At 43.0% G+C, this 57,671-nt stretch carries 44 protein-coding genes (2 of these 44 cut by a window edge); 30 read left to right on the top strand and 14 right to left on the bottom strand.

The genetic code is table 11. The features are described from left to right. From nqrF to HJG39_RS12190, 5 genes are all read left to right on the top strand, one after another. A protein-coding gene (gene nqrF / locus HJG39_RS12210) for an NADH:ubiquinone reductase (Na(+)-transporting) subunit F (RefSeq protein ID WP_268409512.1) crosses the window boundary here: on the top strand, positions 1-492 show its 3' end. Its footprint begins 741 nt before the window's first position; 492 of the gene's 1,233 nt are visible here — the last part of the coding sequence; the start codon falls outside the window, past its left edge; it ends in the stop codon at positions 490-492. Between the two features lie 124 nt (positions 493-616). Next, positions 617-850 (top strand): (Na+)-NQR maturation NqrM, encoded by a 234-nt coding sequence (gene nqrM / locus HJG39_RS12205; protein ID WP_268409511.1) that lies wholly within the window; start codon positions 617-619, stop codon positions 848-850. Between the two features lie 257 nt (positions 851-1,107). Beyond that, positions 1,108-3,105 carry a methyl-accepting chemotaxis protein gene (locus HJG39_RS12200; RefSeq protein WP_268409510.1) on the top strand — a complete coding sequence of 666 codons (1,998 nt, stop codon included), beginning with the start codon at positions 1,108-1,110 and terminating at the stop codon, positions 3,103-3,105. A 21-nt stretch (positions 3,106-3,126) separates the two neighbouring features. Then, entirely contained in the window at positions 3,127-4,095 is a 969-nt protein-coding gene (locus HJG39_RS12195; RefSeq protein ID WP_268409509.1) for a 2-hydroxyacid dehydrogenase, read from the top strand. A 308-nt stretch (positions 4,096-4,403) separates the two neighbouring features. Next, the gene (locus tag HJG39_RS12190; protein WP_268409508.1) at positions 4,404-5,969 is read left to right on the top strand and encodes a S8 family serine peptidase; all 1,566 of its coding nucleotides are present in this window, start codon (positions 4,404-4,406) and stop codon (positions 5,967-5,969) included. A 198-nt stretch (positions 5,970-6,167) separates the two neighbouring features. On the opposite strand, the gene HJG39_RS12185 is transcribed toward HJG39_RS12190, so the two are convergent. Further along, positions 6,168-6,710: a hypothetical protein gene (locus HJG39_RS12185; protein ID WP_268409507.1), complete on the bottom strand. Its 543-nt coding sequence runs from the start codon at positions 6,708-6,710 to the stop codon at positions 6,168-6,170. 256 nt (positions 6,711-6,966) lie between these two features. On the opposite strand from HJG39_RS12185, the gene dinB reads away from it, so the two are divergent. The 5 genes from dinB (at position 6,967) to HJG39_RS12160 (ending at position 11,733) form a co-directional block, all read left to right on the top strand. Next, a complete protein-coding gene (gene dinB / locus HJG39_RS12180; protein WP_268409564.1) occupies positions 6,967-8,025 on the top strand; it encodes a DNA polymerase IV in 1,059 nt (352 codons plus the stop codon). A gap of 162 nt (positions 8,026-8,187) precedes the next feature. Continuing rightward, positions 8,188-9,723, top strand: coding sequence for a M17 family metallopeptidase (locus HJG39_RS12175; RefSeq protein WP_268409506.1), 1,536 nt, complete (start codon positions 8,188-8,190; stop codon positions 9,721-9,723). Further along, positions 9,720-9,947 (top strand): DUF1653 domain-containing protein, encoded by a 228-nt coding sequence (locus HJG39_RS12170; protein WP_268409505.1) that lies wholly within the window; start codon positions 9,720-9,722, stop codon positions 9,945-9,947. Before HJG39_RS12175 ends, HJG39_RS12170 begins: the two co-directional genes overlap by 4 nt. Before the next feature lie 69 nt (positions 9,948-10,016). Then, entirely contained in the window at positions 10,017-10,868 is an 852-nt protein-coding gene (locus HJG39_RS12165; RefSeq protein ID WP_442781023.1) for an MBL fold metallo-hydrolase, read from the top strand. Positions 10,869-11,013: 145 nt separating this feature from the next. Next, positions 11,014-11,733: an NYN domain-containing protein gene (locus HJG39_RS12160; protein WP_268409503.1), complete on the top strand. Its 720-nt coding sequence runs from the start codon at positions 11,014-11,016 to the stop codon at positions 11,731-11,733. Between the two features lie 47 nt (positions 11,734-11,780). Here HJG39_RS12160 and HJG39_RS12155 read toward each other — a convergent pair whose 3' ends face one another. Next, on the bottom strand, positions 11,781-12,206 hold the full coding sequence (locus HJG39_RS12155; RefSeq protein WP_268409502.1) for a hypothetical protein: 426 nt from the start codon (positions 12,204-12,206) through the stop codon (positions 11,781-11,783). 172 nt (positions 12,207-12,378) lie between these two features. Continuing rightward, positions 12,379-13,335: a nucleoside hydrolase gene (locus HJG39_RS12150; protein ID WP_268409501.1), complete on the bottom strand. Its 957-nt coding sequence runs from the start codon at positions 13,333-13,335 to the stop codon at positions 12,379-12,381. A gap of 472 nt (positions 13,336-13,807) precedes the next feature. On the opposite strand from HJG39_RS12150, the gene HJG39_RS12145 reads away from it, so the two are divergent. Both HJG39_RS12145 and HJG39_RS12140 read left to right on the top strand, forming a co-directional pair. Beyond that, complete coding sequence (locus HJG39_RS12145) at positions 13,808-16,408, top strand: TonB-dependent receptor plug domain-containing protein (RefSeq protein ID WP_442781022.1); 2,601 nt, start codon at positions 13,808-13,810, stop codon at positions 16,406-16,408. 173 nt (positions 16,409-16,581) lie between these two features. Then, positions 16,582-17,337 (top strand): substrate-binding periplasmic protein, encoded by a 756-nt coding sequence (locus HJG39_RS12140; RefSeq protein ID WP_268409500.1) that lies wholly within the window; start codon positions 16,582-16,584, stop codon positions 17,335-17,337. A gap of 3 nt (positions 17,338-17,340) precedes the next feature. Here HJG39_RS12140 and HJG39_RS12135 read toward each other — a convergent pair whose 3' ends face one another. Continuing rightward, the gene (locus HJG39_RS12135) at positions 17,341-19,047 is read right to left on the bottom strand and encodes an alpha-amylase family glycosyl hydrolase (RefSeq protein WP_268409499.1); all 1,707 of its coding nucleotides are present in this window, start codon (positions 19,045-19,047) and stop codon (positions 17,341-17,343) included. A gap of 138 nt (positions 19,048-19,185) precedes the next feature. Continuing rightward, positions 19,186-21,156, bottom strand: coding sequence for a methyl-accepting chemotaxis protein (locus HJG39_RS12130; RefSeq protein WP_268409498.1), 1,971 nt, complete (start codon positions 21,154-21,156; stop codon positions 19,186-19,188). Positions 21,157-21,547: 391 nt separating this feature from the next. On the opposite strand from HJG39_RS12130, the gene HJG39_RS12125 reads away from it, so the two are divergent. Both HJG39_RS12125 and HJG39_RS12120 read left to right on the top strand, forming a co-directional pair. Then, complete coding sequence (locus HJG39_RS12125; protein WP_268409562.1) at positions 21,548-22,672, top strand: beta-ketoacyl-ACP synthase III; 1,125 nt, start codon at positions 21,548-21,550, stop codon at positions 22,670-22,672. Positions 22,673-22,827: 155 nt separating this feature from the next. Beyond that, positions 22,828-23,550 (top strand): YebC/PmpR family DNA-binding transcriptional regulator, encoded by a 723-nt coding sequence (locus HJG39_RS12120; protein WP_268409497.1) that lies wholly within the window; start codon positions 22,828-22,830, stop codon positions 23,548-23,550. Between the two features lie 262 nt (positions 23,551-23,812). Here HJG39_RS12120 and HJG39_RS12115 read toward each other — a convergent pair whose 3' ends face one another. Further along, positions 23,813-25,150 carry a glycerophosphodiester phosphodiesterase family protein gene (locus tag HJG39_RS12115; protein ID WP_268409496.1) on the bottom strand — a complete coding sequence of 446 codons (1,338 nt, stop codon included), beginning with the start codon at positions 25,148-25,150 and terminating at the stop codon, positions 23,813-23,815. A 176-nt stretch (positions 25,151-25,326) separates the two neighbouring features. Between HJG39_RS12115 and HJG39_RS12110 the strand changes: the two genes are divergently transcribed. Next, on the top strand, positions 25,327-26,418 hold the full coding sequence (locus HJG39_RS12110; protein WP_268409495.1) for a DNA alkylation repair protein: 1,092 nt from the start codon (positions 25,327-25,329) through the stop codon (positions 26,416-26,418). On the opposite strand, the gene HJG39_RS12105 is transcribed toward HJG39_RS12110, so the two are convergent. The 3 genes from HJG39_RS12105 to HJG39_RS12095 all read right to left on the bottom strand — a co-directional run bounded on the left by HJG39_RS12105 (position 26,415) and on the right by HJG39_RS12095 (position 28,754). Next, positions 26,415-27,320 (bottom strand): alpha/beta fold hydrolase, encoded by a 906-nt coding sequence (locus tag HJG39_RS12105; protein WP_268409494.1) that lies wholly within the window; start codon positions 27,318-27,320, stop codon positions 26,415-26,417. The two genes, HJG39_RS12110 and HJG39_RS12105, sit on opposite strands and share 4 nt — an antisense overlap. A 164-nt stretch (positions 27,321-27,484) precedes the next feature. Beyond that, positions 27,485-28,252: a hypothetical protein gene (locus tag HJG39_RS12100; protein ID WP_268409493.1), complete on the bottom strand. Its 768-nt coding sequence runs from the start codon at positions 28,250-28,252 to the stop codon at positions 27,485-27,487. Between the two features lie 148 nt (positions 28,253-28,400). Next, a complete protein-coding gene (locus tag HJG39_RS12095; protein ID WP_268409492.1) occupies positions 28,401-28,754 on the bottom strand; it encodes a YbaN family protein in 354 nt (117 codons plus the stop codon). 277 nt (positions 28,755-29,031) lie between these two features. On the opposite strand from HJG39_RS12095, the gene acnB reads away from it, so the two are divergent. Further along, on the top strand, positions 29,032-31,644 hold the full coding sequence (acnB, locus tag HJG39_RS12090) for a bifunctional aconitate hydratase 2/2-methylisocitrate dehydratase (RefSeq protein WP_268409491.1): 2,613 nt from the start codon (positions 29,032-29,034) through the stop codon (positions 31,642-31,644). A gap of 293 nt (positions 31,645-31,937) precedes the next feature. After that, complete coding sequence (locus HJG39_RS12085) at positions 31,938-36,623, top strand: S8 family serine peptidase (protein ID WP_268409490.1); 4,686 nt, start codon at positions 31,938-31,940, stop codon at positions 36,621-36,623. A gap of 407 nt (positions 36,624-37,030) precedes the next feature. On the opposite strand, the gene HJG39_RS12080 is transcribed toward HJG39_RS12085, so the two are convergent. Then, positions 37,031-37,687: a hypothetical protein gene (locus HJG39_RS12080; protein WP_268409489.1), complete on the bottom strand. Its 657-nt coding sequence runs from the start codon at positions 37,685-37,687 to the stop codon at positions 37,031-37,033. Positions 37,688-38,125: 438 nt separating this feature from the next. Here HJG39_RS12080 and HJG39_RS12075 point away from each other — a divergent pair, with 438 nt between their 5' ends. The 7 genes from HJG39_RS12075 (at position 38,126) to HJG39_RS12045 (ending at position 47,160) form a co-directional block, all read left to right on the top strand. Next, on the top strand, positions 38,126-39,148 hold the full coding sequence (locus HJG39_RS12075) for a GNAT family N-acetyltransferase (protein WP_268409488.1): 1,023 nt from the start codon (positions 38,126-38,128) through the stop codon (positions 39,146-39,148). Between the two features lie 5 nt (positions 39,149-39,153). Continuing rightward, a complete protein-coding gene (locus tag HJG39_RS12070) occupies positions 39,154-40,158 on the top strand; it encodes a 2-dehydropantoate 2-reductase (RefSeq protein ID WP_268409487.1) in 1,005 nt (334 codons plus the stop codon). Positions 40,159-40,403: 245 nt separating this feature from the next. Then, positions 40,404-41,777 (top strand): GGDEF domain-containing protein, encoded by a 1,374-nt coding sequence (locus tag HJG39_RS12065; RefSeq protein ID WP_268409486.1) that lies wholly within the window; start codon positions 40,404-40,406, stop codon positions 41,775-41,777. Between the two features lie 156 nt (positions 41,778-41,933). Further along, on the top strand, positions 41,934-43,082 hold the full coding sequence (locus tag HJG39_RS12060) for an efflux RND transporter periplasmic adaptor subunit (protein WP_268409485.1): 1,149 nt from the start codon (positions 41,934-41,936) through the stop codon (positions 43,080-43,082). Between the two features lie 2 nt (positions 43,083-43,084). Beyond that, positions 43,085-46,210 carry an efflux RND transporter permease subunit gene (locus HJG39_RS12055; protein WP_268409484.1) on the top strand — a complete coding sequence of 1,042 codons (3,126 nt, stop codon included), beginning with the start codon at positions 43,085-43,087 and terminating at the stop codon, positions 46,208-46,210. A gap of 13 nt (positions 46,211-46,223) precedes the next feature. Next, a complete protein-coding gene (locus HJG39_RS12050) occupies positions 46,224-46,706 on the top strand; it encodes a hypothetical protein (RefSeq protein ID WP_268409483.1) in 483 nt (160 codons plus the stop codon). After that, complete coding sequence (locus tag HJG39_RS12045; protein WP_268409482.1) at positions 46,699-47,160, top strand: DUF192 domain-containing protein; 462 nt, start codon at positions 46,699-46,701, stop codon at positions 47,158-47,160. Before HJG39_RS12050 ends, HJG39_RS12045 begins: the two co-directional genes overlap by 8 nt. A 36-nt stretch (positions 47,161-47,196) precedes the next feature. Here the strand turns inward: HJG39_RS12045 and HJG39_RS12040 are convergent, their stop codons facing one another. Beyond that, positions 47,197-48,132 (bottom strand): 1-aminocyclopropane-1-carboxylate deaminase/D-cysteine desulfhydrase, encoded by a 936-nt coding sequence (locus tag HJG39_RS12040; protein ID WP_268409481.1) that lies wholly within the window; start codon positions 48,130-48,132, stop codon positions 47,197-47,199. Positions 48,133-48,188: 56 nt separating this feature from the next. Between HJG39_RS12040 and HJG39_RS12035 the strand changes: the two genes are divergently transcribed. Beyond that, positions 48,189-48,593 (top strand): MAPEG family protein, encoded by a 405-nt coding sequence (locus HJG39_RS12035; protein ID WP_268409480.1) that lies wholly within the window; start codon positions 48,189-48,191, stop codon positions 48,591-48,593. A gap of 25 nt (positions 48,594-48,618) precedes the next feature. Here HJG39_RS12035 and aceK read toward each other — a convergent pair whose 3' ends face one another. Further along, complete coding sequence (aceK, locus tag HJG39_RS12030) at positions 48,619-50,337, bottom strand: bifunctional isocitrate dehydrogenase kinase/phosphatase (protein WP_268409479.1); 1,719 nt, start codon at positions 50,335-50,337, stop codon at positions 48,619-48,621. Between the two features lie 97 nt (positions 50,338-50,434). On the opposite strand from aceK, the gene HJG39_RS12025 reads away from it, so the two are divergent. The 5 genes from HJG39_RS12025 to ung all read left to right on the top strand — a co-directional run bounded on the left by HJG39_RS12025 (position 50,435) and on the right by ung (position 56,696). Continuing rightward, a complete protein-coding gene (locus tag HJG39_RS12025) occupies positions 50,435-50,812 on the top strand; it encodes a response regulator (protein WP_268409478.1) in 378 nt (125 codons plus the stop codon). Between the two features lie 391 nt (positions 50,813-51,203). Then, positions 51,204-53,660, top strand: coding sequence for a bifunctional aspartate kinase/homoserine dehydrogenase I (gene thrA / locus HJG39_RS12020; protein WP_268409477.1), 2,457 nt, complete (start codon positions 51,204-51,206; stop codon positions 53,658-53,660). Positions 53,661-53,798: 138 nt separating this feature from the next. Then, complete coding sequence (thrB, locus tag HJG39_RS12015) at positions 53,799-54,746, top strand: homoserine kinase (protein WP_268409476.1); 948 nt, start codon at positions 53,799-53,801, stop codon at positions 54,744-54,746. 3 nt (positions 54,747-54,749) lie between these two features. Continuing rightward, complete coding sequence (thrC, locus tag HJG39_RS12010; RefSeq protein ID WP_268409475.1) at positions 54,750-56,030, top strand: threonine synthase; 1,281 nt, start codon at positions 54,750-54,752, stop codon at positions 56,028-56,030. A gap of 6 nt (positions 56,031-56,036) precedes the next feature. Beyond that, the gene (gene ung / locus HJG39_RS12005; protein ID WP_268409474.1) at positions 56,037-56,696 is read left to right on the top strand and encodes a uracil-DNA glycosylase; all 660 of its coding nucleotides are present in this window, start codon (positions 56,037-56,039) and stop codon (positions 56,694-56,696) included. Between the two features lie 105 nt (positions 56,697-56,801). Here the strand turns inward: ung and HJG39_RS12000 are convergent, their stop codons facing one another. Then, positions 56,802-56,978: a DUF3545 family protein gene (locus HJG39_RS12000; protein WP_268409473.1), complete on the bottom strand. Its 177-nt coding sequence runs from the start codon at positions 56,976-56,978 to the stop codon at positions 56,802-56,804. A gap of 206 nt (positions 56,979-57,184) precedes the next feature. After that, positions 57,185-57,671 carry the 3' portion of a glucose-6-phosphate isomerase gene (gene pgi / locus HJG39_RS11995; RefSeq protein WP_268409472.1) on the bottom strand. Its footprint extends 1,160 nt past the window's final position, so 487 of the gene's 1,647 nt are visible here — the last part of the coding sequence; the start codon falls outside the window, past its right edge; it ends in the stop codon at positions 57,185-57,187.

Below are 57,671 nucleotides of genomic sequence, written 5' to 3'. Positions count from 1 at the left end.
TCATCCTTTATTTGGAGCCTTAAAGAAGGCGATAAAGTTACGATTTCTGGTCCGTTTGGTGAGTTCTTTGCTAAGGACACTGACGCGGAAATGGTATTTGTTGGTGGTGGTGCAGGTATGGCGCCAATGCGCTCTCATATCTTCGACCAACTTCGTCGCTTGAAGTCACAGCGTAAGATTTCTTTCTGGTATGGTGCACGTTCACTACGTGAAATGTTCTATGTAGAAGACTTCGATATGCTAGCGAAAGAAAACGACAATTTTGAATGGCATGTTGCTTTGTCTGACCCTCAACCAGAAGATAACTGGGATGGTTATACAGGCTTTATCCATCAGGTCTTGTTAGAAAATTACCTGAAAGATCACCCAGCACCAGAAGATTGTGAGTTCTACATGTGTGGTCCTCCTATGATGAATGCGGCAGTGATCAACATGCTTAAAGAGCTTGGCGTAGAAGATGAAAACATCTTACTCGATGACTTTGGTGGTTAATATTAAACACTGATTTCAGAGATTGTTAAGAAAGGGGGAGTATCCCCCTTTTTTTCGCCTTAAATATGAAAGACAATAGGCGCAATCTAGGTCGATTCCATCGAACTAATTAGGAGACAAAACAGTGGGTACATTTATTGTTGTTTTCGTATTTTTCCTATTCATCATGAGCATTATGGCTGTTGGCTACATCTTTCAGAAGAAACGCATCTCTGGAAGTTGTGGTGGTGTGGCTGCATTAGGAATTGAGAAGGTGTGTAGTTGCCCAGAGCCTTGCGACAGAAGGAAAGCGCGCGAGGAAAAGGAACGTATTCGTTCTGAGAAGCTTCAAGCTTGGCAAGATAATAAAATCATCTAGTATTATCGGCCTGAAAGATTATTTTTCAGGCTTTGTTATCCCATTTAATTTTCTTTGAGAGTTCTTTACTTCCCCTTTTGCGTTTATATTTTCACAATCTTATTATTTCCCCCCGAATAGTATGTTTTTTTAACAGATTCACCTTTACAGCATTATCACATTTCTTAAAAATAGCTGCTTCACGTATCGCGTGAATTAAGAGCTAGAAACATAATAAGCTCAGTTGTAAAAAACATAAGAACAATAAGGTTGAAGAAATGTGGTATCAGAGATCGATTAGTCAACGGCTTATTGCCGGATGTCTAGGAAGTATTGCAGTTTTATTCTTGATCTACGGTATTTGGCAAATTCAAACAGTTAAAAAAAGTACCACATCTAGAGTAGATAACGACATCGCTAACCTAGTGTCACAAAAAGCAACAGAAATAGAAGGCTTCTTCGAAGCAAAAGGGCAAATCATACACAGTGTGTTTGCTAACCCTCAGGTTTTAAATTGGTTTAGTCGCTATGACGATAGAGGGGGGGACATTAGCGGGGACCAAACCTATAACGATATTTACCAATATTTTCGATACTTCTCTGACAAAGATAGCAGTATAAAAAGCGTTTTCTTTGGTTCAGCGAACACTTATGAATACTTTGATTTGAATGGTCGTTACAACGGCGACCCAAACTACTACACCAATAAGCGTCCTTGGTGGTTTGAGGCTCAGGAAAAAGAACGTATGTACGTATCTGATCCTGCGGTTGACGCCAACGATGGTTCCATATCTGCCACAATCAAAAATGTGATTAAGCACAATGGTCAGTTCATTGGGATTGGTGGTATGGATATTCTAATTAGTACCATTGGTAAAGACTTACTAAGCCAAATCAAGTACGAAGGCGAAGGCAACGCTTTTCTGGTGACAGATAAGGGTGTGCTTGTGTACTTTCCCGGCTTTAATGAGGCGTTTCCTCCCGGAAGTGATATAGCCAAAGTTGATTCCATTTTTCCTGATGCGCAAGGATTTGCTCAGCTTTTTAAATTAATGTCATCCAAAGATTCGGGTGATGCCAGTCTCATCTGGAAAGGCAAAGAGTATCAAGCTGTGTTCAGTACCGTTTCCCGTGACTACCCTTATTTGAATTGGCATCTCGGCTTTCTGTTGCCTGAAGAAGTGAGTCAGGCTCCGGTTAATTCTGCGGTGATGAGTGTGACGTTTTATATGTGCGTCATGCTTGCGGTGATTGCTGTTGCCGTATATTTCATTATTCAGCCAATGTTGAAACCATTAAGAGACATGTTGGAAGCGATGACAGACATTTCTCAAGGTGAAGGTGATTTGACCAAACGTATCGATGTTGACAGGCAGGATGAAATTGGGCAATTAGCGCATCAGTTTAACGCTTTTATTGAGCGCGTTCGCGGCTTGGTTAAACAAACCAAAGACATTACCACAGAAGTAAAAAACTCCACGGAAACCGTCTTTAAAACCACAGAACAGAACGTTAATTTGGTCAATACCGAAAAGTCCGAAATAGAATCTGTTGCCAGTGCTAGTTACCAAATGGCGCAGACTAGCAGAGATGTATCTAAGAATACCGAAGAGGCAATGGGATTAGCTGACAGTGTTAAAACAGATATGGAAAATGGCGGAAGCGTTGTTTATTCCGCGGTAAATGACATTAAGCAGTTGTCTTCCCATATTGGTGATGCTGCACAAGTTGTTACAGCTCTTGAAAAGGAAACCGATAAAATCGGTGAAGTGTTGGATGTAATAACGGGTATTACGGAGCAAACTAATTTATTAGCGCTAAATGCCGCTATTGAAGCCGCCAGAGCCGGTGAAATGGGACGAGGTTTTGCCGTTGTTGCTGATGAAGTGCGAACGCTCGCGAGTCGTACTCACGAATCTACCCAACACATTCAGGATATTATCGGCGCATTACAAACGGCTGCAAAACAAGCGAGCCAAACCATGCAAACGAGTAATGAGCAAGCTGATGCAGGTGTAAAACGTGTCTCAGACATTCAAAAGGTGTTGGATGATGCATTACAAGGTGTCGAGCAAATTCAGGAACAAATGCATGGTATTGCAGCCGCTAATACGCAACAAAGTCTGTCTGCGGATGAAATTGCAGGAAACGTTTCGCATATTTCATCTTTGGCGGATCAATCGGTGAATGAAACTCGTGACGTTGAAACCAACATTAGGCAGTTGCATCGCCTATCTGCTGAATTAGATGACACGCTACGTCAGTTTAAGGTTTAGATTTATGAGGTGGTTAACACAATGAATGAAACGGTTTTGATCCCATTATTAACGCGATTTGATGAGCAGGAAGAAATCCGTTGGACGAATCTGATACAAGACGCGTTAGATGCAAAAAGTCAAAGCCGTAAATTTATTGTGTTGCCGCATAAACAACTTTCTGATGCAGAGCGGAAAATGTGCGATATTGCCATTTGTGCTAATCCCGACTTAAAGCAACTTGTCGATTACCCTAACTTAAAATGGGTACAAAACTTATGGGCAGGTGTGGATAACCTTCTCGCGTTATTTAAAGACACATCCGTTCAAGTTGTTCGCTTGATAGACCCGCAGCTGGCACTCAGTATGTCGGAATCGGTTTTGCTTTGGAGTTTATACCTTCATAAACAAGCGCCTCTATATCTAAAACAACAGCAACAAGCGCTTTGGAAGCGTCATCATGCTATTTCGCCAAGGGAATGCAATATCGGTATTCTCGGCGCTGGAAAACTGGGCCATAAGAGTGCTGAGCGTCTGAAGCAAAACGGTTTTTCGGTGCATTTATGGAGCCGAAGTGCTAAATCACTGACAGGCATTAATACTTATTCAGGTCAGTCGGGCTTAAAACAAATGTTACCGCAATGTCAAATTTTGGTAGTGTTATTGCCTTTGACACAAGAAACAAATGGGCTGTTAGATATTGAGCATTTGTCGCTATTACCGACTGGCGCCGGTGTTATCAATTTTGGTCGTGGCGCCATCCTTAACGATAATGCGCTTGTTTCTTTACTAGCAAAGCGACACATCGCTCATGCTGTACTTGATGTATTTGCCGTGGAACCTTTACCGAAAACCTCCTCTTTTTGGTCCAACCCTAACGTTACGGTACTTCCTCATGTTGCGGCACAAACACAGCCACAAACAGCATCTTTAATTGCAGCGCGTAGTATTGTTGATTATATCGAAAGTAACCAACAGCCCCATTTTGTAGACAAAACGTTGGGGTATTAACCTCAAAATGAGAACTACTTCCGTTTTTATCGTATGCTCGTCTCCTTTCTAAGCTGTTAACAAAAGTTAACAGCCATCGCTTAAATACCCTTCAATGCTGAGTTTCGCCTATAAAAATTACCCAATTGGCTAATCTTTGGAATTTTTATTACTCTTTCATTGTCTTTTTAATGGTAATAAAAAATACCATGAATGAGATTTACGAAAAATAGAATAAAAATTAATCGATTGATTTCTGCTTGTACATGATGTTCATCGTGAAGAAATTGATGAGTTCAAACTGTCTGAAAAAACGAGAGTATACCAAGATGAAAAATCTAGTACTAAAAACTTCATTACTAGCAACTGCATTAAGCATGGCTTTCGCTACAAGTGCCGAGAGCAACCGTTATATCATCCAAGTTGATGAAGCCTCTAAAGGTGCCTTAATGGCCATGGCGAAAAAGCACGGTGGAGAAATTAACCTGGAATCTAAAGGCTTTATCGCGGCAACATTCAACAACATGAGTTTAGATAAAGTAAAAGGCATGATGAATTTGCCAGCGGTTAAGTTCATCGAAGAAGACCAAATTCGTCGTCCAATGAGTGTTTGGAATGACGATGTTGGTAATCCAATGGAGACTCAAATTACGCCATACGGTTATTACCAAGCACAAGCTGACCAAGTGACTTTCAATCCTAACGCAGGCATTAAAGTGTGCGTTATCGACTCTGGTCTAGACATTTCAAACACTGACTTCAACTGGCCTGCCATTACGGGTGATAACGATCCGGGCACAGGTAACTGGTTTGAGCACGGCGGTCCTCACGGTACGCACGTATCTGGAACCATTGCCGCTGAAGACAACAGCTACGGTGTAATTGGTATGGCTCCGGGTGTACCACTTCATATCATCAAAGTATTTAATGCTGACGGTTACGGTTATTCTTCTGGTTTGGCCGCAGCAGCACAACGCTGTGTAGATGCAGGTGCAGACATCATTAACATGAGTTTAGGTGGCGGCCGAGCTAGCACAACAGAAAGCAATGCATTCGCTTCGTTCCAAGCAGGTGGTGGTTTAGCCATTGCAGCAGCAGGTAACGACGGTAACAACACAGCGTCTTACCCTGCGGCGTATGAGTCTGTCATGATGGTAGGTGCTGCGGATGCAGACAACAACATCGCTGACTTCTCACAATTCCCTTCATGTACTGAAGGTAAGGGTAAAAATGCAACGTTCAACGATAGCATCTGTGTGGAAGTGGCAGCCGGTGGTGTTAACACACTTTCTACCTTCCCTGCGGGCTTAGCAACAGCGGCTAATTCTACTGCTGATGGCGTATTCTTCCAATCAGAAGCAATGGAAAACTCGGGTACGGCAACTTCTTCCACTTACTTCATGGGGACAGCAGAAGCAGTTGACTCTGGCGCGTCTGGTAAAATTTGTATGATTGACCGTGGTAACATTTCGTTCCACGATAAAGTGGCTAACTGTGAAGCCTCAGGTGGTGTTGGTGCGGTTATCATCAACAACGAACCGGGTATTTTGTTCGGTACATTGGGTGAAACTAATACAACGTCTATCCCATCTGTGGGCGCAGCGTTAGAAGACAGAAGCGTATTGCTTGCTGCTAGCAACGTAACGGTTGATATTTCTAGCACGGACTACAGCTTCTTAAGTGGTACGTCAATGGCAACACCAACAACATCTGGTGTGGCAGCGCTGGTTTGGTCTAACCACCCATCTTGTTCTGGTGACCAAATCCGTGCAGCGTTGAAAGCAACAGCAGAAGATCAAGGCGCAGCAGGTCACGACGTTAATTTCGGTTATGGTTTAGTGAAAGCGAAAGCGGCAAACGATTACCTAACACAATTCGGTTGTGCTGGTAACTAAGCCCTAAGCCTGAGAGCTAAGAACTTAAAAACTAAGTGCTTAGAACTTAAGAGCTAAGCGTTAAGTTAAGCAAAATTAAAAATCCCGCAGAGAGTGATCTTTGCGGGATTTTTTATGTGCCAGAGGCCATTGAGAAAGTGGAGCTACCTGAGTTTATACTCCACTTCCTGCGCTTTAGCACATTAACTATGCGCTGCCTTATTGATAAGCGGCGGTAATGTCGAAGTTGAAATCCAATACGCCGTCGGTAACTTGAGTTGGGTCAAGCAGTGTTACACGAGAGTACACTGGATACTCGGCTGTTCCTTCTGTCGTAGAAAGCTGGACGGAAGTTTGCCCAACATGCTGGTTTCCATTTGAGTAGGAGAACCTGAATCCACCTTTTTCTTGAATTTGCAAAGAATAACCAATGTCAAGGTAAGCGCCTTTTACCCCAGAAAATTGAACTCGGAAGTAATCAGGAGAAAGGTTCGGGCATAAACTGTTTGATTCATTCGACGTTCTATTGTCAAACCCCGTACCGTTAGCGCCTCCATTGGCTAAACAATAGGAACCTACTTTTGTTGCATCGGTGACACCCAAAACAGGGTATTCCATATTTTGAATAACAGTTGCATTTAGTGGCTGCTCACCTAAGCGTGAATCGATTTCAACACTAGTGTTATAGGTAACGGCCATTGCGCTTGATGTTAAAACGGCGCTAACGCCTGCAAGAATTAAAGATAATTTATTGAGTTTCATTGTTTTCTCTTGTTAGTTTGTGTTTAGGAACGTAAAGAATAAATCCTATTTGTGAAGTTAGTCACAAAATACACTTGCATAACACGCCTTTTGCTTGCATCGGACGCAAGTTTGTCACCTATTTAAATTAACTGTATAAAATTACAGTTTGTGTTAAAGTTCCTTTTCTTATTGTGCTTATTATTTCTCGTACCTAATACGTTTGTGCTAAGGGTTGTTACTGGTGTCTGAGCCATGTGAAAATCATCGCTTTCCTATTCGAAAAATCGTGCATATAGATATGGATGCATTCTTTGTATCTGTTGAAATTCGCGACAACCCAAAGCTTGCGGGAAAGCCCGTGGCGGTTGGCGGGAAGTCGGATCGTCGCGGTGTACTTTCTACCTGTAATTATTTAGCGCGGCGCTTCGGTGTGAGTTCGGCAATGCCAACGGGCGTTGCGCTGCGTAAGTGCCCTGATTTAATCGTTGTGCCGGGGCGAATGGAGGTTTACCGCGAAGTCAGCGCACAAATTCGTAGCATCTTTGAGCGATATACCGATTTAATCGAACCGTTATCCTTGGATGAAGCCTATTTAGATGTGTCTGAGTGTGAAATGCACCAAGGTTCTGCCACGCTCATTGCACAAGAAATTCGCCAAGAAATTCAACGCAAAACTCAACTTACCGCATCGGCAGGTATTGCGCCTGTTAAGTTCCTAGCGAAGATAGCGTCGGATCAAAACAAGCCTAATGGACAATTCACTTTAGCGCCTGAACACGTCGACGCCTTTATTGAAACCATGCCTCTGAAAAAAATACCGGGCGTTGGCAAGGTGACAAACGAAAAACTGCTCGCCCTTGGTTTTGAATACGGAAAGGATATTCGAGAAAGTTCAGAAGCGTTTTTAATAGAGCATTTTGGTAAGTTTGGGCGTTCGCTATGGTCTCGCTGTCAAGGTATTGATAACCGCGAAATTGAAACCTCTCGTATTCGAAAGTCCGTTGGTGTTGAGCGTACGTTTGCTAATGACATCAGTGATTTTGCGCAACTCGCTCAAATTCTGCAAAACGATTTGCTACCTGAATTATTTAAAAGAAGCGCTAAACATACGGACAAACGCAAAATAAATAAGCTTGGCGTAAAAGTGAAATTTCACGATTTTCATCTCACTACCAAAGAACATAAATATCATGAGATAGACGTCGACATTTTATTGGAATTGTTGCGTGAAGCTATGGCAAGAGGTGAGGGAAAACGTGTCCGTTTATTAGGTATTCATATTGGGTTAGAACACAATCCGCATTTAAGTCAGCAGCTTATTTTGCCTTTCTAACGACTCGCTTACTATATTTCCCCTTTTTGAATATCGAATTTTCCGGCACTCACGTATACTCTTGCAGCACTAAAGGATGCGTTGAAGTGAGGATTGCGTTATCAAGCAGATGGCCCTCACTTCTTTCCTAAATCATCAAAAAAGAAAATAAATAGAGGTAATATGACTTATCCAGTTGCCGTTTTAGCTTCTGACAATGCTGCAACCGCTCAAGGTGAGTGGGACGCAGTCATCCTGATTGCAAGCAGCGTTGATGTTTGCCCCATTCCTGATTTAAAAAACGCGCTTACCCAATTTGCTCATGTTGATAGTCGTGTTGGTAAACAGGCAGTGCTTGTGCCTTGTGAAAAAGCGGCGGGTGGGCGCATCATTTTTGCACCCACAGGTGAACTTTCCCGTTATTTTGACGATGTGCGTCGATTCAGTGATGCCGCTAAAAAAGCGATGCAGATTGCGCAGCAAGCCGGCAGTGTCAACCCCTTGTTGATGGTAGTCGCGCCAGAAGACAAGCGTTACCAAAATGCCTTGGAAGTGAGCTATTTAGGTTTGTGTCAGGCGTTATGGCAACCTCTGGAAGCACGTGAAGCCCTAGATGAAGCCGACATCGAACCCGTGCAAAAAATTGGTTTGATTGCTCATGCCCAGAATAAACCCAATGTCGATTGGGTCAACGCTTTAGAGGCCGGTAAACGCTTGGCAAGAGACTTATGTGGCACAAATCCAGAACGTATGGCTCCGCCGGGTTTTGCGGAATATTGCGTTGATGCGTTTGCAGGCTCAGGTATTAAAGTCGAAGTGTTGTCTTCACAAGCGCAATTGCAGCAAGAGTACCCGCTATTAATGGCAGTGGCGCGCGCCGCAGTGAATGTTGAGCGCCATCATGCGCGTGTTGTTACCTTAACTTATGAGCCAGAAGGCGAAGTGACGCAAAGCCTGTATCTAGCAGGAAAAGGCGTGACCTACGATACTGGCGGCGCGGACTTAAAAACCGGTGGCTTTATGGCGGGCATGAGTCGCGATAAAGGCGGCGCGGCATCGGTAGCAGGGTTGATGAGAACCATTGCCATGCTTAAGCCCAAAGGCGTTAAAGTTGTCGCGGAACTTGGCTTGGTGCGAAACAGTATTGGTACCGATGCCTTCGTCACAGACGAAATTATCACAGCACGTTCTGGCAAACGTGTTCGGATTGGTAACACCGATGCCGAAGGCCGATTAGTGCTTGCCGATGTGATGACGCATTTGCTGGAATTGGCTGAAAACGACAAAAATGCTGAATTCTTCTCAGTTGCAACGCTAACAGGGCATGCCGCCAGAGCCGTTGGTCCGTACACCGCGCTGGTAGAAAATGGCGCAGCAAGAGCCAAGGGAAGTGCGTTGGCATTATCGGAGGCTGGTGATTTATGGGATGATGTTGCAGAAGTATCGCGTTCTCGAAGAGAGGACTTCGACTTCGTTGCACCGCGTACTAAAGCTGATGATATTTTATCGTCCAATAATGCGGCCTCCGCAGTAACGGCGCGTGGACATCAATTTCCAATGGCTTTTCTGGTGCTAGCATCGGGCTTGGAAAACCACCCCGAAATTCCGTACACCCATGTTGATATTGCTGGGAGCGGTGTTGAAGGGGGCGATTGGCAACACGGCACACCAACAGCGGCAAGTTTAACCATGTTAGCTGCTAGGTATTTAGCATCATGAGTGACAGTAACAACGCACTAAAACCCGGACGCTACCGTCATTACAAAGGGCGTGATTATCAAGTGATTGATATTGCTACGCATTCCGAGGACATGAGTCAGCTTGTGGTTTATCGTCCTCTTTATGGTGAAGGTAAGCTGTGGGTGCGCCCGCTTAGCATGTTCACTGAAACCGTGACATTAGATGATGGCACCCAAGTGCCACGATTTGCGTTTGTTGAGTAGTCTTACGCAAGCATAAAAATTCGCCTCTCTTGATGGGAGGCACACTCAACAGAAGGAAAATAAATAATGATGAAACGTGTCGCAACCGCGTTATTCGCACTGATGGCAAGCCAAACGTTGCTCGCACAAAACTTTGATGATGTTCAAATTAAATCAGAAAAAATTAACGACTCTGTGTATATGCTAACCGGCATGGGCGGAAACATAGGTGTGTCGGCTGGTGACGATGGCATTTTGATTATTGACGATCAGTTTGCACCGTTGGCTGAAAAAATCTCATCGAGCTTGGAAGGCATTGCTGGTAAAAAGCTACGCTATGTTATCAATACGCATTATCACGGCGATCACACGGGCGGTAACGCTAAAATTAAGCACATGCACGATGCCACGGTATTTGCTCACGACAATGTGCGTGTACGTTTAGAAAACGATCCGAAAAAAGAAGCCGCTGATTTACCCGTTGTCACTTATGCGAAAGGCGTAAAATTCCATTTTAATGGTGAAACTATTCATGTGCGTCATTTGCCGCATGCCCATACCGATGGCGATAGCTACGTGTATTTTGAAAAAGCCAATGTGATCCACACCGGCGATGTGATGTTTAACAAAATGTTCCCCTACATCGACCTAAACGGTGGCGGTTCGGTGGCTGGTTATATTCGTGCTATCGAGATAATTTTGGCAGACGTAAATGACGACACCAAAGTGATGCCGGGACACGGTGTGGTCGCGACTAAGCAGGATGTAGAAAACTTCCTTAACATGCTAAAAGAAACTCGCCGCATCGTGTTAGATAAAAAAGCCGTAGGCGATTCGGTAGAATCCATCATAAAACAGGGTTTAGGCGAAGAATGGCAAAGCTGGGCATGGCAGTTTATCAGCGAAGAAAAATGGATACGTACTTTGTACGACGGGCGCTAGTTTACTCACATAAGTTGAAATAAAGCTTCGATGTTTCACATCAAGAAGACATTTTAAAGCCGTTACTCTGTAGCGGCTTTTTCGTAAGGGCTTCATCGCCACAATTGAACGGCTATTCCACAGACGCGACTACAAGGATTTCATTGTGAAAGATAAAGAAAAGATTGCTGTATTTATTGATGCTGATAACGCACCCGCTAAGAAGGTAGATAAAATGTTGTCTGAGTTGGCTCGTTACGGTGTGGTTAGTATCAGGAAAGCTTACGGAAATTGGAAGAATCAAAACTTACAACCGTGGGAAGATGTGTTGCACGAATTTGCTATACAACCGATCCAACAATTCGACCTCACTAAGGGAAAAAATGCGACTGATATGGCGCTAGTTATTGATGCAATGGATATTCTTTACACAAAAAACATTGATATCATTTGTCTTGTTTCGTCGGATTGCGATTTCACACCGCTCGTAACCAGAGCGTTAGCTGATGGGAAGTTTGTTATTGGTTTTGGTGAGCGTAAAGCACCGGATGCTTTCGTCAATAGTTGCTCCCGTTTTTTATACCTTGATGAAGAAGGTGAAAAGGAGCAGCCTGTTCAAAAACAAACCAAAAACATTAAAAGTGATACTCGGTTAATTAGTTTGCTGCGACAAGCTATAGAAGCCGTTGAGGAAGAAAATGGTTGGGCAATGCTGGGGCCAATTGGTACTCATATTTCAAATCACGCTTCTTTTGATCAACGAAACTACGGATTCAAAAAGCTTAGCGACTTATTTATGGCAATAGACTTATTTGAGATGAAGAAAACAAACGGCTCTGCAATTTGGGTTCGTGATAAAAGAAAAATGAAGCTGCAACAAAAGTAAGAGTCGTTATTTGCAATAATGTAAACTCAGTGGCTTTTTTGTTTTGATTAACGTTTACAGTCTAGCAACACTGACACTAAATCGACATCATCAACATATTGCTTCATTTTATTACCATTGGCGTCAATCAATACCGCGAAGTCCTTTCTTCTTGGGAAATCGTAACGTTTTTGAATGTGCATTCTTTCGCGGCCAGATAAACCGTTTTTGTGCCACGATTTAATATTGATAAGTGCGATTTTTTTGCGGTGAAGATGCGAGCCTAGTTGCTGTTTTTGCGTGGTAAACTCTTTCAATGCAAGTCCTTCTAAGCGGTAATATAAAATACAGTTTGCAGACCTTGTTAGGGCGCTTTGGCTTTTGGCATCGGTGTTCAAACTCCACAAGACAGCAACAAGCGAAAGACTTATCCAAACCATATGGAATGAAAAGTGGCGTAACGCAACGAATTGTTGTGTGAGAAGCTGTTTCATTTAATTTGAACTAATGTTTGTTTAGGCAATGCTCTCAAAGCCATTAAAAGCGGTTCTAATGCGTTGCAAAGAAGCCGATTACGACAATATGTAAGTGAAAGAAAGACGCAGGATGATACTGCCCTGCGTCCGATTTTACTACAGTCAGCTAGGCATAGGAGAAAAACTTTATTTATTTGTTGTCGCTAAAGCCGCGTCGAAGTTTTTCCAGTAGGTAATTTAGCATTTGCTCACGGTTCGCGGAAGTCGACACTTGTATCCATTGGTGATTACCTGCTGAGCGATAGGTTTGCCCTTGATTCGGTTGTTGTGTGCTTACCGCCAGTTCTATATTTGTAAATTGAATTGCCTCTTCGCCGACCTCTAAACAGCTAGTCGCCATGACATCCCATAAATGATAAGTAAATTCATAAGCTGGGATTGAAGGAATGGTTGAAGCCCAGCATTGACCGAAAAATTCGGACATCGGGTAGCTATTTTGTGCCGCAACTTGTTTTAAGAAAGGAATATCAATTGGCAAACAATTGGTGGCATCAAGGGAAACCAATTTAATATTTAATCCCATCGCAAAAAGAGCGTTTGCGGCGTAGGGGTCCCAAAATACATTCCACTCAGCAGAGCCATCGTGATTGTGCATCGCAACATTACCCGCTACGTCAACCGCCCCGCCCATCCAAATAACTTCTTCAACTTTCTCTTTTAAATCCGGTCTTTGAATGAGCGCTTGGGTTAAGTTGCTACAAGGGCCTGTCATTAAAATTGTTATCGGTGTGTTGCTGTTATCCAATGTGTGAATCATGTAATCCACGGCAGACATTTCCACCAGTGCTGAGGTATTTAGCGGTACATTTAGCATCGTGGGTAATGCGTTAATAATTTTAGGTTGGGCGCGCCAATCGTAAGGAAACGGGTTCACTCCGTATAAGTCTCCCTTAGCAACTTCGACATCTTGTTGTTGAAACAAAGTGAGAAGTTTAAGGGTGGATTCTGTCGCATCTTCTAAAAAGCAATCAGCAGGGGTGATTGTCACACCAACAAGCTCAACGTTTTTCATTGTAAAAATGAGCATTAATGATAGTAAATCATCAACGCCGCCATCGTGATCAAATATGACCTTCTTTTTCATCATGTGGCTACTTCTTTATCGGGAGGAAAATAGGGGGTAATAATAGCGTTTGCAGGAGGAATAAAAAAAATTAAATTTTCTGGTAAAAATATTTGCCAGAAAATAAATTAGTTGTTATTGTAGCTACGAGTGTGTTTCGGAATTTGTTACATGGATGTATCTTTTTAGGTTAAATCCCTTTCCTTGTAGGTTTTGTATATATCGCCGCACTCTGTGCGGCGCTTCTTTTTTCTTATCATCAAATTCTCTTATTTCAAATCGGAAAAATATTTATATCCAATAGCGCTATTCGCTCTGTTATTTAAGGGTTTTCCTTTGTTTCCAAGGTAAGTAAAAATTTTCTATGCTTTATTTTGTCATATGTGGATTTAACGCACTTAGGTGTGCTATAAGAAATTCGTTATTTCGGTAGGACAATGTTTTATCCGAAAAAAACGAAATTCAAATAAAAATATATCCTAAAAGGGAAGATAATATGACACACAACAAACGCTTCGCGGCTGCACTTGCAGCGGTTGCAGTGAACATGGCTTTTTATGCGCCAAATGTAATAGCACAGTCCGATGAAGCTGTAGAAAAAATTGAAGTAACAGGATCACATATTCGTCGTACCGATATGGAAGGGCCATCCCCCCTTACCAGTTTAGATGCAAGTGACATTGCGAATACAGGTGTAACTGATCTTATCGGTCTTTTTGCTAAGCTGCCCATATCAGGTCAAGGTACTTTCTCTACTCAAGGTAACAGCAGTGATGATACTGCGAACGGTGGCTCATCCGTTTCGTTACGTGGTTTAGGTGCAGACTCCACCCTAATTTTGGTTAATGGTCGCCGTGTATCGGTATCGCCTTTCGCAAAAGGCATCGACACCGCATTCGTTGATATTAACAACATCCCGCTATTCGCCATTAAGCGAGTCGATATTCTGAAAGATGGAGCCTCTGCAACCTATGGTTCAGATGCCATAGCGGGTGTAATTAACATCATCTTAAAAGATGACTATGAAGGTTTAGAAGTTGCCGCTAAATATGGCGATACGGCTGATGGTGGTGGTGAAGAGAAAAACTTCAGCATGATGTTCGGTACATCAAGCAACAAAGCGAGCCATACTTTTATTTTGGATTATTTCGATCGCTCAGAGATTCTATATGGCGACCGCGACTATTCTCGTACTGCCAACCAAGCAGCGTTACGCCCGAATGATCCAGACGCGGTAGATTTCCGTTCTTCTTCCGGTTTCCCCGGTACAATTGCACTAGCAGCCGATCCAACCAACCGTATTATTGATGAATTCGGCAATGATCGTTGTGCGCCGGGCGATATTGACCGTGAAGGTGTATTCTGTCGTTACGATTACGCTCCACAATCTTCTCTCATCCCATCATCGGAACGTTTCAGCTTTAACTACATGGGTCGTTATGACGTTAACGATACCGTACGTGCATTTGCCGAGTTGAATGGCCAGAATTCAAAATCTGTTATTCGCGGTGCAGCTAGCCCAAGCTTCAACGAATTATTCATGTCGGGTGACAATCCTAACCACCCATTTGCTAATGACCCAACGCATCCGTTTTTCGGTCAGGACTTAACCATGCGTCGCCGTACGGTTGAGATTGGTGATCGTGAAAAACGTACAGATACAGATTACTATCGCGCCGTATTAGGCTTTGAAGGTGAGCTAGGCGATTGGTCTTGGGAAGTGGCGTATAGCTACATCAAGAGCGAATCGACAGAAATGGGTGTGAATGGTTTCCCTAACATTGTACGTATGCAAGCGGCTATCGACTCCGGCCTGTGGAATCCGTTCGAACCTTCTACTAATACACAAGAAGCGTTGGACTTTATCGAAACCACGACCTCGCGTGTTGGTAAATCAACAAACCGAACCATTACCGGTTTGGTGAGTGGTCCTGTTATGCAGCTAGGCGGCAACGATGTGATGTTAGCTGTGGGGGCTGAGCGCCGCGAAGAGTCTATTTCAGATAACCCTGATAACCAATTCTTACGGGGTGAAATCTTCGGTACTGAAGCAACACAAGCCAATGGCAGTCGTGATAACACAGCGGTTTATGCTGAGTTAGCAATTCCCGCAATGGATAACCTTGAAATCCAGCTAGCGATCCGTCATGAAGATTACAGTGACTTTGGTACCACAACCGATCCAAAAGTCAGCTTCCTTTGGGCAGTAATGGATAACCTTTCCTTCCGTGGTTCCTACGGCACTGCATTCCGAGCACCATCGTTGCACCAACTTGGTTTAGGTCGTACCGACGAGTCGCCAAACTTGGTGGATAACAATCGTTGTGACTTGGTTGGCCTTGGCTGTGATCCTCAAGAATATACCGCTGAGTTTGAAGGGAACCCTGATCTTCAACCTGAAGAGTCGAGCAGCTACAACTTGGGCATGATCTATGAGGTCAGTGATGATTTAAGCTTCTCGCTTGATTATTACGATTACGACATTGAGGACATCATTGCTTCTGATACTCAAGCTTTGTTTGACGCGCGAGGTTTGGATCCAGATGTGGTTGAGCGTTTGCCGACCTCTAATCCAAATGATCCGGGTGAAGTGGTTCGCATCTTCGATACTTTCCAAAACCTAAACGACTTGGAAACCTCGGGTTTAGACTTAGACGTGAAATACAAGTTGCAGTCTGAATACGGTGATTTCAACTTTAGCTACGTGTTGAACTATGTGCTTAACTATGAAGAGTTCCGCGGTGGTAGCGCAACTCCGGCTGTAGAAGAAGGCGAGTTCGAGCAGCCAGAAGTACGCTGGACAACTGCTATGGATTGGACCAAAGATGACTTCGCAGCATCACTTGCTATCAACTACGTCGGTGAGTTTGATGGTGATGAAGATGCGGGCTTTGGTGATAAAACAGTTGATTCAATGACTACGGTTGATGCAACATTTAGTTACTTCGGCATTGAAAATACAACCTTAACTCTTGGCGCAACTAACTTGTTCGACGAAGAACCACCGTTCAGTCACCATGACTTTATGGGCTTTGTGAATACGTTGCACAGTGGTCAAGGTCGCTTTGTGTATGTTCAAGGAACTTACAAATTCTAGACATTCCCGTATAAGTCCACATTGTTATTAAATTAATGATGTGGATTTTCTTTACAGTTCTGTCTGTAAGGGTGATAGAGCCAGTATAGGGAGAGCAGCCGCTCTCTCTTCCTCTTGGAAGTTCCAGCCTTTACTTTGTTATTAACGAATAAACTGCTTATAGGGGCGAGTTAATGAGGTTGGCTGTTAGGTTTATTGCCTTTCTATTTTTCATTTCGACGTCTTTTTCTGCTTTTTCTGAAGCGCCTTTACTTAAAAACCACACTCGTGAATTAAAAATCTCCTCTGTTGATGCGTGGTTGCCTTATATCTATTTGGATGAAAATAACAAGCTTACGGGGAGTGATTATGTGTTATTAGAACAAGTGCTTACAGATATGGGCTATGGATTACAGCAAGTGAGTTTTATCTCCGATAATCGTCGCTTTTACGCATTAGAAAACACAATGCATGAAGTTGTTGTTGGTGCCTTTAAGAACGAAAAGCGCAAAGAAGTGAGTTATTTCTCGAAGCCTTATCGCACCGAAACGGTTGGCTTGTTTTATCAAAAAAAAGGGTTGTTTAAAGGCGATAGAATAAACTTGGCGCATAAGATCAAAAAGAAAGGCGTTGTAGGGGTAATGAATCGTGCGGCGTGGTGTGGAGAAGAGTTTGAGCACCTAAAGCAGACTTACCCAAATCATATTGTGCATATTGAAAGCCAGCATTCTCGATTAAAAATGCTGGAACTGGGACGCGTCGACTTTGTGATTGGCGATGTTGTGTCTGTAAAAAAGCATCTTAAAGCCAAAAATATGCGCAAATTTAAGCTTCACCCAGAGACCATTTACCAAGCAGACATCCACTTTGCATTTAGTAAACACGCCGTGGATGAAAGTTTCATGAAGCGCTTTAATCAGGCTTTAATGAAGCGCTTAAAGGAGCAATAACACCTATGGTTGGGTGTGACGTTGTTGTTCAGATAACGCTTTCAAAAATGCACTGTTATTGACAGGGGCATTGAACACAAACACTTTCACCCCGTTGGCAGCAACATCCGTTGTTAAACTGGGACTGCTACCGCTTAAGTGAATACTTTCCTGAGTCATGACTTCTTGCCAGTGACCTTGACTTAACCATTTTTTGACATTAAATGTTGCGGGCTTACTTGCTTTGTTAAGCAGTACCAGTGCCGTTTGGTTAACGCCATCTTTTTGATAAACACGGAAAAAGCTTGCCTGATTGTCTGCGAAATGCAGGTTAACTTGTAGACCTTTTTGCAACGCGACGTGTTGCTGTCTTACGTGTGCAATGCGAGCCAAGGCGTTGTGTATTTTATGGCTTTTTGCTTGTTCAATTCGTGCTTGTCCAAAGTAATTTCGATTACCTTGATGTTCCTTCTTGCCGGTCATGAAGTTCATTTCTGAACCGTAATAAATCACAGGTATGCCACGAGATGTAAATAACCAGTTATTGGCATTGATAAAACCTTCATCTGTTGCATTCATTCTGGCCATATCGTGATTGTCGTAGAAGGTCATCAGCTCGTAAGGATTTTGGTATACCCCATCATTAAGATGCAGATACGATAAAATATCGCTGTAGTCGCTTTCAGCATTCTCAAATACTTGGGTGATGGCTTTTTGTCCGGGGAAATCGAGGACACTTGCGCCGCCATTTTCAGGGCGAGTGTGCTGGGCTATAAACTCTGCATCGTAGGAATAACTTTCGCCGAAAAAGAAAGTGTCAGGATAGTGCTCGCGTAGCCTGTCGAGTAGGTCTTTCCAAAAAGCATGTGGAATCTCTTTGATGGTATCAATACGGACAGCGTGAACCCCTTTACTTAACCACTTTAGGTAAGCGCCTTCGAAGTAATCAACGACTTTTGGATTATTTTCGTTTAAGTCTGAGAGCTGGGCGAGTCCAGTGTGTTTATTAAAAAATTGGTGTAGAGGATTGTTGTGGTCAAGCTTTTCAGGATGAATATTTTGATGGTCGGCAACGAGTTCACCAGCTTCATTATAGATTTCGCCAAACATAGGTTGATCTTCTGGCATGGAATAAGAAGGCGAACCGTGATTGCCGACAATATCCAGCACGAAGTTCAGATCATAGTCTTGTTTTAAACGGGAGATGAATTGTTCAAAGGATAAGTCCTGAGAAGGCCAATGTTCGTCAATTTTATAAAAGTTAACCCCCCAGTAGCCATGATAACCCGTTTTTCCGCCATCCTTATAATAAGCGCCATAGGTCACGGGCTCACCACCAGTAAAGGCTTGGTCTGGGTTTTCAAAAGGAGGCGTTAACCAAATAGAGGTAAACCCCATATCTTTGATGTACTGGGCATTATTAAGGATACCTTTGAAATCGCCACCCATATAACCAACATTGGCTTCTTGTCCGTTAGGACCAATGAGCGGGCGATTAAACGTGGGGTGTTGTCCACCTTGATCGGCATGATTGTTTGAGGGATCGCCATCTACAAAGCGATCAGTGAGAGCAAAATAAATCTGCTCCGATGCATAAGGATTTGAAGTGCCGTAAAACTCAACTGGGGTATTGGTTGTTGCTAGGTTGTCAGGTGATTGTATTGCGCACCCTGAAAGAAGAAAGACAGCAGAACTAAAGGAAACAAGGGAAAATTGAGATGTTATCTTCATTAACGTAAAACCTTTTTAGTCTTGGAAACAGGCATAGAAAAGGGGGCTGATGCCCCCGTTTTTATTTAATGTGCATAGCGTTTCGTTATGCTAGGCAGAATCATCCGACATTCAACGCCTTGCATACGTATTCAAACATTATACTTCACGTACTTTAAACTTACCTACGTGGTCGTTCAAAATTGCAGCTAATGCAAGCAGTTCATCTGCCTGAGTCGCTAAAATATCGGAAGCATCGGCAACTTGAGTGACTGAATCGCGAATGCCAGCGATATTATTGTCTACTTTTTGGGAGTTATCGTGTTGTTTGGATGCCGAGTCTGCAATGGCATCTAATCGTTGACGGATCTCCGCAACCGCTTTACTGATAGCGTGGAAGGCTTCATCGGCTTCTTTGGATTGCGATGTGGCGAGTTGAGACTGCTCCAAACTTTGCGTCATTTTACTGGATACAAATCGTGTTTTATCTGTCAGCTTGCTGAGCATTGATTCAATTTCTTCTGTGGCATCGTGAGAACGCTGTGCCAGAGTACGAACTTCATCGGCAACAACGGCAAAGCCTCGTCCTTGCTCTCCCGCTCTAGCGGCTTCAATAGCGGCGTTTAACGCGAGTAAGTTAGTTTGTTCTGCAATGCCTCGAATCACACCCAAAATGTTGGTGATGTTATTGCTTTCACTTTCTAGCTCTTGCATAGCCGAGGATGATTCTTCCATGGTTAGGCTTAGTTTTGTGACGTCGTTAACCATATTACCAATGATGCTGGAGCCAGATTCTGCCGACTGTTCTGCATCGCTCACAATCACAAGGGTCGAACTACAGTTCTGGGCAACATCGCTCGCGGCTTCAGCCATGAAGGAAACACTTTGCGAGGAGTCATCAATGACACTGGCTTGTTGATGACTCGTGGTCTTAATTTGCACCACAATCTTTTCGATCTGTTCAGATTTTTCGGCCAAATTCAGAGAGTTGTTTTTGATGTCTAATACCATGGATGAAATAGACGACAGGAATTGATTGAACCATCTTGCGAGTCGGCCCGTTTCGTCTGAGCTATTAATATTCAATCGTTGCGTGAGATCACCTTCACCTTGGGCTATATCTTTAAGTCCATCTGATACATCCTCAATAGGGGCAACTAATTTACGGCTAAGCAACACGCCTAAAATGACAAATAACGCAACCATGATAAGCGCAATAATGAGAATGAACGCACTCATATTGTAGGCTGGCTCCATTATTTCGTCCGTGTTAATAATGCCTGCAAAGTACCAACCAAGTTCTTTAGATTTATATGTGCTGACCTCTACGCTAGTGTTCATATGCTCTGTAGCGAAGTGACCATCTTTGCCAGTTTTTAACGATTTGCTCAACGCTTTAAACAGAGGTGATGAAAGCTCATCAACCGTCTTGAAGTTATTGCTTGGGACGCGAGGATCCGCAAGTATGGTCCCGGACTCATCGATTAATATTAGATAACCTGTTTCACCAAGTTTAATCGACTTCAATAGGTCAGTCAGTGTAGTGAGAGAAACATCCAAAGATTGCACCCCAATCAAGCGCTCATTGTCTGCTTTAATAGGATGCATTACGGATACCATCGGACCACCAGTAACGCCTTGGTACGCGGATGTGATACCGGCTCCATTGATGGTGTCTTTGCCCATTTTGTACCAAGGGCGTTTGCGAGGGTCGTATCCACCTAAACGCTCCGCAGGGTATTGAATGAATCCCCCTTTCGCGGTGCCTACGTACACGTTTAATATTTCATCGTGGGTGTCGCCAAATTGTTGATAAAATTCGTAGATAGCCGCTTCGGCTGGGTGAATGGTGCTAAAATCCATTGTGGTTTCGTCACCCAAATACTGTGTAGTGCTATCTGGCACTTGTTTTACCAGTGGATGTTGAGATAGAAAAACAGCGTTAGATTTAACTTGATCAAAAAAGAGCTTGAAGCCGTTATCGATTTGTCGAATTTCATTTCGGGTACTGTGAACAAAGTTTTCTAAAGACTGTGAAGTGCTTTTAGAAATGCTAACGCTGGCGATAATCAGTGTTGGCAACATGACGGCAACAGTGATAGCAGTGATCAATTTATACTGCATTTTCATACGGCTATTCCCTCTACTTGTTTGTCTCAGCTATTTATTTTTTTAGTTTTTACTATCTCTGCAGAACAGAAGGGATAGGAGACGAGTTGGTCTCGATATTCAAAAGTAAAACGATTCTAGGTTTCTTGCAAATTAAGGTTTTGTTGTTTGAGTTAACAATTTGAAACAATTTTGTTTATTTTTGTATCAAAGTCAAAAATATGTCCATCTTGTTAAATTTAATGCCAAATTTCAAGCGTCAGACTATATCGAATATCCCTCCAGTAAAAAACATTTACCCTTAATTAAATATTCTTACTATTCCAAGGCTCATGAGATTCTCGCTCTTTTTAGTTAGATGGTACAATTACCCGTTTGGTAGTAAACACCTTCCTTTTTTGCCTTGGATTAAATAATGACCCGTGTAGTGATTAGTGGTTCTGGCTTATGGACGCCAGAGCAAAGTATTAGTAATGAAGAACTTGTCGCTTGCTATAACGCTTATGCCGACAAGTTCAATGAAGAAAACGCCGCAGCAATTGAAGCCGGGGAGTTGGAAGCGAAGCCGCATTCAAGTGCGGAGTTCATCGAAAAAGCCTCTGGTATTCGTAGTCGTTATGTTTATACCCGCGAAGGTATTCTTGACGTAAATCGTATGTGCCCAATTATTGAGCCTCGAGATCCGGGAGCGCTTTCACATCAGGCTGAAATAGGCGTTTATGCTGCAAAAAAAGCATTACAGGATGCGAATTTGCAGGCAAGTGATATTGAAGCGGTGATCGTTGCATGTGCTTATACTCAGCGTGCTTATCCTGCAATCGCCATCGAGATTCAACGAGAGTTGGGTATTGTTGGTGTAGCATACGATATGCTCGCTGCTTGTTCGGCAGGAACCTTTGGCCTGCGTAACGCACACGATATGGTTAAGTGCGGGACGGCTAAGCGTGTGTTGGTGATTAACCCTGAATTGGTAACGCCACAGGTTAATTATCGCAGCAGAGACAGCCATTTTATTTTCGGTGATGTTGCAACAGCGACGGTTGTTGAGTCTGTCGATTCAGCACAAAGTGATGCACTTTTTGAAGTGCTCAGTACATCAAGCGAAACCCTATTCTCCAACAATATTCGCTCAGATTTTAGTTATATGAGCCGTGCCACCGACGAAGATCCATTCGGTGAATCCAAATTGTTTTCCCAAGAAGGCCGAAGAGTATTTAAAGAGCTGTGTCCAACGGTGGTAGAGCACATTGGGAAGCACATGGGCAAATTGGCGCTCACGCCAGCAGATATGACCCGTTGGTGGTTCCATCAAGCGAATATCAACATGAATATCTTTGTTGCTAAGAAACTTTTAGGCCGAGACCCGGTTGGCAACGAAGCGCCAATCGTACTGGATACCTATGCCAATACTGCCTCAGCAGGTTCGTTAATTGCCTTCAATTTGTATCACAAAGATTTAACAACAGGCGATTATGGTTTGTTGTGTTCTTTTGGAGCGGGATATTCCATCGGTAGCTTAATTTTGAAGCGACTGTAATTCATTGCTGCATCCAATCTCATTGTCAAAACGGCCACTTCGTTCACGCTTAGTGGTCGTTTTACTTTTAATCTCGCCATATTTTTGCATCCATGCGGGCTTGTCGTTAAAATCTCGCCACAAATTTAGTTAACTTTCAACAAAGAGCGAATTCAATGGGCAGAAGTTTTGAAGTGCGCAAGGTAGCCATGGCTAAGACCGCCGCTGCCAAGACCAAGGTGTATTCTAAATACGGTAAAGAGATTTATGTTAGCGCCAAAAATGGTGGTGCGGACCCCGATGCAAACTTGTCGCTACGCCGTTTAATGGATAAAGCGAAAAAGGACCAAGTACCAAGTCATGTGATTGAAAAGGCCATTGAGAAAGCCGTAGGTGGCGCAGGTGAAGACTTTGCCACAGCGCGTTACGAAGGTTTTGGTCCGGGTAATTGCATGGTGATTGTTGACTGTTTAACGGATAACAATAACCGTACTATCACTGACGTACGTAACTGTTTTACCAAAACGAATTCTAAAATTGGCGCACCGGGCGCGGTAGCGCACATGTTCGAACATCAAGCGGTTTTCGTGTTTGATGGTGACGATGAAGACAGCGTACTAGAAGCGTTAATGGAAGCCGATGTTGATGTAACCGATGTTGAACTTGAAGACGGTAAAATTACGGTATTTGCGCCGCATACCGAGTTCTTTAAAGTGAAAAACGCGCTGGCAGATGCGTTTGAAGGTATTTCGTTTGATGCAGAAGAAATCACGTTCGTGCCGCAAACACATACCGAAATTGCTGAAGAAGACATGCCAAACTTTGAAAAGTTCATGACTATGTTGGAAGACTGCGACGACGTGCAAAATGTGTATCACAACGCCATTTTACCCGAGTAACAACACCTGAGTAAAAACGGCAAAACGGGTGAAAAACCGGTGTAAAATCGGCATTTAATAAAGGCGCTTAACAGCGCCTTTGTTGTTTTTTTAAACACTATATGCGTGTTTATAACTCTCAGGTTACTTGCCGGGAATTAAGGGTAAACCCTCAGCCGCAGGCAAGTGGTGCGGCGCTTACATGGACGTATCCACGGCGAGCTAGCGATAAATTCCCATGGGTGACTGACAATTCAACACCGCTATCTAGTTGAATAAATATCTACAAGCTGGGTGCCATATTCATGCAGCTTGCATAATAGCTTACCGTTCCCGGCCAATCTGCGAAAACACCAATAACGCCGACGTCTTTTGCTAATACGTCTAGCAACTTCATTTGATCGCCGTCATTATTAATAACTTCCTCAATGGTTTGATAATACCAACCGCCACCATTGGCAAGTGGACCAGAACGTTCAAGTGTCCAAGTAATGAGTCGTAAGCCCGCGTTTTTTGCGGCAATGGCGTAATCAGAAGGGACAATGTCACCCTCATTATCTACTTTCACTAACATCCATGTTGGCGGCGCTAAAATTTTGACGCCATTTTGTACCAGCTCGTCCATATTTGGGGACCATGTGGCAGGGTTGGTATGCTCGAAGCTAGGATCATCATAACGACCATCTAAGTAAATGCTCTGATTACCAAATTCGGGTTCGCTGGCAATCCAGTAAAGTACGTCATCGATATTGAAAGATTGCGGGAACACGTGGCTTGCTGGAATCCCCGCCGCTTTGTATTCATCAATCATCTTTTGCGCGTAATCCTTCTGCGTTAAGCCGTTAAAGGGCATGGCAACCGCAGGTGATTTCAACTCTGGTGTCATTTTCACATTGAGTTGCTTAAATAACGCAATGCTTTCCGCGTGTGTCATAAGCGTACCGCGCGTTGCGTATAAGTCGGTGCGCCAATCTGCTGTACCTTTCATGTAAGCTTCTGGCGTTGTTGCCGTTGGGTCAAAGGCGTCCATTTTGCCTTTTAGTGTTTTGAATTCCGCGAGTGTAATGTCACTTGTGCAGCACATTGCTGAAGCCGCAACGCCGTTTTCAGCATCAGCAGGGGAGAATGGTTGTGTGCATTTTGCCGCAAGTTCAGGCTTGCCTAGAATATCGGTGGTGGTGTGCAAATCACATTGTGAGTGGCGGCAAACCAGCGCTTGGTCTTGGGTGAATGTCACATCACATTCCAAAATGCCAGCGCCCATGCGCGCTGCGGCTTCATATGATTCTTGAGTATGCTCAGGAAATTGCATTGGCGCACCACGATGTCCAATGGAAAAATCAGTTCTATAGAAGGGGCCTTCAGCGCACGATTCAAGCTTGTTCTTGAGCGCGCCTGCTTCCATGTCGTTGACAAGAAAGTACGGACGGGGCGACACATTAACGCTTGGTGCAGCGCCATGCGGTACCTGCACGACAACAGGAACATTAACTTGTTCTACAACGGTTTCAGTGACGACGGTTGTTTTTTCAATTTCTACAATGTCTACAGAGTCATCATCACAAGCACTTAATGTGCTGATAACCGCGAGTGCGAGGGCCAATTTGAGTGTGTTATTCATTTTTTCTTATCCGATACGAAAATTATGACTACAATGCAGCCTTCGAACCACTTTAGGATTAAAAAGCGACCGAAAACGGGGGCAAACCTAGAGCAGTTTTGTGAAGTTGGCATGACTATATTGTGAAGTTTTTATGCCGCATTAGTAACAATGTGAAAGTAGCCACGGAGAACAAAATGGCGCAAGCGCTCAGATTAGTGTATTCCCATCATTATTTGCAGAATTTAGCATCAAAAATAACAGCAGTGAATGCGACATTTCCTCAAAATGATTTCATTCAGGCTGTCATGCAAAAGGATTGGGACGAACTTGCGCTAAAGGCTCGCATGGGGAGAATTACCCAAGTGTTAAGGCAAACACTGCCTGCTGATTACTCTGAGGCGGTTCACATTCTAAAGTCGGCGAGTGAACATTTCTCTGGTTACGCGGCGATGTTCTTTCCTGATTTTGTGGCGTTGTACGGCTTGAACGATTGGGACACTTCTTTGCCCGCTCTAGCGTATTTTACGCAATTTTCTAGTTCAGAATTTGCCGTTCGTCCTTTTATCCTCAAAGATCCAGAGCGAATGATGGCGCAAATGCTACGTTGGTCTACCCATGAAAATGCGCATATTCGACGTTTGGCATCGGAAGGTTGCAGGCCAAGACTACCTTGGGCGCAAGCGTTGCCCGAATTTAAACAAGATCCGACCCCGATACTGCCTATTTTAAAAAACTTACTGCAAGATAACGCCTTATATGTGCGCAAAAGCGTGGCCAATAACCTGAATGATATTGCTAAGGACCATCCCGAACTTGTTCTGGGTTGGGTTGAGGAGGAATTAGGTAAGCATCATCATAGTGATTGGATATTAAAACACGGTTCTCGTACTCTGCTGAAACAAGCACACCCTAGAGCGTTGGCGCTATTTAGTCTTGGTAGCATTGAGCATATTGAATTGCCATTATTTGAATTAGGCAATCATGAGGTGGCGATTGGTGAGCGTTTGCCTTTTCGTTTTTTGTTAAAAAGCCGCACAGGCAAGTTAGGCAAGTTACGCATTGAATATGCCATTCATTTTGTTAAAGCTGATGGAAAAACGCGGCGCAAAGTGTTCAAAGTGTCGGAAAATGACTTTGCGGATGCCGAAAAGCAATACGATAAATATCACTCGTTAAAGCAGATGAGCACGCGTAAACATTATCCCGGTGAACACAAATTGGAATTGATAGTGAACGGTAATGTGTTGGCTGAACGGCCTTTTTACCTCACTCAAGAGAAGTGTTAGCTCAGCCGAATCAATTTTAATACATCAGAAATGAGTTGTTGCCACACCACATTGGGGATAGTGTGTCCCATGCCTTTAATGATTTTTAATGTTGCTCCGGGAATTGCCGCAGCGGTGGCGAGGCCGTTGGCAACAGGCACGAGTGGGTCTTTTTCCCCGTGGAATATGAGCGTTGGAATAGACAAATTTTTGAGAAGTGGCGACCTGTCTTTTGCAGAGATAATCGCACTTAGCTGACGCATTACACCACTTGGATAAAAGCCTCTTTTAAGAGAGGTCGTTACAATATTGCGGACTCTTTCTTCTTCAAATGGATAGTCTTTACCGTGCAAAATACGCCACATTTTCATTGTGTGAGCTATGTGTCGGTTGGCTTCGCGTGGAGGTGGGCGCATCATAAACAGTGACATTTTGGTGGTAGGACGCATCAGCTTTTTATCGCCAGTTGCAGACATAATCGATGTTAGGCTTAACACGCGTTCAGGGTGATGAATTGCGACTAATTGTGCAATCATGCCACCCATAGAGGCACCGATAATATGAGCTTTCTCAACACCCAAAGCATCCAGCAAGTGGACGCTATCGTTTGCCATATCTTGCAAACTGTAAGGCGCGTTGAAATGGGTATTGAAGTAGTGATTTCCCGCGAGCTTAAAAAAGTTGGGTAGTCCAAGATGATGTAAACACTGGCTATGACCAATATCTCGATTGTCGAATCGAATCACCCAATAACCTTCGGCGGCGAGTTGTTCGCAAAAAGGTTCATCCCAGTGAATTAGCTGGGTTGCCAGCCCCATGATTAACAAAATGACGGGATTTTCAGGATCGCCAAAGCTATCACAGGCTAATTGAATACCGTTGCAATCGTATACTTTTTCCGAGTGGTAAGGCACGGCGGGCATTGGGGAAGCGCTCCTAGGAAAAGAAAAAAATATACCTTGATAGTATAGGCTTAAAGCAACCAGCTCAATAGAGAGAATACCACGGCTAAATAACTCGGTTAATTAACTAATGTGGTAAAGCAACATTCCTCATTATCAATGTTGCTTAGCACAAGCATTATTGTTCATGATACTGAGTTTCGCTCGTTAGATTTTAAACATGCGCTAATCAAATTTAATATCTGGTCTTTAATAAAATGATTGAAATTATGTAATTGGCTGAGATGTTCAATGATGCTCTGTGCTGCTTCTGGGCTCGCTTCATACCCCGGTGCTAATTGATTGAGTTTGCCTGCAAGTTCAGGAAAGTGCTGTTCCCAATTGAACGTCGAGTCATGATACTTCTCTGGAAAATGTTTCAATGCAAGAAGTGTTAACAAGTGATTTAACGAGCGTTGTTGAATGCATTGGAATGCGGCGAGTTTTTCCCCATTGGCAAAGCAGCGCAACCCTAATGTGAGGTGCGTTAAAAGCTCGCCTAGTAGCCATTCAGTTTGAGTTTCAAGGCAAGGGAGAGAGTGGCTTGGGTAGGCGGTGAGTTGATAGCCCGGTTTTTCCCAAACTACATTCCATTGCGAACGCGAGTGATCGCATAACTCGGTTGATGAGTGCAGGTGGAGATCGCACAGTATGCCATCTGAAAAGAGCACTCTTTTTACATTCTTAGCCCGTTGGTATTGATAAGCAATATGTTGCACTTCATTTAGCCAAGCACTGTTTTCAAAGTATTGCGCAGTTTTATCTGGCGTATTAATAACGTGAAAATGCAGTAGCTTGATGCCAGTAGAAGTTGAAGGGGGCTTCCGAGTCAGTAAAGCTTGAGTCGCGCTTAAGGCTGTTAAGTGGCTGATAATTTGCGTCGAGCGAGTTTGTTGTAGTGATTGTTGTAGCACGTTGTCTTCGCCTTTCCCTTCGTTGTCGGAAGTTTCTATGGTCGATAGGCCGATTCGATAGACTAGGAATTTTTATCTAATCTGATGAGTGAAACAACGTAACGCATACGTATTCATTACATTTTTTTAACATTCAGGTTTGTATTTTTCAGCAAGTTTTTAGTCTAAGCACAACAACTAAGCCAATCAAAACGAGCAATCCTGCGCCGATTTGTGGTGCACCAGAGGGAACGGCAAACAGCACAGAAGAACCACCGAATAACACAATCATAGTGATTGCAAGCGCTTTAGATTTGGCTGGAATGCAGCGCTTGGTCTCCCAATTAACCAAAATATTGCCAAAAAGGGATGAATTGCGAAGCCATAAGTGTAAGCGTGGGGAGGATTTGGCAAAACAACCTGCCGCCAACAGTACAAATGGTGTTGTCGGTAACACGGGGAGAAACATCCCGATAATGCCTAGCGCAAGGGATAACAATCCTGCGGCGGTAAGTAGATACATAGTGAACTATACTTTTTGGGTTAAGTGATGGTGCGAAGCGCTTTTATCCTTATTTATTATTCTAGCGCATATATGAGCAGGGAGTGATATGAGGTTGAAATATCACTCATGAGAATAGAAATGCCTATTCATATAATTGAAAATTATGATGGTTATAAGTAAATAAAAGCCAGAGCTAATTTAAATTTGCGGCGTATTTCTTTATACTGCGCCCCCTTAAAATCTAAACTATGAAACACATTTTGTTGTGCCTTAGTTAAACAAGAGGAACATTGCCGTGTTAGAAGCTTATCGTGCGCACGTAGAAGAGCGTGCTGCGCTAGGGATTCCAGCGAAACCCCTAAGTGCGGATCAGGTTGCAGATTTAGTTGAATTATTGAAAAACCCGCCTGCCGGTGAAGAGGACTTCTTACTAGAGTTGCTCTCTGAACGTGTGCCCCCTGGTGTGGATGAAGCGGCTTACGTTAAAGCCGGATTTTTGAGCGCTATTGTTAAGGGTGAAGCGACTTCTCCTGTGATTGGCAAAGAAGCCGCAGTAAAGTTACTTGGTAACATGCACGGTGGCTACAACATCTTAACCTTGGTTGAGTTGTTAGATGATGCCGATTTGGCTGAATTAGCGGCTACAGAATTGAAGCACACCTTGTTGATGTTCGATGCGTTCCATGACGTTGAAGATAAGATGAAAGCGGGCAACAGCCACGCTAAAGCGGTTATCGAATCTTGGGCAGAAGCTGAATGGTTCACTTCTCGTCCAGATATCCCTGAAAAAATCACAGTTTCTGTTTTCAAAGTAACAGGTGAAACTAACACGGACGATTTATCTCCCGCACCAGACGCATGGTCTCGTCCTGATATTCCCCTACATGCACGTGCCATGTACAAAATGACACGCGATGGACTAACGCCTGAAGCGCATGCTGAAGTGGGTCCTTTAGCGCAAATCGAAGAAGTTAAATCTAAAGGTTATCCAGTTGCTTTCGTCGGTGACGTTGTGGGTACTGGTTCTTCTCGTAAGTCTGCAACTAACTCAGTGCTTTGGTTCTTCGGTGAAGATTTACCTGGCGTGCCCAACAAGCGCGGCGGCGGTATTTGTATTGGTGGCAAAGTAGCGCCAATCTTCTTCAACACCATGGAAGATGCCGGTGCATTAGTATTTGAAGCTGATGTAGAAAAAATGAACATGGGCGATGTTATCGACATTTACCCATTAGAAGGCAAAATCACGAATGCTGAAACAGGTGACGTACTTGCTGAATATGAATACAAATCAAAAGTGATTTTGGATGAAGTCCGTGCTGGTGGTCGTATTAACTTGATTATTGGTCGTGGCTTAACAGACAGAGCGCGTACAGCATTGGGGTTAGAACCAACGGAGTTATTCCGTAAGCCAGTGCAGCCAGTTGATTCAGGCAAAGGTTTCTCATTAGCGCAGAAAATGGTTGGTAAAGCATGTGGTGTTGAAGGTATTCGCCCAGGCACATACTGCGAGCCAAAAATGACCACGGTAGGCTCTCAGGACACAACCGGTCCAATGACGCGCGATGAGTTGAAAGATTTGGCTTGTTTGGGCTTCTCTGCTGATTTAACCATGCAGTCTTTCTGTCATACGGCGGCGTATCCGAAGCCTGTTGATATTGATACACAGCACACTCTACCTGATTTCATCATGAACCGTGGTGGTGTATCACTTCGTCCGGGCGACGGTATCATCCATAGCTGGTTGAACCGCATGTTGTTGCCAGACACAGTCGGTACCGGCGGTGACTCACATACACGTTTCCCTCTTGGTATTTCCTTCCCTGCGGGTTCTGGTTTGGTTGCTTTCGCAGCCGCAACTGGCGTAATGCCGTTGGATATGCCTGAATCAGTATTGGTTCGCTTCAAAGGTGAAATGCAGCCGGGTATCACACTACGTGACCTTGTACACGCTATTCCTTTATACGCCATCAAAACCGGTTTATTAACCGTTGAGAAGAAAGGCAAGAAGAATGCGTTCTCTGGTCGTGTGCTAGAAATTGAAGGGTTGGAAAACCTAACCGTTGAGCAAGCGTTCGAACTTTCTGATGCGTCTGCTGAGCGTTCTGCGGCAGGTTGTACTATCAAGCTTTCCGAAGAATCCATTTCTGAATACCTGCGTTCAAACATCACTATGTTACGTTGGATGATTAACGAAGGTTACGGCGACCCACGTACATTAGAGCGTCGTGCGAAAAATATGGAAGCATGGTTAGCTAATCCTGAGTTGATGGAAGCGGATGCGGATGCAGAATACGCAGAAGTAATCGAAATTGACTTAAATGAAATCAAAGAACCAATTGTTTGTTGCCCGAACGACCCAGATGATGCGAAAACATTATCAGACGTTGCTGGCGATAAAGTAGACGAAGTCTTCATCGGTTCTTGTATGACTAACATCGGTCACTTCCGCGCTGCGGGTAAGTTGCTTGATCAAAACAAAGAGCCATTGAAAACACGCTTGTGGATGTCTCCACCAACGAAGATGGACAGAGCGCAATTAATGGAAGAAGGTTACTACAACATTTATGGCCGTGCTGGTGTGCGTACAGAAATGCCGGGATGTTCACTATGTATGGGTAACCAAGCGCGTGTAGCAGCAGGTACAACAGTGCTTTCTACTTCTACACGTAACTTCCCGAACCGTTTAGGTGATGGCGCGAACGTTTACTTAACGTCTGCTGAGCTAGCGTCTGTTGGTGCGATTCTAGGTAAGCTGCCTTCTGCGGCTGAATACATGGAATACGCTAACAAGATCAACTCAATGAGCGGTGAAGTGTTTAAATACTTGAACTTCGACCAAATGCCTGACTTTAAGAAGGCTGAGGAAGAAGCGCAGAAGAACATTATTCCTGCACTAAACGTTGAATAAATAATGTTTGCCATGGGGGAGCGTTAAAGTATCCCCCAACTGCATAAAATAAAAACCGGATGGCCTATTTATTTAGGCGTTCGGTTTTTTTGTTATACCGTTTTTTCGTTATAGGAGGGCGGTACAAAAATATAAAATTCTCAGCATGTATTTTGATATACTGTTGCCTGAGTTTTGGTCAAGGAAACGCGTCAACATCAACTCACCTAAAAACGGGAGGGGATGAGCAGCAAGTATTAGAAAAGTTGCCATCTTGAATCGTTGAACGCAGTTTGGAAGTTTTAGGAATAGAAATGAAGTACCTATCGTTATGTGTTGCCACCTTTTGCTTTGGTGCGGTTGCACAGGAAGCCACCTTTTATGAATCAGATCGCACGCTTAATCTAAAAAAGAAAGATGGAAGTTTGCAATCTTGGCAAGTGCCTGAAAATGGGACTATTACGTTAAACTACGTAGGTGATGGCAAGAAGCCCTTTGTCAAAACCTCTTCTGAGGAATCACCACAAAAAAAGCGCTACATTATACAACTGAAAGAGCCATCTCTTTCAGTGCTCAAGCGTCGAGCAAAATTACAAAGCCCGTCATCTCAGAATAACGTTAATGATGCGCGACAAAAGCAAATTCTTGCAGATGCCCTTTCTCGTCAACAGTCCGCCATAGCGCGTCAGCAGCAAGGTGTTTTAGCTGAAGCTAAAGCCAAAGGGATTCCATATTCACTACTTGGCACTAACCATCGTTTGGTGAATACCCTTGTTGTTGAAGCTTCTGAAGACAATATCGAAAAAATTAAGGCCATTTCCGGTGTAAAAGCGGTTTATGAAGACAGAAAAGTCCAAGCATTTTTGGATGAAAGTGTTCCCTCAATTGGCGCAAACCGAGTTTGGCGAATGAAAGATTCATCAGGAAGAAATATAACAGGCGAAGGTATTCGTGTTGCTATATTAGATACAGGTGTTGATTATACACATGCCGCTTTAGGAAGGTGCTTAGGTGTTAATTGTAAGGTTATGGGGGGGTATGATTTTGTATCAGATGATGATGACCCATACGATGAGAATGGGCACGGTACACATGTTGCGTCAATTGTAGCGTCTTCTTCTTGGGTATCGGGTGTTGCCCCTGATGCAAAAATATATGCATATAGGGTGCTGGATGAAAACGCTGATGGATTTGTTAGTACTATTATTCAGGGGATTGAAAGATCTGTAGATCCTGATCAAAACCCAGCAACTGATGATGCTGTTGATATTATTAATATGAGTCTTGGCGGAGGAGGCTCGTTCGATGATATTTTAAGCCAAGCATCCAATGAGGCGTTTTTAGAGGGCGTTTTAGTTGTTGCTGCGGCAGGTAATGATGGTGATTATGAATCAATCGGTTCTCCCGCAGCTGCCGAACATGTTCTAACGGTTGGTTCAGTAAATGATCTTGCAATTCCTTCTTCATTTAGTAGTAAAGGCTCTGCAAAAGGTACAAGCTATATTAAGCCAGAAATTTCAGCTCCAGGTGAGAATATCACTGCCGCTTCTCCACGCCATAATCTCAAAGAACTTTCGGGAACTAGTATGGCAAGTCCTCATGTAGCTGGGGCGGCCGCTTTATTAATGCAAGCTAAGCCAAAATTATCTGTTTTTGAAATTAAGTCGCAACTTATTAGTGGAGCGCTTGAGTTGCAATACGAGCCTTATGTTGTTGGCTCAGGTAGGCTGGATATAGCTCAAGCTGTTCAAAATAATATTATAGTGGATAAGCCAACGTTATTTTTAGGACAAGTCGAAGATACAGGGGATACATGGGTTGTAACTAAGCAAATTAGGTTAACCAATACCTCAGAAAGTAGCCAAACATTAACCCTTAATACGAGTTCTGTGCCATCTCACACTTCGGTTAGCTTTTCTGAATCGAGCGTCACTTTAGCTCCTGGTAAATCAAAAGCGATAAGTGTTGAAACCTCTGTGGACATTAGTCAATTAACTTATCGTCAAGTTGGTATTGGTGGGTGGTTTTTTAGCATTCAAATAGAGAATGATGACAACCGTTTAACAATACCTGTTGAGTATGAGTATAACGAAGTGCTTTCCTTGACTATCAGCTCAGCGGTTGATCATACGTGGATTTTGCATCCAGAAACGCTTGTGACTCTAGACTCTATACCCAAAGCTCCTACTAATTTTTACAATAGCAAAAAGCTATCAATTCCAAAGGTTCTTTTAGTTTCAGCTATCTCACCTTTTGGAGCTTCTATAGAAAATCGCTCGTATCCAGAGGGCATTGCCGAACCTTTTAAAGTCGGTTTTATTGTTAAGGAAGTTGATATACAAACACCGTCATCTATTTCTATAAGCCAAAATGATTTAACACGTCGCTTTTTGGTGAATAAAACAACTAGAGATGGTGCACCGTTTGATTTTTCTAGTGTCGTTGCGACCGATAGTAAAATCGAACTTCTTAAAAACGGGGGGAATTTAATTAGAGTGACCACTATTATGGTGTGTGAGACTTGCACTGGTCAGTATCAAACCGAGATATACACATCAGCCCTTCCAGAGGGAGCAGACCTCACTATTGTTGATAATTATATTGGTGATTACGATGCCAGTAATTATGACTTTTTTAGTTTCAACAGAGCTTACGATGACTTCTCTTCTTCACAAGAGGTTGAACTCGCACTTTCTGAAAATAAAGATACTTATTGGAATCATAAGGGGCTTCGAGGATATGGAACTGTACTTAAACTTGGCGACCGAGCATTTTCAGTTCCTACTGGTGTGGATGAAATTAATGTTTCTTACCATTTTGCGGGAGAGTTGAGTGAGGCGTCGCCGGGACCTTTAATTGAGTTTCATGATTCTAGTGATAACTCGATACACTCTACGGGACATTGGCAGCCTAATGCCGATGGAACCATTAGTAAAAGAGAAAACCAGCTACCGGGCACTCGAAAAGGCTATGAAGTGGTTCATACCATTGATAGCAACAAGGTATCTTTTGGTCAGTCATTAAGGTACTGGTCTGCTGATGCTGAAAAAATTACAAATTTTTTACGGTTAACACCATCGAATGCTTATATCTATGATTCTAGAGATGCTGGATTAGTAAAAGATAGTTTCAATAATAAATTTTATATATCAAAAGACTTTAGTGAAGTTTTTCTCTTTCGAAATGGAAAAAACCTTCCTCGTGCTTTAAGCTACTTCCAAGATGAAGGGGCTTTTCGCGTGTCAGCGTTTAATGACTCACATCGGATTCATATTCGATATCGACAGATTCCAGTTTATTATAACGATCTATTCAATGCATCTGTTGACTATGAAATTAATTCCCCTGGTAAATTTCCGGGTATTCAACATCTGGAAGTGACTCAATCTGGCGCTGTAAGTGAATCTATAAGTCGGATCGATAACCAATTAAAGCTCAATGTTAGTAATGGTGATAAAAGTACATTGGTATCTTTAGCTATTCGAAAATCAGGTAGATCACCGGAAGCATGGCGGACTATTTATCTCGGGTTAGGTGATGGTGAGCATACGACGACATTGCCTTTGGTTGCTGAAAAGTCTGATTTTACATTGAAAATTGAACTCACCAACAAAAATGGTAACCGTTTCATCAATACTATTCCTTATGCGCTTGTTATTGGTGCCAATGCAAATAATGACAACGATGTTGATTCTGATGGCATTCCAGATGCTCTAGACCGTGATATCGATAATGATGGTATTCCAAATTCCTCTGATCCGGATGAATATGATCCGCTTCCGCAAGTGGATACGGATGGTGACGGCGTTATTGATGCTAGGGAAAATGATGATGATAACGACACTATTCCCGATAGCTATGAACTAGCCAATGGACTTGACCCATTATCCGCAGCCGATGCGCATGGAGACGCCGACAATGATGGTTTAAGTAATCTTAGAGAATATAGGCTAGGAACGAGCCCTATAAACAGTGACACTGACTCCGATGGTACGTCCGATGGTGATGAAGTGGCGCTGGGGCGAGATCCATTAACGTACGATAAACCCGCCGCGGTGCAAGATTTTAACGGTGATGGATTCGCCGATATATTGTACCGAGACAACGAAAGCCATCAGTGGCAAGTTCAATTATTTGAAGGTGTTTCTGCGCCAATATCTGGGGATATCGATAGGTTATCTCTTGATCCAGCGTGGGAGTTTCAGGGGACTGGCTCCTTTGATGGCGATGGTGAAAGCGATATTTTGGTGCGTAATTCATTCTCAGGCGCGTGGTATGCGCATTTCATGAGTGGTGACACACGAACTGGTGGCGGGGATTTCCAAATCGACAATAATTTAGATGTAGAGACTCAGGCAGTTGCAGACTTTAACTTGGATGGCTACTCAGATTTATTGTTACGGAACCTAAAAACCGGAGATTGGAAAATAGCCTTAATTGGAGAGTATAACGTTCTCGAATATGTGGATTTACCGTTAATGACATGGCGTTTGAATTGGAGTGTAGTCACTGCCCAAGATATGGATATTGATGGCAATGTTGATGTGTTAATTCGTGATAACGACCTAGGGCTTTTCTATATTTACATGTTTAATGGCACGGAAATCGTTTATCGACGTTCGGTTGAAGGTATTTCTCCAGAGGGAATTAGCCCAATTCTTGCCGAAGAAGACGTGCTTGCTGTTGCCGATTTCGATGGCGATCATAAGCCGGATATTCTTGTGCGAAGTGAGTTAACAGAGAGTTATCGAATAGTGCTTATGGATGGGTATTTGCCATTGAGTGCATTCGAAGTAGATTTGCCGCATCCTTTCGACGAGCTTGAATTTATTGCTGTTGATGATTTTAGTGGTAACGGTATCGCCGATCTTATTTTGTCGAGAGATGTTGGAGAGTCTGAAGAAATGTATTTCTTACGTTTCGAAGATGGTGCGTCCATTAACATGGGGACAGTTTCCCACAACAAATTAAAAACGCAAAACGTTCAGCGGCTTCATTAAAGCCGAATCGCTTAAGCGTTGACATGTATTACAGTTAACGCAAGTATTGCTCAGCATGAAAAAACGGATTGCCTAAATAGGCAATCCGTTTTTATTTAAATAGCACACAAACTAAATACCTGTTCCAAACTATCAGTCACCTGTAGAGAATTAGGAGCAAACCCTCAGTCGCAGGGAAGCGGCTGTGGAGCCTACATGGAAGTATCCACGGCGAGTTTGCGATAAATCTCTATGGGTGACTGACAATTAAACACAGCTATTTAGCTTGCTTTGGAACGCATTGCGGTTGTTCGAACACACCGGAATCAAGCCAACCAGCCTCACAGTCTAGTTTTTACTCGTCTCAGGTTGAGTTATTGTGAGTCGATATTTAGCTGGCTGCGAGAGTTTTCTTTACGTCAAATGTATTAACTGCCAAAGCCGAAGTTATGCACAGTGCAAGATTGCGTGTTGCTATCTGAGTTAAACTGGGCCTTGTCACGATTAACAGTATTTGGGTGATCCCCAGTCATGCCAATGTGAATGTCTTGACGGCAGCTAGAGTCACCGTGGAACTTGTGTTCGATTGTATCTGGGTTGCTCTTATCAATGTTTTCAATAAAGTAGTTTACACTTGCTTGAGCTTCATGAGCTAAAACCGTACCAAGGTCTGACTCGGTGAAAAAGTCAACGGCATCACCAATACCACTAATGATTTTATCTGCAATGTTCTCAGCAAACTGACGGAAGAATCCATCATCTTGAGTAAGATAATAAATCCCTTTATCTAATGCACAGCGCCACGCCACGTTCCAATGGCTTTTGTGGTCGGGGTCAACGTTTTGTTGAAAATCTAATGTACCACCAACATAAATATCATCTAAATGTTTAACGACAACACCACTCGGTGCAGAAAGGTAATTCCCTTCGCTGTTTTTAGCGGTATATAAAACAGTTTGTTCGTTATAGCGCTTATTTTTATCGTCCGGATCGTTACCTGTGAATTGGAAATGATGAACAATTAATTCATGGATTGGAAATCCACCATGATTATAAATTCTAACGGTTCTGGATTCAGTAGACATAATATTTCCTTTTAATGTTAAAACGACCTTATATTTAGGAGCTTTTATTTCCATCTTTTTAATTCTTTAAGGGAATATAAAGACTGTTTAATTACAGGCTCCAATGAACATGGCTATTTTACGGTTAAATCCAATTGTAATTATGTAAATAAATGATCCTTTTTGTAGCTGCGTTTTTATTTTGTTAAGGAATAATTCTGCACTTTTTATTTTTATCTAACGGGTTAATTAATAGCTGGTTAACTATTAATTTATTATTTGCGATTTTTGAGCGATAAAGCGTTTAACATCATGAAATCGAGAAGGGTTGGTAAATGATGAGGTAAAAACAGTTCTTTTGTGCTCATTAGAGTTGAGTAATGATTGCGTGAACCTTTTCAAATTATGTTTTAAGCTTAAGCGGTTACTTTTTTAAAGGTTTAACTGCAAGGAGAAACCATGACCTTGCCTTTTAGTCGCTCAGCGTTAGTGCGACAACAAGTGGCTGCATTGGCATCACAGCAACGAAAAACGCTTCCCGAACTCGGGGAGTTGCGTCAGCTTGAACCTAAAACCGTGTCTTACAGGCAACGCATCTCTGTGTTAAATAAGCTTCGTAAGGTGCTTGATGCTGAGCTTCTTAATCTGTCTCAACCTGCTATTCACGATTTGATTAAATTGGCGCGTTATTTGTGCGACTGGCCGAGCTTAAAACGTTTACAGCCGGTTGTACCAACCATGCTGAATCCAAAAGAAGTGGCCTTATCAGAGCGACAAATGGGACGTTTTGATATTGCAATGACGCAAATAGAGCAAGAGTTGTTAAAGTTTCCCAGCAATAAAACCTTGCTTTACGCTCGTGAACAAGTGAAGCGGGATTGGGAGGCGATACCTTATTCGTTACAAGATTTACGAGCCGATAAGATTAATATTACGCCAATGATGTCGAATCATGTGGCGGATTTTGCTTGGCAATACAATGATAGTGATATTGCGAAACGTTGTAGCTTACCTAAATTTCCCAGTCCCAAACATTGGATGCATTGGCTAAACTTATGTTTGTTTGACTCAAATCGGCATTTATTCTCAGTGATGCATCAAGATTATGGTTTTATTGGCTCGGTGAGCTTGCAGGTGTATCAGGATATAGGATTCTTTTATTACTGGTTAGGGCCTGATTTTCAAGGTAAAGGGCTGGGGCCGAAGGCGGTCAAAATATTGATGCAGGTGGGGACAAAATACCACGCAATGAAACAGTGTTATGCCAAAGTATTCGACTACAATACGCCGTCGCACAAAGCCATTCAAAAATTAGGGTTCAGCCGGTTGCCATTTAGTGCGTTACCGCCTTCGGAAGCTGAAGTTTTCTATTATCGTGATTTTACAGGTAGTCACCAAACCTCGAATCAATTGCATCAGCAACTGAGTCAGCTACTACAACAATTACGATCAGATATACGCTTAAAGCCGCTTTTGGGATAATAAATGTGAAAATAGTTGTGTACGGTGCAGGTTCGATTGGGTGCTATTTAGGAGCAGTGTTACTCAGTCAGGGGATGGATGTTGTTTTGTTGGGGCGAGAGCGTCTGAAAAAGGTCATTCAGCAGCGAGAAGGAATTCGATTAACAGATTACCAAGAACGTGATGATTTTGTTGCCAATATTGCCTATAGCACCGACCCCACAACGCTGTCTCAAGCCGATGTCGTATTAGTAACGCTAAAATGTACGGCAATGGAACAAGCAGCTGAAGCGTTATCAAATTATGTACAAGACGGTTGTTTGATTGTGTGTTTACAAAACGGTATAGGCGCAGAGTTGCCGGTTAAACAAGCGGTACAACAAGCAGAAGTGGTATGCGGCATTGTTCCATTTAATGTGGTTCAGGGAGAACAGGCGCACTTTCATAGAGCGACGGAAGGAAGTGTGTATTTGCCACAACATCGTTCATTACACCCTATTCAAGACGCTTTTTCTCACTATGGCTTGGCGTGTGAATTACGCAGCGACATGAAAGCGGTTATTTGGGGGAAGCTCATGTTGAATTTAAATAATGCAATTAATGCGTTATCTGATTTGCCTTTGAAGCAAGAGTTATCGCAGCGAGGTTATCGAAAAGTGTTGGCGAAATGTCAGCAAGAGTTGCTGCAAGTGTGCCAACGTAAGGGCATTGAGTTAGCCCAACTTACTTCCGTTAAGCCTCATTGGTTGCCGAGAATATTGTTGTTGCCAGATTGGCTATTTCAAATTCTGGCGCAAAAAATGTTAGCAATAGACCCACAAGCACGCTCGTCCATGTGGGAGGATATTCAAGCTGGCCGAGAAACAGAGATTCAATTTCTAAATGGTGCGGTATCGAGCATCGCTGAGGAGGTTGGACTTTCTGCTCCTGTAAACAAAGTGGTGGCACAGCAACTACGTTTGTTGAGTGAAAATAGCATTTCGGCACCAATATCAGCCCGGGCGTTATTATCTCAGTTGTCACAGGTATAATTTGATCCGTATCAAACCTGCTTTGGAAAAATGCATAAGCCAGCCTGGTTGCTTAACCGTTTGGTTAGGTAATTTCTGTCTTTAAATCATATAGTTAAATTAATTTTCAATGTTTCCTCGCTGTTTTAATCAACAAAAAGTTTAATGTTCCCCATATCTAACATGATCTACTGTAGGGGGAAATCGAACCTAAATGCGCGTATGTAAGCGGATTTTTTGAGTCTGATAACTGAGTGATAAAGGCAATGAATCCTCCAAAATCCATAGAAAAACTCTGCGATTCAGTCAAAGCGAGTACAGTTAACTATGTATCTGCAAAAATGCAGTCTAAAGCCCCTCTTATTGCGGAAACGTTTTATCGAGAATTAATGAATAATGGTAATGCGGGCTTGTTTTTAAATCATGAGAAGGTAGAACTTCAACTTAAGTTATCTTTTACGCAGTGGGCAGAATTTGTTTTTAGTCCTCGAGCTGATTTATGTTCTAAAAGTTTCAATAACATGCATGCTCAAATTGGTGTGATTCACGCTCGTATCGGCGTGCCTGTGGGGTTGGTCGATTATGGGATGCAGGTGGTAAAAGACTATTGCTTTGAAATTTATTTAACACTTGCAGACAAAGCACACCTTGCCGAGGGAGTGGTGTACATCAATAAATTGTTGGATACCTGTTTGTCTGTGATTAATGCGCATTACCACACTAAACATGCCGATGATAAACGCAATGCACAAGCCTTTCGTCTAAAAGTGGCTACATCTGACTTATCGTTAGAGTGTGAAAAAATCAAGTCGGAATTAATTACCTGGAGCCGGAACATCATCACCCACATGGTGAGTGAGAATGTGATTGCCATTGAAAGTGAGGCTGACATTCGACACACAAATTGTGGATTATGGTTTGTTCATAAAGCAGGCTTGTATTTCCCAAACAGCAATGAATTATCCCGAATTCAATTTTTAATTGAAGAACTCAGTTTATTTATGCAGAACAAAGTGCGGCACCGAGTTGGCATGGAAAAAGATAAGCTGATTGAAGTTATTTTTTACATCAACAGAGTTGTGGCTGAAATTTGTTGGTTGCTTGACCAAATTGCTGATAAAAATACTCAAGAAAATCATTCGCGTGATCCCCTTACTCAATTGTTAAGTCGCCGCTTTGTTGATGGCATATTTAAGCGTGAAGTGAGTTTATGTCACGCGCAAAATGAGCGCTTTGGTTTGATGATGATAGACATCGACAACTTTAAACTGGTCAATGATACCTATGGTCATCAAGCGGGCGACAAAGTGTTAAGAGATGTGTCGAGTTGTATTTTGCAAAATGTACGACCCACTGATTTTTGTTTCCGCTATGGCGGAGAAGAGATTCTAGTATTGGTCAGTGCCGTAAACCGCCGTTCATTATTGCAAAAAGCAGAGCAGGTTCGTCTGGCGGTACAAAGTGTAGATTCTGTATTGGAAAATGGAGAGAGGCTTAACGTGACCGTTAGTATTGGGGTCGCCATGTATGATGGACATCCCGATTATCAGCGGACAATTTCAGAAGCGGATACAAATTTATACGCTGCAAAACGCACTGGGAAAAATAAAATAATCCTATCGACTAACTGCGCTGTTTAAACCAATCGGAATGTGCAAATTGTTGCAATTTGCTTTGGTGAGAATTTCCACATTAGGGTAAAGTTGACCACTTGAAATAGCGCTTCGTCTTGTTTCGAGCGCTGAATGATCTAAAGTTGATATGTTGACACTATTCCAAATGGAACCTCTGCAGTTATGAATGAAAATTTACTCAAAATTGGTGCGCCTTTTGTTGTTTTGGCGCTTGGGATTATTATTTCTATCGGATTAGTGAAAGCCAATGCGAAGGACAATGAGTTACAACAAGAGCTTCCTGCGCCACTTGTCTCAGTAGAGAAGGTGCAGCCTGAAAATTATCAAGTTAATATTGATTCGTGGGGAGAAGTTCAGCCAAAAGAACGCACAAACTTGTCGAGTTTTGTTAACGGCGAAATAGTGGCTGTACACGAGGACTTTTATGCAGGCGGCTTAGTTAAAGCGGGAGAAGTGCTGGTACGGGTTGATGAATCAGATTATCGAGCCGCTTTGATTGAAGCCGAATCTAGTTTGGCTGCTGCACAGTCTGAATTAGAACAAGAAATCGCATTAGGCGAAGTGGCAAAAGAAGAATGGGCAAGTGTCGCCAAAGAGAAAGTTTCTGCCTTAGCGTTGAGAAAACCGCAACTATTGAGCGCCAAAGCGCGTTTAAAGGCAGCAGAAGCTGCCTATACCAGAGCAAAACGTAATCTAGAACGTTGCCAGATAAAAGCCCCTTACGACGCCTTAATCGTATCCCGTAACGTGGGGATTGGTCAGGTCGTAAACTCAGGTACGGCGGTAGCAGAGTTATTTAGCATCGAAAACGCCGAAGTGGTGTTGCCCATTGCTGGGTTTGATGCCCCCTTTATTCCCAAAGATATTCAATCGGCACCCGCACGGTTAACCGTAGCGGATAAATCCCAGTTGTCACGTGACATCTATATTGATCGTGATTTGGGTGTGGTCAATCAAGCAACGCGTATGAGCAACTTGGTTGCAGTGATTGAGGACCCCTATGGATTGCGTAGCAATGTACCAGTGGTGAAATTTGGAAGTTATGTAAAAGTAACCGTTCCCGGCGTGACGCTTAATGGCGTGATTTCAGCCTCTCAAGAAGTGCTCGAAGATGATCATGTGTGGATTGTTGACGCTAACGATAAATTAGTTCAGAAGAAAGTGAGTATTCTGCGTGAAGAGAAAGGTTTAGTGTTAATTGGCAGTGGTTTAGAAGCTGGCGAACGCTTGGTCACACAAATTCCTGAATATCCGCAAGATGGCATGGTTGTGTCTATTTCTTCTGCGAGTACAGATAACGAGGTTAAATAGTCATGATTAGCTCTGAACGTGGCTTGATAGCCTATTTTGCGCGTAATCCTGTTGCGGCTAATTTAATGATGATGATCATCATTGTTATGGGCCTGCTGACTTACTTCAGTATTCAGCGACAAATGTTTGCGACCACAGAAATTAACTTCATTACCATCCGTGCGGTTTATCCGGGTGCTGCTCCACAGGAAATGGAAGAAAGCGTGATGGAGAAGATGGAGGAGTCGTTACAGGATGTGACCGGTATCGATAAAATGGTGACACGAATTGGTCGCGGTAGCGGTTCAATTAGCCTTGAAATTGACGTAGGTGAAGATCTCAGTGATGTGTTAGACCAAGTAAAACTCAGGATTGACAGTATCGCCACCTTTCCTGCGGATATGGAACCTCCCATTATTTACAAGCGTGAGTTTACCCAGCCTGTATTAGAAATTGTGTTAACCGGCCCGGATAACCCGCTGGTGTTAAAAGAATTCGGGAAAAAGATTGAAGATGAATTGCTTCAACTTAATGACGTTACGCTCGTTGACTTTGATTCTATGCCCGAAAATGAAATTGCTATTGAAATTGCGCCGGAAACCCTACGTAAATATGGTTTAACGTTGCAGGGCGTAACCAACACGATTCGCAATTATTCTAGTAATCGTTCCGCGGGGACTATTGAAACGCAATCAGGCGTGATTGCTATTCGTTCTGAGCAGCAAGCCTATAATCGTGATGATTTCTACTCTATTCCTGTAGTAACAGGAGCCGCTGGAGAGCAAGTGCTTCTTGGCGACATCGCCAATATTAAAGATGGTTTTGAGGAGCGTGTACACTATATGCGCTTCAACGGACAAGAGGCGACCATCATTGCTGTTCAAGCAACTTCAGAACAGTCTATGCCAGAAGTGTCGCAGTCAGTTCGTCGTTATCTTGAAGAAAAACGTAAAACTTTGCCAGCGCATTACCATATGGATGTGCTGGTGGATATGACCTACTACCTCAATGGTCGGCTCGATATGATGTTAAGCAACCTCGCTCAAGGCGCGGTGTTAGTGTTCATTATGTTAGCGCTGTTTTTACGATTGAAATTGGCATTATGGGTAATGGTGGGCTTGCCGCTAACCTTCCTTGGCGCAATTTGGTTGATGCCGATGGTTGGCGTTACCATTAACATCACTTCCTTATTTGCCTTCATTATGGTGCTGGGGATTGTGGTTGACGATGCCATCGTCATTGGCGAAAGCGCCTCGACGGAAATAGAAAAGCGAGGGCACAGTGTCGATAATGTGATACGCGGAGCAAAACGCGTAGCCGTGCCCGCTACTTTTGGCGTTCTCACCACTATTGCGGTATTTGCACCGTTTTTATTTTCCGAAGGCGTGGAATCTGGCGGTTTTATATCCATTGCTGGCGTGGTAACGCTGTGTTTAATCTTTAGTTTGATTGAATCAAAACTGATTTTGCCAGCGCATTTAGCGGAGTCGAAGTTTAAGCCTATCGATCCAAATGGCTGGAGACACCGTTTTAACCAGCGCTTCCATCATTTTGTGGATAACAAGTACGCCCCTTTTGTGGAAATGTGTGCCAAGTATCGTTATCTCACCTTGTCAACGTTTGTGGCGTTGCTCTTCATCACCTTCTCGCTCATGGGCGCTGGCATTGTGCGTTTTATTCCAATGCCAAGTATTCCTCATGACTTCCCCTCTATCACAATTGAAATGAACGAAAATGTCTCGGAACAAACCACGCTCAGTGCAATAAAGCAGATTGAGGGCATGATTAATCGTGTGGAACAAGAAAGCATAAAAGAAGTAGGTGAGCCGCTTGTGGCAAATGTCATGGCTTACGCGCAAAGCAGCACATCTGGGCGTATTGTTGTGCCATTAGTCGATGAAGAAGCTCGTCCTTACGACTCGTTTGAATTGGCGCGACGCTGGCGTGAACAATTTCCAACCATTGTTGGGCTGAAAAAAATCACCATTCAAGATGAGGTGATTGAAGCGGGTGAAGATGGTGAATTGAGCTATCGCATTTATGGTAAAGACTTAGAAGAATTGAATGAGGCTGGACGCTTGCTAATGCATAAGCTTGGACAAGTGGAAGGTTTATTTGATATTGGTTCAAGCATTGACATCGCTAACAAAGAGATTCAGTTGGAGTTGAAGCCTGTTGGGTATCAATTAGGGTTAACGCCTGATGCCGTCGCACGAGCCGTTGGCCTGAGTTTTTACGGGAGTGAAGTGCAGCGTGTTTTGCGTGAAGGTGACGAAATCAAAGTTATGGTGCGTTATCCAAGAGCCGTACGTGAGCAACTTTCCTCTTTGAAACAAACTCGTTTATATACGCCAGATGGCTCTGAAGTCATGTTGGGTGATGTTGCCGAGTTATATGAGAAGCCGGGGCTGAGCTACATTCGTCGGGACCAAGGTTATCGTACGGTCCGAGTGTATGCATCCATTGATGAAGCGGTTATTACGCCGGGACAAGTGGTACAAACGGTGAAAAAGGATATTATGCCAGAAGTGAAAAAAGCGCATCCTTCGGTGAAATCTGAACTGGGCGGTCAGGTACAAAAGCAGCGTGAACAACAACAAGAAATGTTGTATTTCGCAGTTGCGGGTTTATTGGCTGTATATTTCTTATTAGCCATTCCACTACGCAGCTATACACAGCCTTTCATTATCATGTCAGTTATCCCGTTTGGTTTAACCGGCGCGGTTTGGGGGCATTTCTTCTTTGGCTATGATCTCAGTATGATGTCCATTTTTGGTATTATCGCGGCAGCGGGGGTTGTGGTGAACGATAGTCTTGTACTCACAGACTTCGTTAACCAGTTACGGCGCGAAGGGCAAACAACGTTTGATGCCGTGGTGAATGCAGGTAAGGCACGTTTCAGGGCCATTTTGCTAACGTCATTAACCACTTTCTTTGGATTACTGCCCATCATGTTTGAGACCAGCCTACAAGCGAGGTTTGTGATTCCAATGGCTATTTCCTTAGCGTTTGCCGTTGCCTTTGCAACCTTGATTACACTTGTACTGGTTCCCTGTTTGTACATGATTTTAGATGATATAAAACAATCTTTCGGTAAACTAAGGGGCCAGAAGTCTACAACAATAAATGTTGAGGCACCCGCTAAGTAGTTACTGAGAAATTATGAGTCATACGTCAAATAGTGCTCTGCAATCCGTGCAATGTCAGGTGATTGCAGGGCATCAAATCGCATCAGGACGTGCTGCTGTAAATCCGTACCCGGCAGGCAGCATTGAACTGCAACTTCCTCACTTTAAAGAAAGAGGACTCGATTTATCCGATTGTTATCGAGGGACACTGAACTTATCGCTTAAACCTAAACGTTTTGAATGGATTAAGCCTGATCACACGTTTGAAAATGTGCAGTGGATAGAAGGATTTAATCCAGAAACATTTTGGTTTGCCACCTGTGTTTTACTTAGGGGGAACGTGATTTTTCCGGGTTGGATATACTATCCCCACCCTGATACAAAAACGCAGCACCATCATGACGATACCGTGTTGGAAGTGATTTGTAATCTGGTGCCAAATATTCAGTATGGCGATAACGTAAAGTTACTTTATAGCCCTGAAAAGTTGCGAATTTATGAGAGTGAATATGCGTAATCAAACGATTGCTTTTTTTAATATGCTACTCGTGCTTAGCACGTTGGTTTCCAGCGTTATTTCGACTTCGCTTTTTGCACAAACAGAGGCGTTGGTGTTTAAGCAGGCTGAAGTTGAGGTGGGAGGTAAAACGTTGGAGGTTGAGTTTGCTGATAATTGGGATTTGCGCGCACAGGGGTTGATGGGGCGCGAATCCATGTGTGATGACTGTGGCATGTTATTCGACTTTGAATATGCCAGACGGGTTTCCATGTGGATGAAAAACACGTTAATTCCATTGGATGTTGCGTTTATCACGCGTGCAGGCGTCATTACCGATATAAAGCAAATGAAACCGCTGGATTTAACGTCTGTCCCATCCAGTAAAAAAGTGCAATATGCGCTTGAAATGAATCAAGGTTGGTTTGGCAAACATGGCGTCAAAGAGGGTGATAAAATCAAGATCACTAAATAGGCAAACAAAAAGAACAGCAATAAACAGAGGCTAAACTTACTTTCTTGCGCCCTGTAAACCGCCGGTATGTAAAGCCAATAACCGGCTTCCTTTGGGAAAAAAACCTTGTTCAATTAATTGCATAATGGCGTAAAACAATTTGCCGCTGTAAACCGGTTCAACAGGGATGTGTGTTTGCTCTGCGAAGTTATCGCAAAAGGTGGCTAATTGAGTTGGACATTTGGCATAACCACCACAATGGAAGTCGTGAATAATTCGGGGCATTGGGTATTCATTTGGCAATAATTGCCTGACCAAATTTTCCAGATATGTGTCTCCTTTCAACATGGCAATGCCGATGACTTGGCAACGACTATTTCGCTCAGCTAGTCCTTGGGCAATACCAGCAAGAGTACCTCCACTGGCAACCGGGCAGAGTAAGTATTCATATTCATCCAAATCCTCAATTTCATCTAACATGCTTGCAACACCCTTTAATACGAGATCATCGGATCCCCCTTCAGGAATTATCCGTGTTTTCGGGTGTTCATGACTTAACAGGCGTAAATAATCGGGCTCGTATCTACGTTGATAAGTTTTTTTGTCAACAAATTGAATTGTCGTGCCCCAAGCTTGAAGATCTTCCAGCATTGGCGTGAAGTGACTGGTGTAATTGCCGCGTACGATTGCTGTAAATGGCATGTGAAGTTGGTAGCAACAATAGCCCAATGCATGAAGATGATTCGAAAAGCCGCCGCCAAAACTCAATAATGCGCTTATTGGTGAATCGTTTTGCGTTTTGGCATTCAACACACGTTGCAAATGTCCTTGTAGTTTACGCCACTTATTACCAGATATAATGGGGTGGAGTAGATCATCGCGTTTTACCTCCAAAGTAACATCATAGTCTTGTAAAACAGGGAGTTGAATAGGGTTCACGGGAGAGGGGGTAGCTATCGCGAGCTGGTTTACAAGCTCGATGTGATCTTGCATAGTGTGCCACTTAACTTCGTAGTTGAGTTAACTCTTTGAATTTAGGAATTATACTGATGGAAACCATGCTGATAAGCTTATTCATTGCCACTGTGATGCCAATACTGGCAAAAGTTCCTTTGGCTTACGCAATGCATAATTTAGGTGGTTACAATAACCGCAATCCAAGAGGGCAGCAAGCGAAGCTTTCGGGTTTTGGCGCCCGCGCGAAAGCAGCCCATGAAAACTGTTTCGAAGCACTTATTATGTATGCTCCGGGTGTATTAGCCATACTGGCGCTAGATATACCCACCGAGTTCGCACAGTATTGTGCTATTGCCTTTGTTTTCTCCCGCTTTGTGTATTTAATGATGTATTGGATTGACCAGCACCTCATGCGTTCCATTTTTTGGGGCGTTGGGTTTATTTCATCGTTACTGATTTTGTGGGAAGCAATGATACAAACCGCAACAGTGTACTAAGCTCATTGCAGTTGAACTCGTTTGGTTAGCGTTTAAAGCGTTGTTGAACCGGATACGGTGCGGCATGATAAATCTCACCTCTAGCAACTTGACGTTGAATGTTGCGCCAGTATTCCGGTTTAAATAAATCGCCGTGAAGCTTTTTGAATAAGGCTTTCAGGTCGCGTTTACCGATAATGAAATGCTCAAATTGTTCAGGGAAAACATCGTTGGGTGCAACGGATAGCGTATCTAGAGCGTAGGGATCGTCGGATTTGGGTAATTCTCTAAAGTTACGCTCAGACATATAGCAAATTTCATCATAGTCATAAAAAATCACTCGCCCATGACGCGTTATTCCAAAGTTTTTCTGTAGCATATCGCCGGGGAAGATGTTTGCCATTGCGATGTGTTTGATGCAATTTCCTAGGTCATCAATAGCATGATGAATTTCTCCGTGGGTTAAATCTTCCCGAGCTAAATATAAATTGAGCGGCGTCATTTTGCGTTCAATGTATAGGTGTTTAATAATCAGTTCGTCGCCAACTACTTCAATGCTGTTAGCGCAACTTTCGTTTAGTTCGGTCATGAGTGCATCAGATACGCGAGCTAGCGGTAGACGGAAATTTGCGAATTCATGGGTGTCTGCCATACGACCTATTCTGTCGTGGTTTTTAACCAATTTGTAGCGGTCAATGACGTCTTGTCTCGTGATCTTCTTACTCTCGCCAAATTCGTCGCGAATAATTTTAAATACAATGCCATTAGAAGGTTGATGGAATACTTGCATCACCAGACCTTTGGTGCCTGGTGCGATTTCGAACTGGTCAGTGCTATTGTGCAAGTGCTCTAGAAAGTTACGATAGAATACGGTTTTGCCATGTTTATAAAGCCCGATGGCCGTGTACATTTCAAAGTTTTTTTTATTAGGAAGCAGCTCTTGTAAGAAATCGACTATCGCGGCAGGGTGTAATGTGTCGACCATAAAGTAAGCGCGAGCAAATCCAAATAGAACACTGAGATCCCGACGCTCAGTTAATAAGGTATCAACATAAAGCTCACCTTCATCATTAACCAAAAATACGATAACGAAGGGAATGTCTCCTGAGGATTTACGCATTCGACCAATAATGTAAGCAGCTTTTCCCCTGTAAAAAGTGGGTTTCATTAGGTCGACGGAGGTAATTTCCAAGCGCGTTTTGACATTAATTTTTCGTTTGATTTCCGTCATGACATTTTTTAAGTCCCGATTGTAATTTTCAAATGGGATTCGAAACGCATAGGCGGCCAGAATATTTTCAATCGTGTGCTTTAAGCTCGTTTGAGCTTCAAAGGTGTTAATAAAATCGGGAATGGCTTGTGCTGTTAGGTGGCAACGGCTTGAACGGACAAACATCACATCATCGTCAATCAGTTGATGTTTGAATACACGACCAATGACCGAATTAAAAAAGGTTTCCGCCAATTCAAACTGTTTGTGGCCTTCCAATAGAAAAATGAACTCACTTTTGACCTTCTTCCAAAAACTAAGCGACTGCTTTTGAGGCAGATAACCTTCATAAATACCAGTAACAGTTTCTGTTAAGCTTTGCTCGTAAAGGTCGATACGCTTTTTAGAGGCGGCTTGGCAGGCTTGCCATTGTGCCTTTTCAAAACGCTGTTTGGCTTCTGCGGTGATATTGCAATATAAGCGAAAGCTCTTATCGAAGCCTTTTAAAATGGCGTATGCGACCTGAATAGGAGAGTGTTTACTTGCTGAGTTCACAATTTAATCTGAAAATTTATAAATAGTGTCTTGGGTTTTAACAGAAATTGAATACAATTGGCGAGTAATTAATACAAAATTTAAATTAGCGAGCGTTATGCAATATCAAGTAATCATTTGTGATGACTCCAAATTGGGGCGTCGATCGGTCAATCGCTGTTTGCCGGAAGGGTTTGCAAGTGAAGTGCATATGGCAGCCAATGGCTTGGAAGCCATGGAAATATTGCGTAATCACTCCATCGATGTGTTGTTTCTTGATTTAACCATGCCGAAAATGGACGGCATTGAAGTCCTTGAAAATATCCTGTTAGAGAAAATTAGTGCATCTGTGATTGTCATCAGCGGTGATGTGCAACCTAAGATGCAAGAGAGAGTGATTGAGCTTGGGGCATTGGAATTTATTAAGAAGCCTTTGCAACAATCACAGCTGGTCGAAACACTTAAGAAATTTGATTTACTACCAGAACAAGTATGATATAGTCGAAAAATACGACGCTTAAAAAGGCGTCGATAAGAATTGACAAAAATAAAAAGCAAAATCAATAGAATAATAACATCAATAAAAATAATAATAGTTGATGATAACGACATTAATTCAGTTAGTTAGGCTAATTAAAAATCAGCTTAATTAATTTTTTATATCCAGGCGTGCCACAGGCAATTTGTATTCAAATGAATAAAATTTTTCTCACTACAGCAATAACGATTTCAATGTATATCGAAATGGGTATTACCACCTCGTCGAGGTCGGTCGCTGGTTAGTGCAAAGTGAGAAACAACAGAATGCAAAAACCCGTGACTTAACAGACACGGGTTTTTTTTTGGGTATTTTTAATAAGCAGATTTTTGGTTTAGAGGAGTAGTGGATGAAGGTTTTAAAGTTTGGTGGTTCTTCTCTTGCAGACGCTGCTAGATATTTGAGAGTGAAAGACATCACGCTTAATGTTCATCAAGCGGCGGGTGCATCAGTTGTGTTATCAGCACCTAAAGGCGTAACAAACATGTTAGCTGCGCTATGTGAACAAGCTGAAGCGGGCGAAGATTACGCTCCGTTATTGCAAGAGATGAGCGAAAAGCTCGTGGGCATCGCCAATGAATTAAGCGGTGCTTTGTCTGATTTTGATTCAGAGGCAATTCACACATTTATTGATACGCATTTAGCGCAATTGGAAGAGCATTTACAGGGGATTAAAATGCTGCATGTTTGCCCTGATCCCATTGCAGCCAAAATCATGAGTTTGGGTGAATATTTCAGCGTTAATTTTTTCTCGGCCATTCTATCTGCTTTAGGCCAAAAAAACGCCATTATTGATCCCGTTGACTATGTGCTAGCTGAAGGCGAATATCTGGACAGCATTGCTGATTTAGAAATTAGCCGGAGTCGTTTCCAAGATTTTTCTTACGATGCCAATACCGTTTTAATTATGCCAGGTTTTGTGGCAGCAAATGCCGCTGGTGAAAAGGTGACGTTAGGGCGCAATGGTTCAGATTATTCCGCTGCTATTCTGGCAGCTTGCTTAGATGCTCAAGCTTGTGAGATTTGGACTGATGTAGACGGAGTGTACAATGCGGATCCTAATCAAGTTGACGGTGCCGTTCTCCTCGATAAATTGACGTATCAAGAAGCCATGGAGCTTTCTTATTTCGGTGCCAAAGTGCTGCATCCTAAAACCATTGGTCCCATTGCCCAATTTTCCATTCCTTGTCTCATTAAAAACACATTGAATCCAGAGGCTCCGGGTACGCTTATTAGCCATGAACCAAGCAGCCAAAGTAAAGTTAAAGGGATCTCCTTGCTCGAAAATATGAGCATGTTTAACCTCTCTGGGCCGGGTATGAAAGGCATGGTTGGCATGGCGAGTCGAGTGTTTGAAGTGATTTCTAACGCCAATATCTCGATTAGCTTAATTACGCAATCTTCCAGCGAATACAGCATTAGTTTTTGCGTGCATGGCAAAGATGAAGAGCGTGCTTTGGCGATGTTAGAAGATGCGTTCGCATTAGAGTTATCCAATAACTTTTTAGAACCAATCGAAGTGAAAAAGAATCTTGCGATTGTGACGCTAGTTGGTGATGGCATGCGTCATTCAAAAGGTCTGGCGGCAAAATTCTTTAGTGCGCTGGCCCAAGCTCGTGTTAACAATGTAGCGATTGCTCAAGGGTCATCAGAACGCTCCATTTCTACGGTTGTTGAAAATAGGAAAGCGAAAAAAGCGGTGAAAGTCATTCATGAGAATTTCTTCTCTAACTTGCATACTATTGATGCTTTTGTCGTGGGCTGCGGTACAGTCGGAGCTGAATTGCTCGGGCAAATTAGCAAACAGCAGCAAAGTTTACTAGAAAGGCATATTCGACTGCGCGTTTACGGCATTGCTAACAGCAAAAAGATCCTGCTGAAGTCAGAAGGAATAGACTTACAGGAAGACTGGGAGAGCATGTTAGCCGAAGCCACAGAAAGCTTGTCTGTGGCAAAGCTGCGTGAGTTTACCCAAGAACATAGCTTGGTGAACCCCGTGGTAATTGATTGCACAACCAGTGAGGTTATTGCCAATACTTATATTGATTTTATGACTTCAGGCTTCCATGTTGTAACGCCGAATAAGAAGGCAAACACCAACAACATGAGTTTCTACAATAAGCTAAGAGAAGTGGCGCAGGCGTCTAATCGTCAGTTCCTGTACGAAACGACAGTTGGCGCAGGTTTACCGGTTATAGATAATCTTCAAAAGCTCATTTATGCCGGCGATGAGCTGATTCAGTTTGAAGGTATTCTTTCTGGTTCATTATCGTTTATTTTTGGCAAGTTAGACGATGGCATGGCGCTTTCTGAGGCTACGCAAATTGCATTGGAGAATGGTTATACCGAGCCTGACCCGCGTGACGACTTAAGTGGAATGGACATCGCTCGTAAACTGCTGATTATGGCGCGCGAGGCCGGGCTGGATATGGAATTAACCGACATTGAAATCGATCCTATTTTGCCTGAAGAATTTGACGTTAGTGGTTCCGTTGAAGACTTCATGAATAATTTGAAAGCGCTTGATGCAGTGTATGATGCACGTTTAAGTCAGCTTCGCAGTGAGAGTAAAGTGTTGCGTTATGTGGGTAGCATTAAAGATGGTAAGTGTCGGGTATCATTGGTTGAAGTGGATGATTCTCACCCTCTTTATGGAATTAAAGACGGTGAAAATGCCTTGGCCATTCATAGCCATTACTATCAACCATTGCCATTTGTCATTCGTGGTTATGGTGCTGGCGCGGCGGTTACGGCTGCGGGGGTCTTTGCTGATGTACTTCGTACTATGCCGTGGAAGCATGTTTAACGTGCCCTAATGTTCAATTATAAAATATGAGGTGAAAATGGGGCTAATGCCGCAGGTAAACGCGTTAAATCGCTGTATTCAATGTGTTGGCGTGTTAGCCTTTTTTCTCCTATATCCCCTTGAAACAGAGGCTTTAAAATGTATCTGAAAGTCTATGCACCAGCATCCGTTGGTAACGTCAGTCTTGGTTTTGATATGTTGGGGGCGGCGTTACTCCCAATCGACGGTTCTTATTTAGGTGATGAAATCGAAATTCAAGACAGCGAGTCTTACGCTTTGGACTATGCAGGACGATTTCAACATGTTCTCCCGTCTGATATTTCTGACAACATCGTGACCCATTGTTACATGCACTTCAGTGAATGTTTAAAGTCACGTGGGCTCACACCAAGACCGGTTCACATGACGTTGCATAAGCATTTGCCAATCGGTAGTGGCTTAGGATCGAGCGCCAGCTCAATTGTTGCAGCGTTATTTGGACTCAACACCTTCTTTGATTCTCCTTTCAACAAAAATGATTTACTCAAAATGATGGGCGTCATGGAAGGGCAAATAAGCGGTAGTGTTCACTATGACAACGTTGCGCCAAGTTATTTGGGTGGATTAACGCTTATCAGTGAACTTGAACACGAAGTGGCTCGCAAATTACCTAGCATTGATACGTGGTATTGGGTTGCCTGCTATTCCGGTGTTCATGTTTCTACCTCGGCAGCCCGCAAAATCTTACCGCAAGAAGTAAGTTTGCAAACGACAATTCAATTCGGTAGACAACTTGCTATCTTTGTTGATGCCTTGCATCGACAAGACGCTCACACCGCGCAAACTGTCATTCAAGACGTTATTGCTGAACCTTATCGTAAATCCCTTTTGCCTCGTTTTGATGACGCAAAAGCATTTGCGCTAGAAAATGGTGCTGGCGCGTTTGGCATTTCTGGTTCCGGCCCTACCGTGTTTGCCCTTTGTGATGATTTATCACAAGCAAAAATAATAAACGATTGGCTCGCTCAGCATTATATCCAAAACGACGCTGGGTTTAGTCACATCTGTCAATTGGACCTTGAAGGGTCCAGAATTGTGAAGGAATAAGCCGTGCATTTGTACAATTTAAAAGTCCCCTCTGATCAGGTTAGTTTTGAACAGGCGGTAAAAAAAGGGTTAGGCCAAGACATGGGCCTGTATTTCCCCAGTGAATTTAAGCCATTCGACAACATCGATACCTTACTCGAAATGCCGTTTGTTGAACGTAGCGCCAAAGTGTTGCAGCAACTAATTGGTGATGAGCTAAGCGAAGACGTTATTTCGGAATTGGTTGCCAACGCTTTTGTTTTTCCTGCGCCGCTTGCGCCGGTAAATGACCATATTTATTGCTTAGAGTTGTTCCACGGACCAACGTTAGCGTTTAAAGATTTTGGCGCACGGTTTATGGCGCAATGTTTGTCGACGTTATCAAAAGGGCAGAAGATCACCATTTTAACGGCAACCTCAGGTGATACAGGGGCTGCTGTAGCGCATGCTTTTCATGGTATCGACAATATCGACGTTGTGATTTTGTTCCCGAAAGGAAAGATCTCGCCGCTACAAGAAAAACTCTTCTCGACCTTGGGCGGTAATATTCACACCGTCGCCATCGAAAGCGATTTTGATGCGTGTCAGCATTTGGTTAAAACGGCGTTTGAAGACAAAGACGTACGAGAAGGCTTGCACCTCAATTCGGCAAACTCCATTAATATTAGTCGCTTGATGGCGCAAATTTGTTATTACTTCGAAGCCTTCTCTCAATTAAATAAAGTACAACGTGAAAACACGATAGTTTCAGTGCCTAGCGGTAACTTTGGTAATTTAACTGCGGCCATGTTTGCCAAGATGCTTGGTTTACCCATTAAACGTTTTGTTGCCGCCACTAACCTTAACGATACGGTTCCGCGTTTTTGGGCAAGCGGTGAATGGAAGCCAAATGCGACAGTGGCAACCATGTCGAATGCGATGGATGTCAGTCAGCCGAATAATTGGCCGCGCATTCAAGCCTTATTTGACAAGGGCATGCTAAACAAGGATATTCTTAGCGCGGTTTCCATCGATGAAGATTACACGCAGTTAGCAATGCGAAATCTGGCAAATGAAGGTTATGTGAGTGAGCCTCACGCGGCTGTTGCTTTTAAAGCGCTAACCAGTCAGCTTCAAGATGGTGAAACCGGCATTTTCCTTGGAACCGCACATCCAGCGAAGTTCCGAGAAACCGTTGAAAATGTATTAGGTCAGCCAATTGCGTTGCCAGAACCTTTGGTTGAGGTAGCTGATAAAGAAAGTTTGTCTGTGCCGTTACCTAATGATTATCAGCAATTGAAGCAGCACTTATTCAACATCCTTTAGGCTATTATGCAAACATGGAAAGACGCGCTTAGTGAAGAAAAAGCGCAACCTTACTTCCAGCAAATTTTACAATTCGTAGAGCAAGAGCGTGAAGCGGGAAAGGTCATTTTCCCGCCTCAAAAAGACGTTTTTAACGCATTTCGTTACACGGAATTCTCCGATGTGAAAGTGGTGATTTTAGGGCAAGATCCTTATCACGGCCCCGGGCAGGCGCATGGGTTGTGCTTTTCGGTGTTGCCGGGTGTGAAAACACCGCCTTCACTCATGAATATGTATAAAGAACTGGCCCGAGACATTACCGATTTCCAAACTCCAAATCATGGTCACTTAACATCGTGGGCTGAACAAGGGGTATTGCTGTTGAACACCGTGCTAACAGTGCAGCAGGGTAATGCACATTCTCATGCAAAAATTGGTTGGGAACGCTTCACTGATAAAGTGATAGAGCAATTAAATCAGCATCGTTCAGGTATCGTGTTTTTGCTCTGGGGCAGTCATGCTCAGAAAAAAGGCAGTATGATTGATACTTCGAAGCACCACATCCTAAAAACCACGCATCCATCTCCGTTGTCTGCACATCGAGGCTTTCTGGGATGCGGCCATTTTTCTGCAACTAACCGCATTCTGCAACAACAAGGCCAAACTCCTATTAATTGGCAGATTTAAAAAATTTGCCTTAATTAGTGTGGTGTGAGCGAGTTGTTGTAAAAAGCTAAAATATCACTTCATAAAGCAAAAAAGCTCCAGCATTTAATGCCGGAGCTTTTTGTTTTAAATATCAATTTTTTGGAGTTCGTACTCGTTAAAAATATCAATATCCTGTAATTCTTTACGAAGACGATACCTGTCTTTCAACGCTTCAATTTCACGCCACATGCGCTTCTTTTTCTTGGACTTAACTGTGTTTGTATCAGGGTCCAAATGGGATATCACATCAGACTTACTCATGGCACTCTCCTTCTTTTAAAAAAGGCTTAAATCGTGATTTATGACTACCGTTCTTCGCGAAAAGCTAATCTTTTTTTATCATAGCTAGCAGCAAAGTAAAGCGTTTTTGTTAACTTTTTATTAACAGAAGTTGACGCTTTAATGAATCATCACTTTTTTTATCTAAAGCACCATAAAAGGAGTGTTATTTTACCCTAGAGTGTGTATTATTCCTCGGTTGACTGCCTGAATAAGTCGATCAACTGTGCGGTTGACGCATCAAATTCACTCTTGGTGACACTCGCACTATTAATCTCTGATAAGATTTGATTTCCCAATACTTTTCCTAACTCAACGCCCCATTGATCAAATGAATTGACCTGCCAAATAATGCCCTGAACAAACACTTTATGTTCATAGAGCGCAACTAATGAACCGAGGGTTTTTGGATCAAGCTGTTGGAATAACAGGGTGTTGCTTGGTTTGTTACCCAACATTTCTTTATGTTTCGCTAAACAGGCTTTCTGAGTATCAGTGAGAGAGGTATTCACTAATTCTGCGTAGGCTTCGTCAAATGTCTTGCCTTGCATGAGTGCTTGAGACTGGGCAAAACAATTCGACGCGAGCATAGCATGTTGCACTTGATGTTGATTTGGCACTTTAAGTGGAAGCATAAAGTCAGCAGGAATCGTGCTCGTCCCCTGATGTAAAAGC

It is taken from the genome of Alteromonas sp. a30 (assembly GCF_026788005.1).
Taxonomy (GTDB): domain Bacteria; phylum Pseudomonadota; class Gammaproteobacteria; order Enterobacterales; family Alteromonadaceae; genus Paraneptunicella.
Note: the sequence above shows the minus strand (reverse complement) of the source record. Positions and strands in the feature narration are given on the sequence as shown.

Coding starts and splice junctions, on each gene's coding strand:
- HJG39_RS12200 (WP_268409510.1), top strand. CDS start 1,108: ATGTGGTATCAGAGATCGATTAGTCAACGGCTTATTGCCGGATGTCTA.
- HJG39_RS12195 (WP_268409509.1), top strand. CDS start 3,127: ATGAATGAAACGGTTTTGATCCCATTATTAACGCGATTTGATGAGCAG.
- HJG39_RS12190 (WP_268409508.1), top strand. CDS start 4,404: ATGAAAAATCTAGTACTAAAAACTTCATTACTAGCAACTGCATTAAGC.
- HJG39_RS12185 (WP_268409507.1), bottom strand. CDS start 6,710: ATGAAACTCAATAAATTATCTTTAATTCTTGCAGGCGTTAGCGCCGTT.
- HJG39_RS12175 (WP_268409506.1), top strand. CDS start 8,188: ATGACTTATCCAGTTGCCGTTTTAGCTTCTGACAATGCTGCAACCGCT.
- HJG39_RS12170 (WP_268409505.1), top strand. CDS start 9,720: ATGAGTGACAGTAACAACGCACTAAAACCCGGACGCTACCGTCATTAC.
- HJG39_RS12165 (WP_442781023.1), top strand. CDS start 10,017: ATGAAACGTGTCGCAACCGCGTTATTCGCACTGATGGCAAGCCAAACG.
- HJG39_RS12155 (WP_268409502.1), bottom strand. CDS start 12,206: ATGAAACAGCTTCTCACACAACAATTCGTTGCGTTACGCCACTTTTCA.
- HJG39_RS12150 (WP_268409501.1), bottom strand. CDS start 13,335: ATGATGAAAAAGAAGGTCATATTTGATCACGATGGCGGCGTTGATGAT.
- HJG39_RS12145 (WP_442781022.1), top strand. CDS start 13,808: ATGACACACAACAAACGCTTCGCGGCTGCACTTGCAGCGGTTGCAGTG.
- HJG39_RS12140 (WP_268409500.1), top strand. CDS start 16,582: ATGAGGTTGGCTGTTAGGTTTATTGCCTTTCTATTTTTCATTTCGACG.
- HJG39_RS12135 (WP_268409499.1), bottom strand. CDS start 19,047: ATGAAGATAACATCTCAATTTTCCCTTGTTTCCTTTAGTTCTGCTGTC.
- HJG39_RS12130 (WP_268409498.1), bottom strand. CDS start 21,156: ATGAAAATGCAGTATAAATTGATCACTGCTATCACTGTTGCCGTCATG.
- HJG39_RS12120 (WP_268409497.1), top strand. CDS start 22,828: ATGGGCAGAAGTTTTGAAGTGCGCAAGGTAGCCATGGCTAAGACCGCC.
- HJG39_RS12115 (WP_268409496.1), bottom strand. CDS start 25,150: ATGAATAACACACTCAAATTGGCCCTCGCACTCGCGGTTATCAGCACA.
- HJG39_RS12110 (WP_268409495.1), top strand. CDS start 25,327: ATGGCGCAAGCGCTCAGATTAGTGTATTCCCATCATTATTTGCAGAAT.
- HJG39_RS12105 (WP_268409494.1), bottom strand. CDS start 27,320: ATGCCCGCCGTGCCTTACCACTCGGAAAAAGTATACGATTGCAACGGT.
- HJG39_RS12095 (WP_268409492.1), bottom strand. CDS start 28,754: ATGTATCTACTTACCGCCGCAGGATTGTTATCCCTTGCGCTAGGCATT.
- HJG39_RS12085 (WP_268409490.1), top strand. CDS start 31,938: ATGAAGTACCTATCGTTATGTGTTGCCACCTTTTGCTTTGGTGCGGTT.
- HJG39_RS12080 (WP_268409489.1), bottom strand. CDS start 37,687: ATGTCTACTGAATCCAGAACCGTTAGAATTTATAATCATGGTGGATTT.
- HJG39_RS12075 (WP_268409488.1), top strand. CDS start 38,126: ATGACCTTGCCTTTTAGTCGCTCAGCGTTAGTGCGACAACAAGTGGCT.
- HJG39_RS12065 (WP_268409486.1), top strand. CDS start 40,404: ATGAATCCTCCAAAATCCATAGAAAAACTCTGCGATTCAGTCAAAGCG.
- HJG39_RS12060 (WP_268409485.1), top strand. CDS start 41,934: ATGAATGAAAATTTACTCAAAATTGGTGCGCCTTTTGTTGTTTTGGCG.
- HJG39_RS12055 (WP_268409484.1), top strand. CDS start 43,085: ATGATTAGCTCTGAACGTGGCTTGATAGCCTATTTTGCGCGTAATCCT.
- HJG39_RS12050 (WP_268409483.1), top strand. CDS start 46,224: ATGAGTCATACGTCAAATAGTGCTCTGCAATCCGTGCAATGTCAGGTG.
- HJG39_RS12045 (WP_268409482.1), top strand. CDS start 46,699: ATGCGTAATCAAACGATTGCTTTTTTTAATATGCTACTCGTGCTTAGC.
- HJG39_RS12040 (WP_268409481.1), bottom strand. CDS start 48,132: ATGCAAGATCACATCGAGCTTGTAAACCAGCTCGCGATAGCTACCCCC.
- HJG39_RS12035 (WP_268409480.1), top strand. CDS start 48,189: ATGGAAACCATGCTGATAAGCTTATTCATTGCCACTGTGATGCCAATA.
- HJG39_RS12025 (WP_268409478.1), top strand. CDS start 50,435: ATGCAATATCAAGTAATCATTTGTGATGACTCCAAATTGGGGCGTCGA.
- thrA (WP_268409477.1), top strand. CDS start 51,204: ATGAAGGTTTTAAAGTTTGGTGGTTCTTCTCTTGCAGACGCTGCTAGA.
- thrB (WP_268409476.1), top strand. CDS start 53,799: ATGTATCTGAAAGTCTATGCACCAGCATCCGTTGGTAACGTCAGTCTT.
- ung (WP_268409474.1), top strand. CDS start 56,037: ATGCAAACATGGAAAGACGCGCTTAGTGAAGAAAAAGCGCAACCTTAC.
- HJG39_RS12000 (WP_268409473.1), bottom strand. CDS start 56,978: ATGAGTAAGTCTGATGTGATATCCCATTTGGACCCTGATACAAACACA.